The sequence below is a fragment of the Paenibacillus sp. FSL H7-0942 genome (genome assembly GCF_045040715.1).
GTDB lineage: Bacteria > Bacillota > Bacilli > Paenibacillales > Paenibacillaceae > Paenibacillus > Paenibacillus amylolyticus.
This window is the reverse complement of sequence record NZ_CP150279.1, coordinates 5,478,781-5,536,451: the sequence shown is the minus strand read 5'-3', so window position 1 is coordinate 5,536,451 and position 57,671 is coordinate 5,478,781. Positions and strand designations below refer to the sequence as shown.

44 protein-coding genes, 2 tRNA genes, 1 pseudogene and 1 other annotated feature (2 of these 48 only partly in view) are annotated in these 57,671 nt (G+C 47.0%); of the genes and pseudogenes, 42 read left to right on the top strand and 5 right to left on the bottom strand.

The window, feature by feature from the left end:
* Positions 1-752, top strand: the 3' portion of a protein-coding gene (locus MHI48_RS24400) for an FAD:protein FMN transferase (RefSeq protein WP_076329055.1). Its footprint begins 292 nt before the window's first position; 752 of the gene's 1,044 nt are visible here — the last part of the coding sequence; its start codon lies beyond the left edge, outside the window; its stop codon occupies positions 750-752.
* 36 nt (positions 753-788) lie between these two features.
* Positions 789-1,442, top strand: a complete 654-nt coding sequence (locus MHI48_RS24395) for a ferric reductase-like transmembrane domain-containing protein (RefSeq protein WP_053061408.1) — start codon at positions 789-791, stop codon at positions 1,440-1,442.
* A gap of 159 nt (positions 1,443-1,601) precedes the next feature.
* Here the strand turns inward: MHI48_RS24395 and MHI48_RS24390 are convergent, their stop codons facing one another.
* Complete coding sequence (locus tag MHI48_RS24390; RefSeq protein ID WP_076329056.1) at positions 1,602-2,168, bottom strand: phosphatidylglycerophosphatase A; 567 nt, start codon at positions 2,166-2,168, stop codon at positions 1,602-1,604.
* 272 nt (positions 2,169-2,440) lie between these two features.
* On the opposite strand from MHI48_RS24390, the gene MHI48_RS24385 reads away from it, so the two are divergent.
* The 9 genes from MHI48_RS24385 (at position 2,441) to MHI48_RS24345 (ending at position 12,815) form a co-directional block, all read left to right on the top strand.
* Positions 2,441-3,496, top strand: a complete 1,056-nt coding sequence (locus MHI48_RS24385) for a GerMN domain-containing protein (protein WP_047841205.1) — start codon at positions 2,441-2,443, stop codon at positions 3,494-3,496.
* A gap of 301 nt (positions 3,497-3,797) precedes the next feature.
* On the top strand, positions 3,798-4,553 hold the full coding sequence (rph, locus tag MHI48_RS24380) for a ribonuclease PH (RefSeq protein ID WP_017692572.1): 756 nt from the start codon (positions 3,798-3,800) through the stop codon (positions 4,551-4,553).
* Position 4,554: 1 nt separating this feature from the next.
* Positions 4,555-5,178 (top strand): XTP/dITP diphosphatase, encoded by a 624-nt coding sequence (locus tag MHI48_RS24375; RefSeq protein ID WP_017692573.1) that lies wholly within the window; start codon positions 4,555-4,557, stop codon positions 5,176-5,178.
* A gap of 344 nt (positions 5,179-5,522) precedes the next feature.
* Entirely contained in the window at positions 5,523-6,365 is an 843-nt protein-coding gene (locus MHI48_RS24370) for an STM4015 family protein (RefSeq protein WP_076329057.1), read from the top strand.
* Between the two features lie 3 nt (positions 6,366-6,368).
* Positions 6,369-7,634: an STM4014 family protein gene (locus MHI48_RS24365; RefSeq protein WP_405142046.1), complete on the top strand. Its 1,266-nt coding sequence runs from the start codon at positions 6,369-6,371 to the stop codon at positions 7,632-7,634.
* On the top strand, positions 7,627-8,412 hold the full coding sequence (locus tag MHI48_RS24360) for an STM4013/SEN3800 family hydrolase (protein ID WP_076329059.1): 786 nt from the start codon (positions 7,627-7,629) through the stop codon (positions 8,410-8,412). Before MHI48_RS24365 ends, MHI48_RS24360 begins: the two co-directional genes overlap by 8 nt.
* Before the next feature lie 47 nt (positions 8,413-8,459).
* The gene (locus MHI48_RS24355) at positions 8,460-9,848 is read left to right on the top strand and encodes an STM4012 family radical SAM protein (protein WP_076329060.1); all 1,389 of its coding nucleotides are present in this window, start codon (positions 8,460-8,462) and stop codon (positions 9,846-9,848) included.
* A complete protein-coding gene (locus MHI48_RS24350) occupies positions 9,845-10,705 on the top strand; it encodes an STM4011 family radical SAM protein (protein WP_405142043.1) in 861 nt (286 codons plus the stop codon). The genes MHI48_RS24355 and MHI48_RS24350 overlap by 4 nt, the downstream gene beginning before the upstream one ends.
* A gap of 412 nt (positions 10,706-11,117) precedes the next feature.
* Positions 11,118-12,815, top strand: coding sequence for a methyl-accepting chemotaxis protein (locus tag MHI48_RS24345; protein ID WP_076329062.1), 1,698 nt, complete (start codon positions 11,118-11,120; stop codon positions 12,813-12,815).
* Between the two features lie 147 nt (positions 12,816-12,962).
* Here MHI48_RS24345 and asnB read toward each other — a convergent pair whose 3' ends face one another.
* Positions 12,963-14,807, bottom strand: a complete 1,845-nt coding sequence (gene asnB / locus MHI48_RS24340; protein ID WP_036673522.1) for an asparagine synthase (glutamine-hydrolyzing) — start codon at positions 14,805-14,807, stop codon at positions 12,963-12,965.
* 192 nt (positions 14,808-14,999) lie between these two features.
* On the opposite strand from asnB, the gene MHI48_RS24335 reads away from it, so the two are divergent.
* Complete coding sequence (locus MHI48_RS24335; RefSeq protein WP_017692581.1) at positions 15,000-15,299, top strand: hypothetical protein; 300 nt, start codon at positions 15,000-15,002, stop codon at positions 15,297-15,299.
* 31 nt (positions 15,300-15,330) lie between these two features.
* Entirely contained in the window at positions 15,331-15,687 is a 357-nt protein-coding gene (locus MHI48_RS24330; RefSeq protein ID WP_036605881.1) for a hypothetical protein, read from the top strand.
* Positions 15,688-15,865: 178 nt separating this feature from the next.
* On the opposite strand, the gene MHI48_RS24325 is transcribed toward MHI48_RS24330, so the two are convergent.
* Positions 15,866-16,159 (bottom strand): DUF4870 domain-containing protein, encoded by a 294-nt coding sequence (locus MHI48_RS24325; protein WP_017692583.1) that lies wholly within the window; start codon positions 16,157-16,159, stop codon positions 15,866-15,868.
* Positions 16,160-16,451: 292 nt separating this feature from the next.
* Between MHI48_RS24325 and MHI48_RS24320 the strand changes: the two genes are divergently transcribed.
* From MHI48_RS24320 to MHI48_RS24305, 4 genes and pseudogenes are all read left to right on the top strand, one after another.
* Positions 16,452-16,525: transfer RNA gene (locus tag MHI48_RS24320), tRNA-Arg, on the top strand.
* Positions 16,526-16,711: 186 nt separating this feature from the next.
* Positions 16,712-17,186, top strand: a pseudogene (tnpA, locus tag MHI48_RS24315) (IS200/IS605 family transposase).
* Between the two features lie 299 nt (positions 17,187-17,485).
* Entirely contained in the window at positions 17,486-18,256 is a 771-nt protein-coding gene (locus MHI48_RS24310) for a trans-aconitate 2-methyltransferase (RefSeq protein ID WP_047841196.1), read from the top strand.
* Between the two features lie 394 nt (positions 18,257-18,650).
* Positions 18,651-22,610 carry a S8 family serine peptidase gene (locus MHI48_RS24305; RefSeq protein ID WP_076329063.1) on the top strand — a complete coding sequence of 1,320 codons (3,960 nt, stop codon included), beginning with the start codon at positions 18,651-18,653 and terminating at the stop codon, positions 22,608-22,610.
* Positions 22,611-22,737: 127 nt separating this feature from the next.
* Here the strand turns inward: MHI48_RS24305 and MHI48_RS24300 are convergent, their stop codons facing one another.
* The gene (locus tag MHI48_RS24300) at positions 22,738-23,967 is read right to left on the bottom strand and encodes an MFS transporter (RefSeq protein ID WP_036605884.1); all 1,230 of its coding nucleotides are present in this window, start codon (positions 23,965-23,967) and stop codon (positions 22,738-22,740) included.
* A gap of 315 nt (positions 23,968-24,282) precedes the next feature.
* Between MHI48_RS24300 and MHI48_RS24295 the strand changes: the two genes are divergently transcribed.
* Positions 24,283-25,401 (top strand): IS110 family transposase, encoded by a 1,119-nt coding sequence (locus tag MHI48_RS24295; protein ID WP_076327767.1) that lies wholly within the window; start codon positions 24,283-24,285, stop codon positions 25,399-25,401.
* 731 nt (positions 25,402-26,132) lie between these two features.
* On the opposite strand, the gene MHI48_RS24290 is transcribed toward MHI48_RS24295, so the two are convergent.
* Positions 26,133-26,206 (bottom strand) — tRNA-Arg (locus MHI48_RS24290).
* A gap of 189 nt (positions 26,207-26,395) precedes the next feature.
* On the opposite strand from MHI48_RS24290, the gene MHI48_RS24285 reads away from it, so the two are divergent.
* From MHI48_RS24285 to MHI48_RS24170, 24 genes are all read left to right on the top strand, one after another.
* Entirely contained in the window at positions 26,396-27,376 is a 981-nt protein-coding gene (locus MHI48_RS24285; protein ID WP_405142036.1) for a hypothetical protein, read from the top strand.
* A gap of 138 nt (positions 27,377-27,514) precedes the next feature.
* Positions 27,515-28,855, top strand: a complete 1,341-nt coding sequence (tig, locus tag MHI48_RS24280) for a trigger factor (RefSeq protein ID WP_076329940.1) — start codon at positions 27,515-27,517, stop codon at positions 28,853-28,855.
* Positions 28,856-29,234: 379 nt separating this feature from the next.
* Positions 29,235-29,825, top strand: coding sequence for an ATP-dependent Clp endopeptidase proteolytic subunit ClpP (gene clpP, locus MHI48_RS24275; RefSeq protein ID WP_036605886.1), 591 nt, complete (start codon positions 29,235-29,237; stop codon positions 29,823-29,825).
* Positions 29,826-29,837: 12 nt separating this feature from the next.
* Positions 29,838-31,091 carry an ATP-dependent protease ATP-binding subunit ClpX gene (clpX, locus tag MHI48_RS24270; RefSeq protein WP_036605887.1) on the top strand — a complete coding sequence of 418 codons (1,254 nt, stop codon included), beginning with the start codon at positions 29,838-29,840 and terminating at the stop codon, positions 31,089-31,091.
* A gap of 120 nt (positions 31,092-31,211) precedes the next feature.
* Positions 31,212-32,309 carry a flavodoxin-dependent (E)-4-hydroxy-3-methylbut-2-enyl-diphosphate synthase gene (gene ispG / locus MHI48_RS24265; RefSeq protein WP_017692591.1) on the top strand — a complete coding sequence of 366 codons (1,098 nt, stop codon included), beginning with the start codon at positions 31,212-31,214 and terminating at the stop codon, positions 32,307-32,309.
* 167 nt (positions 32,310-32,476) lie between these two features.
* Entirely contained in the window at positions 32,477-34,231 is a 1,755-nt protein-coding gene (gene lonB / locus MHI48_RS24260) for an ATP-dependent protease LonB (protein ID WP_036605888.1), read from the top strand.
* 86 nt (positions 34,232-34,317) lie between these two features.
* The gene (lon, locus tag MHI48_RS24255; RefSeq protein ID WP_036605889.1) at positions 34,318-36,657 is read left to right on the top strand and encodes an endopeptidase La; all 2,340 of its coding nucleotides are present in this window, start codon (positions 34,318-34,320) and stop codon (positions 36,655-36,657) included.
* 156 nt (positions 36,658-36,813) lie between these two features.
* Positions 36,814-37,470: a ribosome biogenesis GTP-binding protein YihA/YsxC gene (gene yihA, locus MHI48_RS24250; protein WP_036605890.1), complete on the top strand. Its 657-nt coding sequence runs from the start codon at positions 36,814-36,816 to the stop codon at positions 37,468-37,470.
* A gap of 267 nt (positions 37,471-37,737) precedes the next feature.
* On the top strand, positions 37,738-38,325 hold the full coding sequence (locus MHI48_RS24245; protein ID WP_036605891.1) for a hypothetical protein: 588 nt from the start codon (positions 37,738-37,740) through the stop codon (positions 38,323-38,325).
* A gap of 335 nt (positions 38,326-38,660) precedes the next feature.
* On the top strand, positions 38,661-39,062 hold the full coding sequence (speD, locus tag MHI48_RS24240; protein ID WP_047841191.1) for an adenosylmethionine decarboxylase: 402 nt from the start codon (positions 38,661-38,663) through the stop codon (positions 39,060-39,062).
* A 345-nt stretch (positions 39,063-39,407) separates the two neighbouring features.
* Positions 39,408-40,793 carry a glutamyl-tRNA reductase gene (gene hemA, locus MHI48_RS24235; RefSeq protein ID WP_036605893.1) on the top strand — a complete coding sequence of 462 codons (1,386 nt, stop codon included), beginning with the start codon at positions 39,408-39,410 and terminating at the stop codon, positions 40,791-40,793.
* 14 nt (positions 40,794-40,807) lie between these two features.
* The gene (ccsA, locus tag MHI48_RS24230) at positions 40,808-41,635 is read left to right on the top strand and encodes a cytochrome c biogenesis protein CcsA (protein WP_036605894.1); all 828 of its coding nucleotides are present in this window, start codon (positions 40,808-40,810) and stop codon (positions 41,633-41,635) included.
* A 5-nt stretch (positions 41,636-41,640) separates the two neighbouring features.
* Positions 41,641-42,291, top strand: coding sequence for a bifunctional precorrin-2 dehydrogenase/sirohydrochlorin ferrochelatase (locus MHI48_RS24225; protein ID WP_405142029.1), 651 nt, complete (start codon positions 41,641-41,643; stop codon positions 42,289-42,291).
* A 2-nt stretch (positions 42,292-42,293) separates the two neighbouring features.
* Entirely contained in the window at positions 42,294-43,250 is a 957-nt protein-coding gene (gene hemC, locus MHI48_RS24220; RefSeq protein WP_405142027.1) for a hydroxymethylbilane synthase, read from the top strand.
* 4 nt (positions 43,251-43,254) lie between these two features.
* Positions 43,255-44,817, top strand: a complete 1,563-nt coding sequence (gene cobA / locus MHI48_RS24215; protein ID WP_405142025.1) for a uroporphyrinogen-III C-methyltransferase — start codon at positions 43,255-43,257, stop codon at positions 44,815-44,817.
* A gap of 102 nt (positions 44,818-44,919) precedes the next feature.
* Positions 44,920-45,921 carry a porphobilinogen synthase gene (hemB, locus tag MHI48_RS24210; RefSeq protein ID WP_076216943.1) on the top strand — a complete coding sequence of 334 codons (1,002 nt, stop codon included), beginning with the start codon at positions 44,920-44,922 and terminating at the stop codon, positions 45,919-45,921.
* Between the two features lie 26 nt (positions 45,922-45,947).
* Complete coding sequence (hemL, locus tag MHI48_RS24205; RefSeq protein WP_036673531.1) at positions 45,948-47,252, top strand: glutamate-1-semialdehyde 2,1-aminomutase; 1,305 nt, start codon at positions 45,948-45,950, stop codon at positions 47,250-47,252.
* Positions 47,249-48,154 (top strand): RluA family pseudouridine synthase, encoded by a 906-nt coding sequence (locus MHI48_RS24200; protein WP_405142022.1) that lies wholly within the window; start codon positions 47,249-47,251, stop codon positions 48,152-48,154. The genes hemL and MHI48_RS24200 overlap by 4 nt, the downstream gene beginning before the upstream one ends.
* A 364-nt stretch (positions 48,155-48,518) precedes the next feature.
* Entirely contained in the window at positions 48,519-50,102 is a 1,584-nt protein-coding gene (locus tag MHI48_RS24195; protein ID WP_405142020.1) for a LysM peptidoglycan-binding domain-containing protein, read from the top strand.
* Positions 50,103-50,257: 155 nt separating this feature from the next.
* Positions 50,258-50,539, top strand: a binding site (T-box leader).
* Between the two features lie 60 nt (positions 50,540-50,599).
* A complete protein-coding gene (locus tag MHI48_RS24190) occupies positions 50,600-53,266 on the top strand; it encodes a valine--tRNA ligase (RefSeq protein WP_036605901.1) in 2,667 nt (888 codons plus the stop codon).
* A gap of 78 nt (positions 53,267-53,344) precedes the next feature.
* Positions 53,345-54,721, top strand: coding sequence for a bifunctional folylpolyglutamate synthase/dihydrofolate synthase (locus tag MHI48_RS24185; protein ID WP_405142017.1), 1,377 nt, complete (start codon positions 53,345-53,347; stop codon positions 54,719-54,721).
* A 56-nt stretch (positions 54,722-54,777) separates the two neighbouring features.
* A complete protein-coding gene (murC, locus tag MHI48_RS24180; protein ID WP_244988502.1) occupies positions 54,778-56,097 on the top strand; it encodes a UDP-N-acetylmuramate--L-alanine ligase in 1,320 nt (439 codons plus the stop codon).
* Positions 56,098-56,213: 116 nt separating this feature from the next.
* The gene (locus MHI48_RS24175) at positions 56,214-57,440 is read left to right on the top strand and encodes an SPOR domain-containing protein (protein WP_051449932.1); all 1,227 of its coding nucleotides are present in this window, start codon (positions 56,214-56,216) and stop codon (positions 57,438-57,440) included.
* A 145-nt stretch (positions 57,441-57,585) separates the two neighbouring features.
* A protein-coding gene (locus MHI48_RS24170; protein WP_036605903.1) for a DUF4321 domain-containing protein crosses the window boundary here: on the top strand, positions 57,586-57,671 show its beginning. Its footprint extends 157 nt past the window's final position; the window shows 86 of its 243 coding nt (coding positions 1-86); the start codon lies at positions 57,586-57,588; its stop codon lies beyond the right edge, outside the window.

The window sequence follows — 57,671 nt, the reverse complement described above, 5'->3', positions numbered from 1 at the left end:
TCTCGCAGGCTCTTCAGGCTTCGGGATATGATCTAAGCTTCGAGAAGGTGCAGCAACGACAATTGAAACGTCCATTAATTGAACGTGTATTGCGAACGAGAACACCTGAATCATCAGGCTGGATGGAAGATCGATATGACGACAGCCGTCCGAGCTGGATTCAGCGGGAAGGTAGCCGGATGGTTCATCTGGACCCCGGAGCTGAGTTGGACTTAGGAGGCATTGTTAAGGGCTGGGCAGTAGAGCGTATCGCAGACTGGTTGCAGCGAACATTGCATATTCCAGCGGGTTTGATTAACGCGGGTGGAGATATTCAAGTATGGGGTTCACCAGACCATTCCCAATGGACCTTGCAAGTAGCAGATCCTTTGCAGAATCAGGGTGCTATGTCGGGAGCGATCCGTTTACAGCGAGGAGCTGTTGCCACTTCGGGTATTTCCCGCAGACAATGGCAGAATACGGATGGAAGCTTTGCACACCACCTCATTGACCCCCGGACGATGGAGCCGGCAGATACGGACGTATTGCAGTGTACCGTTCTGGGACAGCATGCTTCGCAATGCGAGATCATTGCCAAGACGGTATGCATTCTGGGGAGTGCCGAGGCGGTGGGCTGGTTAAACCGACATTACGATCGGCATGACGTCCTGTGGATGACACGGGATGGGAGTAATTATTTTAGAGGGAATACGGATACGCTTGCTGAGCACTGGCCCGGTTTTGATCCGGATCATCGCTTCAGTCTATTATAAACGAGGACAAGTCTAACAGATATGGGGGAGCCGGTTATGGCACAATGGATTGTAGATTACCTGCCAACGTGGAATATCATTCGAATTAGTGGAATTGCTGCTTATGTGTTGCTCTTTGCCGGTGTGTTTCTGGGTATTGCGCAAGGGATGCCTATGGCCAAAGGCAAACCAAAAGCAGCCATGTTCAAATGGCATACCCGAACGACCTGGCTCGCCTTCGGACTTGGACTCGTGCACGCATTAACGTTATATATTGATCATTACAGCCCATTTACCTGGGGAGAACTTCTGATTCCTTTTACCGCCTCCGTACATCCGATCGGCAGTGGTCTGGGAACGTTAGCCTTCTACGGATTAGTGATTGTCCTGTTATCCAGTGATCTGCGGAACAAGCTGGGCCGTAAATGGTGGTTCATGTTCCACATGTTGTCCTATCCGGTGTTCATTGGTCTGCTGGTTCACGGCATGGTTACCGGAACGGATTCTGGCAACATCATCATGCGGATGATATATGTATTTACCGGACTCAGCATTCTCGGTATCACGGTTTTGCGTGGCATGTTGAGAGAACGTAAAGGCCCGGAAATCACGATTGGACCGAAACGTGCAACATCTGGTTCACCTTCCGAGCAGAATTGGGTTGAAGGTTTTGGTTTGGTGGGAACGGTACGACCTAAACATCTGAAATAATAAAATGTGGATTATCCAATATGTATCGTTACACATGCAAAAAAGCGGCCATCAGGCCGCTTTTTCCATGAACAGTTATTTTATTGAACAGTCATTTCACGAAGCATCCACACACAGTCCAATGTTCTACATAGCTTCAGGTATGAAACGAGTTACGGATTATACAGCGTCATCACTAACAGGTTTTTCTCCCAGTGCTTCTTCAAGCTCGGATTGTTTGCGATGGGCGATCCGACTGCTCGCTGCTGATGCAATCGCACCGACAATATCATCGAAGAACGTGTGGACAGGGCCCAGGCTCTTGTCATTCAGTCGTTCAAGCACCCCTGGTTTTAGCTTGTCCACATAACCATAATTCGTAAATCCAATGCTGCCATATACATTGACGATGGAGAATGCCAAAATCTCATCCACGCCATACAGTCCTTCATCGTTCTCAATCATCTCCTGCAAAGGAGATATGAGCTGCCCCTGTTCTGCCAGAATATCAAGCTGAATCCCGGTCAGAACAGCATTCTGTACCTCACGTTTACGGAGAACCATCTCCACATTTTCGATACATTCTTCCATCGTAAGACCTGGATAATATTTTTGTTGCAATAACATGACCAGCTCTGCGATCTCAGGGATCGTGACGCCCCGCTTATGCAGCCATTCCCTTGTGGCCTCCGCCACCTTGTGGCTATTCAGGCTGTAAGGGATTTTTTCTTGCTCAGGATGTTCCATGGGCGATTCCTCCTCTGAAGTTAGCAATGTCCCTACTCTTGCTTCCTAATACGTTATTAACCTGGTTTACGTTTCTTTAAGATAATAAAATTATAAGTTTCAGTGAAGTTGAACAATTCGATTAACACATGAAAAATTTCAGCTAAAAACGGTCTGCCTTCCGTGAAAGTGCGTTGATAGACATTTTTCTTATTATCTTTTAGTTATTTTTTGGACAAAGGCTCGTATACATGGTAGTACAAACTGTAAAAATGATGAGGGGGAACGTGATCATGAGAAAGATCCATTCTTTGCGTACGGTATCGGCAGCAGCGCTGCTGAGTATTCCTATGGTATTGTCAGGCTGCGGCATGTTTGGAGCACAGTCTTCCGAAGCTGTTGATCCACCACCGCCCATCCAGGAAGCAGCTATGATTCAAGCGGCCGAAGGGAATGGAGCACTCGCAATGCTCCCGTTAACGACGGTATATCTTCAAGACCAGCAGGGGCTGCTCGCTCCGGTATCCCTGACACTTCCTTCTGGAACAGACGCAAGCAGTCCAAAGACAGCTCTGGATACACTTGTCACAGGCGGGGCCTATGCGGGTATGCTGCCTGAAGGATTCCAGGGCGTTCTCCCGCAGGGAACGGTTGTGCAGAATGTAACGATTCACGCGGATGACAAGCTGGCGGTCGTTGAGTTCTCGGGTAATTTTGCCAAGTATGATGCAAAGGAAGAAAGGAAAATGCTAGAAGCTGTCACGTGGACATTGACGGGAACACCTGATGTGGAGAATGTGCAGATCTGGGTGGATGGCAAAAAGTTAACGCAAATGCCGGTAAATAGCACGCCGCTGCCTGAACCGCTGAATCGGGCTGTGGGAATCAATCTGGATCTGGGTGATACGTTTGTGACGAATAGTAGCCCGGTCACGGTCTATTTCTCCGCTGCTTCACCAGCAGGCATCCAATATTATGTTCCGGTGACACGTCTGGTTACACCTGGTGAAGATCGGGTGCAGGCAGCATTGAACGAACTCATCAAAGGACCTGACAAAGGTGGAGAACTGGAAGAGGTCATGACAGGCGGAACGGAGCTGCAATCGGTCAAAACGGCAGAGGATGGCACGGTCACGGTTGCCTTGAAAGATGATATGTTTGCCGAAGGGGATATCGTGCCAAGCGAGCTGTTACAATCTGTCGTATTAACCACTGCGGAGAACACAGCCAGCAAGGATGCCAAAGTACAGATCGAGTGGAACGGCCAAAAAACGGTCATGGGTGACGACAACAGGGATTACAGTGCGCCGGTTTCCAAGCCTGAATATATCAACGAAATTCCGATTTAATGACCAAGGAATGCTTAAGGATGCTTTTAACCGAACTCTTTGGTAAAATATAAGGGATTAGTAAAAATACGTGTTCAAAAAGATCGGTTTTCAGTACCGAGAAGATGGGATGAAGCTAGAAATGGAGTAGCGGAGCGTAGGCAAACTACGTGAGCAACGGACATTTCGGCTGAATTCCATATTCGATGCTGATGATGCCTTAAGGCATTTTTCGTAATCAAAAGCGAGCTTTTTGAACAATCTCTAAAAGTGTGAATAAGTTCAACATTACAGGATGCTTAAGTCGTAGGAGGCAGAAAATATGAGATCAAACGGACGAACCAGCGAACAGCTGCGCCCGCTGAATTTAACAGTGAACACGAATAAATACGCCGAGGGCTCTGTACTGATTGAAGTTGGAGATACAAAGGTGATCTGTACAGCTACAGTAGAGGAACGTGTACCTCCCTTTATGAAAGGGCAGGGTAAAGGCTGGGTAACAGCTGAATATTCCATGTTGCCACGTGCAACACATACCCGGAACCAACGTGAAGCCAATCGTGGCAAATTAACTGGACGCACCATGGAAATCCAGCGTCTGATTGGTCGGGCACTGCGCTCGGTAGTTAATCTGCAGGCTCTTGGTGAGCGTACGATTACCTTGGACTGTGATGTTATTCAAGCTGACGGAGGCACACGCACAACGTCCATAACCGGTGCGTTTGTAGCGCTGGCGCTTGCCGTGAACAAGATCTCCCAACAGCACAAACTGCAAGTGTTCCCTATTACGGATTTCATTGCCGCAGTAAGTGTGGGTGTTGTGGGTGAACAGCCTGTACTGGATCTGAACTATGATGAAGATTCCAAAGCCAAGGTGGACATGAACTTGGTGATGACAGGTGGCGGTAAATACGTCGAGCTTCAGGGAACAGGTGAGGAAGCACCATTTGATCGCCGTGAGCTGAACGCCATGTTGGAACTGGGCGAACAGGGAATTCTGGAGATGATCGAGCGTCAAAAAGAAGTGCTTGGACCGATTGCGCTCAAGATCGGCGCGCGTGGATTAGGGGAAGCCTAAGATGAGTTTGGACAGCCCAATCCTCATTGTTGCAACCCGCAATGCGGGTAAAGTCCGTGAATTCGCTCATGCTTTCGCACCACTTGGCAAAGAGGTTAAGAGTATGTTTGACTATCCGGAGCTGCCGGATGTCGTAGAAGATGGCGTAACGTTTGCGGAGAATGCCTGGAAGAAAGCCAAAGCGGTTGGTGATGCGCTTGGTTTGCCCGTTCTGGCAGATGATTCAGGTTTATGTGTAGACCTGTTGGATGGTGAGCCGGGAGTATATTCAGCGAGGTATGCAGGCGAAGGAGCAACGGATGCACAGAATAATGCGAAGTTGCTGGAGACGCTGGAATCGTTGAAATCCGGTGAGGACACCGAGCAGCCGCTACTAAGTCCGGCTCGTTTCGTTTGTGCGCTGGTCCTGTACGATCCGACAACAGGTGATAAGTATGAATCGGAAGGCACTGCGGAAGGCTGGATTACGGCTCAAGCTGCAGGTGCTGGCGGTTTTGGATATGACCCACTCTTCTATGTACCTGAATACGAGATGACGATGGCAGAGCTGACGCTTGAGCAAAAACAGGCGATTAGCCACCGTGGTCACGCGCTGAGAGCGCTTGTATCCAGACTTGAAGGCTGAGACTAAACGAAACATTTAACTTCATGATATGTGAACATCAAAGCGTTAATGGAAGGACAGAAGCATTCCGATGGGATGCTTCATCCGCCATTAACGCTTTTTCTATGAAATGAAGTGTTTGATCGGGTTTGGTGAAGGTCCATCCATATACCTAATTGAAGATAGCTATTTCTGCGACTACATATCAGAACGTATGTTCTTGTACCTACATGAGAAATGGTTTACATTGCACGATTGGGAATCTCATTGGGACTGGAGTTGGAAGAAGTTGCAAGCCTTGTGTGGTATGGGTTAACATTCAAACTAACGAATCACATATGAACCTTAAACGGAGGGATCTACTCATGCAAGAAGTGAAGCTTGTTGTATCTTACGATGATTATGAGGACGGCATTCGTATGGAAAAGTTAATTAAGGAACTGGCAGCTAAACCGGAGGCTAGCTCATTGAAAAGTCTGGTCATCGGAGATTGGGGACAGGCTTATGAAAATTCGCCTGACGAGTTCATAGGTACGCTTGTCGAGTCTGCTCCAAGCTTTCCGTCATTGAAGAAACTGTTTATTGGAGATATGGGATTCGAAGAATGTGAAGTATCGTGGATTATCCAGACAAATCTCACACCACTGTTAGGTGCCTTTCCAGAATTAAAATCATTCTCTGTAATGGGCAGTAGCGGCCTCAGTCTGGAACCACTCCAGCATGCCAAGCTTGAAGAATTGATTATTATTTGTGGTGGTCTCCCGAAAGAAGTGTTATCTTCAATCACCCATGCCAAGTTGCCTGAATTGCGTAAGCTGGAACTGTACCTGGGTGTGGATAATTATGGTTTCAATGGATCACTTGAAGATGTGCTTCCTTTGCTAGAAAAAGGATTGTTTCCAAAGCTGGTTTACTTGGGTCTGAAAGACAGTGAAATTCAGGATGAGATTGCCAAAGCAGCAGCTGAAGCACCTATTCTGGATCAACTTGAAGTACTGGATCTATCGCAAGGAACGTTGTCCGATGAAGGGGCTGAGGCGTTGCTTGCCAGTGACAAGATCAAGAAACTGAAACATCTTGATCTAAGTTACCATTACATGACCAATGAAATGATCAGTCGCTGGAACCGATCGGGTATATCTGTAGATGTTAGCGACCAGCAACAGAGTGATGAGGATGACTGGCGCTATCCATCGTTAACGGAATAGTCGATGTCAGGTGTAAAGGAAATGAATGAAAGACTGCACCAGCCAATAGATGTGCATGATCTAACACAAGATCAGCCCTTTTTATTGATTGGAAACCCTGATAACCGACGAACACAAGGGCTGCAAGAGGCTAGGCATAGATTGGGTTTGAAACCTGCGGTTGTACTGCCATATGCTCAATTGCTCCAGAATTGGAGACACGGACGAACCATCGCTGATACAGTAGATTTCAATCTGCCTGTACCCCTGATTCGGATTGATGCTCCTGGTGAGGAGTGGGAAGTGGAGCGTGAACTACTGTTCCTTGGGGCTATGAACGATACGTCAACATTAACGGGTGGAATGGGTACAGAAGCATTTTCCGCAGAACAGGCACTTGCGCTGGAACAGGAGTGGGGAAGAATATACGCTCCCGCCCAGTGGTTTCGTGGCTGGAAAGCATGTTTGGATCGAATCGGCCGTGAGTCTCGGGAAATATGGCCTGAAGTCCGATTCATGAATGATCCCGCCGATATCCAATTGATGTTTGACAAGAGAACATGTCAGCAGCATCTATCTTCACATGGAGTTGATGTACCTCCGGCGCTTCCATCTTCGCAGCCAATCCGCAATTATATGGACCTGCGTAGCTCAATGAAGGCTGCCGAGATGCATCGTGTGTTTGTGAAGCTTGCGTACGGCTCTGGGGCTTCAGGAGTTGTTGCCTATCAAGTCAATCCTCGAACGGGTGATGAAATCGCTGTAACAACGATGGGGATGGAACAAAGACAGGGCAAGACGATTTTCTTCAATGAAGGACGTCTACGCAAGTATACCCGCAGTGAAGAGATTGCTACGCTGGTGAACTGGTTATGTGCAGAAGGTGCACAGATTGAACGATGGATGCCAAAAGCCACGCTTGATCAGCGGGCCTATGATATCCGCCAACTGGTTGCAGGTGGACAGGCAGGTCACGCGATTATGCGGCTGAGCCGTACCCCGATTACCAATCTGCATCTGCGCAATGAGCGTATGCTGCCTGCTGAAGCAGGCCTGGATGAACAGCGGATGTCGCTGGTACGGTTGGCAGCGCAAGCAGCCATGTCCGCATTTCCCAACTCGTGGTCAGCCGGGATTGATGTGATGCTTACTAGTGGTTCGAATCCGCGTGCCTATGTGCTGGATGTGAATCCATTTGGAGATCTGTTATACAGGGTCGAGCATCATGGCCTCGGAACCTATGAGTGGGAAATGGAACTTTTACGAAAGGAGCCTATTCAACATGCCTGATATGAACACCATTGTGGGCTCCCATGATCTGTTAATGATTACGCTGGATACGTTACGCTATGACGTAGCCAAGCTGGAAGAGGAGAATTGTCCTAATCTGTGTGGTTCGGGTCCGTGGGAGAAGCGTCATACCCCAGGCAGTTTTACATATGCGGCGCACCATGCTTTTTTTGGTGGTTTTCTGCCGACTCCTGCTAATACGGATAAGGCATCTCATGTAAGGCTATTTCATTCCCGAAATACTGGGCTCAAAACACATCCGCACACCTGGCTGTTTGATACACCGGATATCGTATCCGGGTTCGCAGCTGAAGGTTACCGTACCATCTGTATTGGCGGCGTCATCTTTTTTACGAAAAAAAACCCGCTTGCAAAAGTATTGCCCGGCTATTTCCAACAGAGCTACTGGCGAATGAACTTTGGGGTAACCAACCCCAAATCAACAGAGCATCAGGTACAGCATGCATTAAAGTTGCTTGAACAGACAGCGCCGGATGAAAAGATATTTATGTTTTTGAACGTGTCTGCCATTCATGGTCCGAATCGTTACTTTGTAGAAGGAGCCAAGGAAGACTCGGTGGAGACTCAGCGAGCTGCACTTCGATATGTAGATGAGGCTCTTGGACCATTGTTCGAGGCGATGCGAAAACGCGCCCGGCCTGCGTATTGCCTGGCTTTTTCCGATCATGGTACAGCTTACGGTGAAGACGGGTATCAAGGACACCGGCTCGCACATGATGTGGTGTGGACGGTGCCTTACCGTGAATTTTTAGTATAGAATGTATTGATCTTATGAGGACAACAACCGGAGACAGGAGGAAACCGATGGAGAAACATATACAACATACAACAACAGGCCATTCCACACAGTCCGGATCCGATAAAGCTACAAGTCTCAGTGAAGTACTGGCATTCCCTTATCGTTCTTACTTATACTCGTACCCACACAAGACCGCCTATCGGGAGCTTGACCCACCACTGCCGTTAGGGCCACTGTGGGAACGAGAGAATACCGATACGTATTTTTTATATATGCATATTCCCTTTTGTGCTGCTCGTTGCGGATTCTGTAATCTGTTCACACTGCCGGATCGACGGGAAGATACGCATGAACGCTATGTAGATGCGCTGGAACGTCAGGCGAAGCAGTGGGCACCTATTACATCTCGAAGACCGTATTCGCGGTTCGCGATTGGTGGGGGAACGCCTACATTATTAAATGAGGTTCAGTTGAATCGTCTGTTTGATATTGCTGAACATGTGATGGGGCTGGACCCTGCGCAAGCATCGATTTCGGTGGAAACGTCGCCGGATACCGTTACGGAAGCCAAGCTGGCCATCATGAAGGAACGAAGTGTGGATCGTGTCAGTATGGGTATCCAGAGTTTTATTGAAGCTGAAGCATCTGCCATCTATCGTCCACAAAAACCGAAGGAAGTTGAACGAGCGCTTGAGAAGCTTACTCGGTATGATTTCCCATTGTTAAATCTGGATCTGATCTATGGTTTGCCGGGTCAAACGGTGGAATCGTGGATATATTCATTGGAAAGAGTTCTGGCCTACGAACCGGGCGAAATCTTTATCTATCCCTTGTATACACGGGAAAATACAATCGTGAAGCCTGATGACATTCGCCGTCAGGGACCTGATATTCGGATGGAACTGTATAAAGCTGCACGTGAGACTTTAAAAAGTAAAGGTTATGTGCAATATTCGATGCGCAGATTTGCCAAGGAACAGTCGTCGTCCAAAGTGCTTCTGCCTTATAGTTGTCAGGAGGAGGGTATGGTTGGTCTGGGATGTGGCGCACGCTCTTATACGAGTGAGGTACATTATGCTTCCAAGTACGGCGTAAGTTACAAGGCCACACAAAGCATCATTGCCGATTATGTAGCGACCGAGCGCTACGATGTGGCGGATTATGGCATCGTGTTAAGCCGTGAGGAACAGAGACGTCGCTTTATTCTGAAAGCCTTGCTGCATCGGGAGGGATTGACGTTGTCTGACTACCAACAGCGCTTTGGTACCGATGTGATGTCCGACTATGTCTGGTTGGCTGAAGTGTTGAGAGAGGGCATGGCGGAGTTGGAGAGTGATGAGGACAAGCAGGTGCTGCGTCTGACAGAAGAAGGACTAGGTTACTCCGATGCGATTGGAGATTGGCTTATATCTGCCGAAATTCGTGAACAGATGGAAGGGTTTGTTTTCTCATGAGAGCGACTTTGTATTATCGGGGGAAGTTGTCTTCCTGTAATTACGACTGTCCATACTGCCCTTTTAGCAAAACCGTGGATTCCAAAGAGACGTTGGAAGTGGATGAACAACAATTGCGTCAATTTGTGATTTGGGTCAGGGAGCAAGAGAGTGCTGGGCATCAATTTTCGATTTTCTTCAATCCCTATGGTGAAGCTTTGGTGCGTCGGTGGTACCGGGAAGCGATGGTTGAGCTGTCACATATGCCACATGTGGATAAAGTTGCAATTCAAACGAACCTGTCCGTCAAACTGGATTGGGCGAGGGAGTTGGATGCGAGCAAAGCAGCCTTTTGGGCGACGTATCATCCTCGTGAGACAAAAGAGGCTTCTTTTGTTAAACAATGTCTGACCTTGCGTCAGATGGGACTTGCTTTTAGTGTCGGTACTGTCGGACTCCGTAGTGCTTTCCCCGCAATTGAGTCCATGAGACAGGCTTTGCCGGATGATGTGTATATGTGGGTTAATTCCTTCAAAGATCGGCCCAAGTATTACACGCCGGAAGAGATTCAGTTTTTACGTGGGCTTGATCCGCTTTTTGAAGGTAATCTGCAGGATTATGAGAGCTTGGGCAAACGATGTGCTGCCGGTTCGGAAGTATTTTATATACAGGGGTCCGGGCATGTGAAGAGATGTTACAAGGATCGACGAATCATTGGACATCTATATCGCGATGGTTTGCAGGCTTTGTCTGAGGATCGGCCCTGTCGCATGAAAAAATGTGGCTGTTACATCGGTTATATCCATATGGAGGATTCCCCGTTCAGGGAAACGTTTGGCAGCGGGCTGCTTGAACGTAATCCGGTATTGATTCGTTGACCGGCATTTCATATTTAGCTATTCCACTGGGGAGCTGGAATAGGTTTATCCGTTTCTAAACCACATATCAGCGTAACTTCAAACGCATCTTTTAGTATAGGCAGGATCAGACCTTTGGTTTGGACTTGCCTTCTGGAAGGTGTTTTTTTTGTTTTACCGGACTAGAGTTAGTGTTTGTGTTCTTTATTAAAAGGGCCTTGACAATTTTGAAAAATAATATTTTTAAGTTTATGATTCAAATTTTATATTTTATGGGTTAGTATGAATAGGAAAAAAGACCCTGTTATGAATAGTATTTGTACATATAATCGCGAATTATATTTTTAATTGGGTCTAAAGTCTCAATTTAATTGAAAGGAGGGTGGATGTAGGAAGTATCATGCACGTTATCTGAACTTTCGGGGGAGTACACATGAAAAAAATCTCAATTAGCCGTAAATTACTTATGGGTTTCTCATCTGTGCTGTTATTATTGGTGGCTATAACGGTTATAACATATACGCAGTTTATAGCCGTTGAGAAAACGTATACAGAATTAATTAATGATAGAACAAGCAAACTATTACTCATTAAAAATATGTCGATTGATCTTAAATCACAGCAGATTGCTTTGAGAAATTATATTCTGGAAGACAGTGCGGAGAACGAACAGGCATTTAATAAAGCTTATGAAGATTACATAGCATTAAATGAAGAATTAAAATCATCAGTTTCAAGTTCAAAGATGAAAGATTACCTTTCACGATCGGATGAAGCGATGAGCCAATATTATGAACTTGCGCAGCAGATTATGACATTGACAAGACAGGGGAATAACAGTGAAATCTCAAGATTACTGAAGGATACAGCCCCAAGTCTGATCTCTGAATTTGAAGGCATTGTGGAAGGTATGGAAACGCATCAACAAGATGCCATGAACTCAGGCGTTGTGGAGGCTAATCTTCAGATTGTGCAGGTCCTTAGGTGGATTGCAATTATTGGAGTGGTTTCTCTTCTAATCGGGGCACTTGTGGCGTATGTCATTGGCAGAATGATATCCTTGCCTGTTGCTGCTATTGCCCAATCCGCGAGCCGGATTGCAGACGGAGATCTGACTGGTGAGCCTATTGTGGTCCGTAACAAGGATGAGATTGGTGATCTCGCCCAAGCCTTTAACATCATGTCTGCCAATTTGCGTACACTCATTCATCAGGTAGGAGACAGTGCAGAACGGGTAGCTGCCTCTTCAGAGGAGTTGACGGCAAGCACCGAACAGACAGCAACCGCCACGGAGCAAGTGGCCATCACAATGGGTGAGATTGCAACAGGTATGGATACACAGGTTCGAATGGCGAGTGATGGATTCCAGACGATGAATGAGTTAACGACAGGCTTTCAACAAGTTACGGAGAACACACTCCATATGTCTGAAGAAGCTACCAAAGTCTCCGTAAAAACAATATCGGGTAGCGAGTCAGTTCAGTCTGCGATAGGTCAAATGAATTCTATACAAGGGACGGTGTCGAATCTGTCGGTCGTGATCCAGGAACTGAGCAGACACTCTCAGGATATTGTGAAAATGGTGGACAGCATCTCGGAAATATCAGCACAGACGAATCTCCTATCCCTTAATGCTGCTATTGAGGCTGCACGAGCTGGCGAACAGGGAAGAGGGTTTCAGGTTGTTGCTACAGAGGTTCGGAAGCTGTCTGAGCAGTCTGCGCTTTCTGCTAATCAAATTGTTCCATTGGTGGCATCGATTGAGAAGGGAATGCGAAATGCTGCTGAATCTATGGTGGTTGTATCCGCAGAGGTTCAAGAGGGGATTACACTTGTTCACCAGGCGGGAGCCACATTTGATGAAATTCGTGAGGCGGTTGGGGGCGTAGCGGGGCAAACACAGGAAGTCTCTGCTTCAATTGAGCAAATGTCAACAGGGGTAGAACAGATTAATAGGTCTATGAAAACAATCATGGAAGTGACCGAAACGGGGGCCGCCGGAACAGAAGAAGTGAGTGCATCTTCTGAGGAGCAGTTGTCTGCGATGCAGGAGATTGCTTCCGCAGCCAATGATCTCTCCTTGATGGCAGAACAGTTGCAACAGACCGTCAGTCGTTTCAAAGTGCAATAAATTGAACTGAGTGGAATGTGGATGAAGAACGAGCGCATCCGTACAGAGATTCTTATAAAAAAGTAATAAAAGGGTGTCCAAACACAGTAGTTACTGTTTGGGCACCCTTAAATAATTCATCATGTTGAATCAATGCATAACATGATCTTAACGAATAGCGACTTTATATGTCCGCAACCAGGTATTGATCTGAGTCAGATATGCAAATAACTGTGGCCCAGACATTAACTGTCCGAACCAGGGAAGATTGGAAGCTGCATCTGGTGAAGACGCAAGATTGCGGATCTGAGTTTTGTCGATCAAAGGCAAAATCGGCGAAGTGGGATCATCCAGGATATCAAGTACCTGCTGTTTGACCGCGGCAAGATATTGCGGATTATGTGTTTTCGGATACGGACTCTTTTTGCGATATAACACATCGTCAGGCAGGACACCTTCGAGTGCTTTACGCAGAATACCTTTTTCCCGTCCGCCCGTTATTTTCATTTCCCAAGGGATGTTAAACACATACTGGATCAGACGATGGTCACAGTAAGGTACCCGCACTTCCAGTCCTGCCCCCATGCTCATCCGGTCTTTGCGATCCAGAAGTGTAGGCATGAAACGTGTAATATTCAGGTAGGACATCACCCGCATTTGTGCAGCTTTACCTGTTTCCCCATCCAACAGAGGCACTTCAGCCACTGCATCCGAATAGCGGTCTGCCAAATAATCGAGTGGCCGAATCCATTCCCGAATATCCGGGGATAACAACGCTGCTCGCATATCAGGTGCTACAGACCACGGAAACGTACCGGAGTTCAGCATATCTTCTCGATGGAACCAGGGGTAACCGCCAAACACTTCATCCGCTGCTTCGCCTGAAATGGCAACGGTGGCCCCTTTTTTGATTTCTTTACAGAACAAATAGAGCGAGGAGTCTACATCTGCCATACCTGGCAGATCCCTGACTAACATGGCCTGTGTCAGTGCATGAATCAGTTCTCCGTTCTCAATCTCAATCCAGTGATGGTCGGTCTTGAGTTCATCCACCATACGCTTAATCCAGGGTCCATCTGCACCCGGCTGAAAGGAATGCGCCTGGAAATGCTTGGCGTTATCCACATAATCGACAGAATACGTACTGATTTGGCCTTGCCCGGTTCGCTTGTAATAATCAACGGCTAATGCAGACAAGGCACTGGAGTCCAGTCCTCCTGATAAAAGAGAGCATACTGGAACATCCGAAGCCAACTGGCGCTCCAGTGTATCTTGCAAGAGAGAGCGTACCTCTGCTGCCGTCTCTTCCAGGTTATGTTCGTGGTTCTGGCTTTCCAGTTTCCAGTAGGCATAGGTTCGGATACCGTTTCGGTTATAGATCAGCGCGTGCGCAGGCTTGAGTTCGCTTAGTGAAGAGTATACGCCGTGTCCTGGTGTCCGTGCAGGCCCTACGATAAAAACTTCGGCCAATCCTTCCGGGCCAACAGCGGCTTCCACATCAGGGTGAATAAGCAGAGCTTTGGGCTCTGAACCAAATACGAGAGTGTCTTTGTTATTACTGTAGAACAGAGGTTTCACGCCAAGGCGATCTCTTGCGATAAAAACCTGTTCGCGTCCCCCATCCCATATGGCAAAAGCAAAAATACCGTTAAACCGGTCAACACATGCCGGTCCCCACTCAATATAAGAGGCGAGCAACACTTCCGTATCACATTGCGTGCGGAACTGATGCCCCCGCTGGAGCAATTCCTTTTTCAACTCGGGTGCATTGTATAGTTCTCCGTTATACACGACGGTATAGGAGGTATCTCCCTGTAACGCATGCATGGGTTGTGCGCCGTTCTCGGGGTCCATTACACTAAGACGCCGATGTCCAAAGGCACAAGGATTGGAGATCCATGTACCTGAAGCGTCGGGCCCCCGGTTCGACAAGCTATCCGTCATACGGACCAGCAGCTCTGATTCCTGGGTCAAATCCCGATTCCACTGTATGAAGCCGGTAATACCGCACATGGTTTGTTCATCCTTTCTTGGTCGAGTCATTCATCCGTATGGCTGCTTAGTTACTGGCAACCAGCAAATGTTGTCTTTTCGTCAGAGGTCGTAACAAATATATGCCGAAAGCAGGCATAAAATGTCTGTCCTCTTCGGAAACTAGTTCTAGGGACAACGGCCTCAACATGCCTGTGAAGGAGAGAACATGCAATGGACAGTATGAAGTATTATGTGTCTGTCATGGGCCGCTCCGTTATTCCGGATCCGTCGGTAACATCATATGAATGGATCATTCAGGCAACGCCGCAGGAAGCGGAGCAATTACTGGGACTGCTGAGCCTCATGCAGGAAAAGGAGGAAGAGGCCTTTCCTGGCATGGTATTCCCATGGCCAGATACACCGGAGGAGTCCGTAAACCGAGCTTATGAAACGGTATTACAACAGGTGTATCGAGAGATTTACCGATTGGGCACACCAGAGACACGATACCAGATTGAACAAAGTACATGATAAGCACAAAGGAAAAGGAGCGCGATGACGAATGTATGCCATTCAAGATGCCAAAATACGCAGATTAACCGAGGTGGATGGATTGTCTTGTGCAGAGGTTGAAGTGCAGCCTGGAAATGCCGGAGATCCGTCGTTACTTGTATACGTGGCCTCAACACAGCCCGGAAATTCGCTGGAAGTTGTTCGAATTGTACGCAATCACTCCGATTCGGCGATCGACTGGTATAACAATAATATGCATACTGCGTTTGAAGAGGCGACAGATACCGCATTTGAGAACAGCGAAGGTATGACAGTAGAAGAAGATAAAGCTCGGTTTCAAAGTGAGTTGTTTTCCTTTGGTTTGCTTGGTCCAACACTTCAGCGTTATCTGATCGGGCAGGCTTAACAGGTAACGCTCCAGCAACACATGTGGCGGATAGTGGGATAGAGTTCGATGTTGAGCTATATGTAGATGTGACCTGTTGCTGTTGCTGGTTGCTCTGACTGTATCTGTAACTGGAAAAACCCGCCGTTGTTGAACGGCGGGTTTTGTTATGCGATGGTCAGATCAGGTGGAGATGTGATCAAGCATACTCGCGCAGCACTTGAATCCCTTTAACCACATTGTACACAAAGCTTAATCCGTAAATCACAAAGAATAGAATGACAAACCCAACGGCGGAACCCAGACTATGCGCAGTCACGAAGAAATAAAATAACGGAATGGCAGCGAGAAAGGGGAATACATGTGAGAATAAGGCGCGTTTTGCATGTCCCTCAATGTAATCATCCTTGGCAACAATCCATATAATGATCGGAAACAGGAACGGGGCAAAGAAAATACTGAAATAGGATAGGGCTGATAAAAGCTGTCTCATGACGATTCTCTCCTTCAATGGATCATTGAAATGTATGTATGCAAAAGATTACCCAGCAATTCTGACATTGAAAATGTCTGATGTTAATCTTACTCTAAATGTCCCAATCTCCTCAATATAACCTGGTTCAAGCTATCATATTCTCAAAGGGGCTGGAGTATGAGAATAACACCGAAAAGTACATGTTTGAGCCCGCATTTAAGTATAATTATTAATTTTTTTATAAAACTATTGAAAAATATAGAAATCAGAGTATAATAAGAACCGCGCCGAAAATTTATTATACATATTTGTCTCAGTAGCTCAGCTGGATAGAGCAACGCCCTTCTAAGGCGTCGGTCGGGGGTTCGAATCCCTCCTGGGACGTAAAAAAAGAAGAAGCTTCCTTCGGGAAGCTTCTTCTTTTTCGTTATGGCTTTAGCCAGTTGAGTGCGTGAAACGCGCGAAACAAAAAACCACCCGCTATGCGGGTGGAGGGATCGAGGGTTTGACCACCAAGACCATTCCGATAAAATTGAGATGTTCAGGCTCAAAAGAAAGGAATGGTCTTAGATGGCAAACAAGAGCTATAGCCTAGCTCACACAAAGTGGATGTGCAAATACCACATTGTATTTACCCCGAAGTATAGACGGAAAGAAATCTATAATCAAGTGAGAAAAGATTTAATCGAAATTTTCAAACGTCTGTGTAAGTACAAGGGAGTAGAAATTATAGAAGGTCACATGATGCCCGATCATGTTCACATGTTGGTAGCGATTCCACCGAAAATGGCAGTCTCCACGTTCATGGGATATCTAAAGGGAAAAAGTTCACTAATGATATTCGAGAAGCATGCCCAGCTCAAGTATAAATACGGCAATCGAAAGTTTTGGGCAGAAGGGTACCTATGTGAGTACAGTAGGCTTAAATGAAGCAACAGTAAGAAAGTATATTCGTGAGCAAGAAGCACATGATCAGGCGGTAGATAAGCTGAGTGTAAAAGAATACGAAGATCCATTCAGCAGTAATCGAAGCAAAAAGAAGTAAAACCAGTTTAACTGGTAAGTGAAAGAGGCAAATAACACTGAGCCTGAACAGCCCTGCTGTCAGGCTAGCGTCTTTAGGCGCAGTTTGGCAACAGGGGGTTATACCCCAAGAGCAAACCACCCGTTGGACGGGTGGTCCTGATTCAAGGGAAGAGAACCCTCCAATGGTTCGTCGGAGCATCCGCTTCGTTAGCGCTTTTATTGGTTATACCTATAAACAATATAGAATTTATATATTTAAATAATAAACAATTCTGTGCCACAATGAGGATATCAATAACGAAAGCGACGGTGGTATCCATGAAATCATTAAATCAATGGCAAGCAGATGAGTATGACAACAAACTGGCTTTTGTGTCCGGATACGGCAAAAATCTGATCTCTTGGCTTCAACCCCAAAAAGGGGAATACATTCTTGATCTGGGTTGCGGGACGGGGGATTTGACGCATGAAATTTCTCTGGCCGAAGCTGAAGTTATTGGTATGGATGCATCGACGGACATGATTCGCCGTGCGAGGAAGAAATTCCCTGAACTTGAGTTCGTGGAAGGAGACGGTCATCAGTTTGAGACGAATAGACTGTATGATGCCGTCTTCTCCAATGCAGCCCTGCACTGGATGCGAAGCCCGCGATTAGTGGTGGATAGTATATGGAAATCTTTGAAGCCCGGAGGGCGTTTTGTCGCAGAGTTCGGTGGTAAAGGGAACGTGCAGACCATTGTGAATGCATTAGAGCAGGTTATGGAGCGAAACACGGGCATTCGTGCATCGGAACGCAACCCTTGGTACTTTCCTTCGATCGGAGAATATAGCCATATTTTAGAGCAACGTGGATTTGTGGTGCGACAGGCCTATCACTACGACCGTCCTACGAGACTAGCAGATGGTGAGCAGGGTATAGTAGGCTGGTTGGCTCATTTTGGAGGGGACTATTTTGAGAGTCTCAGTCATGAAGAGATACAACAAATATGCCATGAAACCAGTCAGATCGTGATGTCTCACCTTTGGAAAGATGATGCGATGTATGCCGATTACAAGCGCCTGCGTATTGAAGCCGTGAAGCCAGAATAAAGTAAAATTTCGCGATATGTAGCAATTTTATCGATGTTAAACGAATTCCGGTATTCTTTGTATACTAACCACGCTTCCCCTATACACCAAGAGCCTCTTTCGGATAAAGAGGCTCTTGGTCTTTTTTTTGATGTATTATTTTAAAAATGAAATATTCAAACGACAAATAATTACAAATGGATATTTTTATCATACTCAAGACCCATATAAGTAATTTCTATATCATATTTGTAAGTATTTAGAAGGAAAATGTGGTATTTTGATAGAATAATTTACCAAGGGTCAATCTTCTTGCAGATAGGCGGTGAAATTGGAGGCGTATTGCAGTACGCACAAACACAGCAGGAACCCATCATTTGGTGACGTATTCACATTTAAAAGGAGGGGCAAAGCCTTGAGTAAACGATTGATATCCACGTTATTAAGTGTTCTGATGGTCTTTTCCATTATTCTCCCCGCGGCTGGAGCCGCTCCCGCAGATTCAGTTATTCAGCTTGACAACTTACCCAGTACAGCCGAAGCCAAACAATGGAGAGAGATTCTTGCAGGACGGGAAGCAAAAATTGCCGCAGATCCATTTTTGGATAAAAGCTTGGAAGGTCTGGGTGGAGAGAACACCCGAGTGATCGTTGAGCTTTCCAATAAACCTGTTGCAGTAGCGCAAGGTGAATCAACCCTCTCCGGAAAATCTTTTACCTCCTCTATGGAAACAAAGGCTGTGACTCAAGTTGAGCAACAACAACAGTCATTTGTACATAGCCTCACTCAGAAGAAAATCAAACATGAAGTATTGGAAGAATATGCATATGCCCTGAATGGTGTAGCGATTGAGCTTAAAGGAAACCAGGTGGGACAATTGCTTCAAATACCTGGCGTGGTCAGCGTATATCCAGACCTTGAAGTTACAATAGCGCCCGAGACAGATGAAGTGAACCCGTACATGAAAGACACAGCGCCTTTTATTGGTGCACCTGAAGTATGGGATCTGGGTTACAAAGGAAATGGCATTAAAGTCGGCGTCATTGATACTGGGATTGACTATGAACATCCTAATTTGCAGGAAGCTTACAAAGGCGGATGGGACTTTGTTGGAAACGACAATGATCCGTATGAAACAACATATCAAGAATGGAAAGGATCGGGCGAGCCTGAGCTTAACGAGCTTGGAAGCCCCTATTACACATCTCACGGTACACACGTAGCGGGTACCATTGCTGCTCGCGAAGCAGGGGACTACGGTATTGTTGGTGTGGCTCCTGAAGCAGATATCTATGCTTACCGTGTACTTGGACCGTATGGTAGTGGTCAAACCTCATGGGTACTCGGCGGAATTGATCGTTCTGTTCAAGATGGCATGGACGTAATTAATCTCTCGTTAGGTAACGCCGCCAACGACCCGAGTTATATTACTTCGGTTGCCCTGAATAATGCGATGTTGTCTGGTGTGACAGCGGTTGTGGCAAGTGGTAACAGTGGACCTAACCGTTATACACTCGGTTCTCCGGGTGCGTCTGCAATGGCCATTACGGTAGGTAACTCTACAGGACCTAGCCAGCTGATTACAGCCGATACTCACTTCTGGATTGGTGAGGAAGGCGAAGAGGCACAACCTGAACAACAACCGGCGCCAGAGGTTGAACAATCTCCTGAACTGGGTACGGCACCTGGAACAGAAGCACCAGAAGTTTCAGAGCAAGGTGTACCTGCAACTACTGATGAGGAAAGTGCAACGGCTGTGGAGGACACAGTTTCTAACGAAGCTGAAGATCTGAATGTAGAAGAAGCTACAACAGAAGAAAATACTCCATCTGCATCACCTTCTGCACCCGTTGAAGCTTCTCCTGAAGCTGCTCCTGTGGAAGAAGAGTCTGTAATTGCTCCGACTGAAGCTCCACTGGCTATTACAGAGTCGGTTTACCGTCTGGATCTGATGGGATGGAGCCTGTCGGCAGACCCTGAAACTGTTTTGACAGGGAAATATGAGCTTGAATATGCAGCACTGGGTAAGCCAACTGATTTTGAAGGTAAGGATTTTACAGGTAAAGTGGCATTAATACAGCGTGGTGAAATCGCATTTGTAGAGAAAATCGCCAATGCTAAAGCAGCCGGAGCCTTGGCTGTTATTGTATATAACAACATTCCCGGTCCAATCGGTGTAAGTCTGGGAGATAACTTTGAACTTATTCCAACACTGAGCATGTCCAAGGAAGATGGAGATGTGATCAAGGCTGAGCTGGACGCAGGCCAAGCCGTTGAAGTGAGCTTTAGTGATTTTGAACGTTCGCAAACTCCGGGCGATGAAATGAGTTCATCCAGTTCACGTGGACCTGCAAAGGTAACACTGGACATCAAACCGGATATTGTTGCACCAGGTACAAGCATTTTGTCTACGATTCCTGCCTACGGCAAGGATGAGCCAGACGCAGATTACGCACAAGCTTATGATCGTAAATCAGGTACAAGTATGGCTACACCTCATGTAGCAGGTTTGATTGCTTTGCTGATCGAGAAACATCCGGAATGGACACCATTTGATATCAAAGTTGCACTGATGAACAATAGTAAGGTGCTGGATACAACCAAGTTTGATGTATTTGATCAAGGTGCTGGCCGTATTCAGGCTGTTAATACCATTGATCCTGCGGCTTTTGTCAAAGTGCTTGATGTAACTCAATACACAGAAAGTGGCTCTGTTGTTGAAAAGGAGAATATCACCGGAAGTATCAACTACGGTAATTTCCTGAGCACAGATGAAAAGACGATTACCAAAACGATTAAAGTTGAAGCGCTGAATGGTAGTGGCGGGGATTACACCGTAAATGTGAATCCAACTCGTAATGTTGCTGGTGTATCCGTTGCGGTAGACAAGAGTTCCTTCACACTGAATGGTGAGGAAGAACTTGCAGTAACAATCACCGTACCACGAGGGGTTACTGCGACTACAGAAGCACAAGGATACATTGAGTTCTCAAACGGAACCAATACTTTTACTGTTCCATATGTTGCTCATTTCAACGTTACGTTGAGTGGAGTTAAGTATATTGAAACCGTAAAAGGGACTGAGAAAAATCCATTCCACTATCCATTGAAGGCTGATGGTACGTTGGATACGCTGAATGTTGCGATGGAATTCTATAATCCGATGACATTTGCCCTGATTGAGATCTATGATGGTCTTAATCCGGAAGGTGGATATTATCAAGATGGTTATATCGGCTCCATCTTTGGTAACTATTTTAACTTCAATGCCAATGCAAGATACAACCTTGCTTGGGACGGCTCATATGCAGATTACACAACCGATGAAGTGACTGAGATTCCGGATGGTTTATATACGGTAGACATCACTACTATTGGTACGGACGGCAAAACCTATAAGGAAGACACTTCGCCATTTTTGGTGAAAAAGACAGCTCCGGCTGTAACTGCACCAGAAGCGTTGGAGTTCAAAGAGGATGAGTCTGCTGTCCTTAATGGTAGCGTGGAAGATTTGTACTTCCGTGTAGCTCCTGCGCTTGCCAGCGGATGGGACATCACGTTTGATCCGGCAGCTTCCCTGGAAGCAACGTATGTTGTGAAAAAAGAGGATGGATCGGTTTATAAAGAAGGAGTCTTTGAAGTACAAGCTGATGGCAGCTTCAGCCTTCCTTTGGAGGGAATTGTAGCGGGTGAGTATGCTGTTGAACTTACCGTAAAAGACCAACAGGGGCTTTCGGGCACAACCAATACGGCACTGAAATTGGAAGCCGTGGAGACCGAACCTGAAACTCCGGCAACCAAGGCCCCAGGTACGCCTGTATTGTCTCACAATAACTGGGTAGGCAACGGCCTGCCAGAGGGCGCGTATATCGTTACAATGAACCTGTGGTGGGGTGAGAACGCAACTAGCTACAAGTTATATGAGGACGGGGTTTTGGTAGATACGCAGAAGTTGACTTACAACGCGCCTTGGGCGCAGGTTGCTCAGACGAAGATCACGGGCAAAGCCAACGGCACGTATACGTACGTGGCTGAGCTGACCAACGACAAGGGAACAACGCGTAGTCAGACGTTGACTGTTCAGGTTACCAACGCAACGCCAGGCAAAGCGGTTCTTTCTCACGATAACTGGGATGGCGATGGCAATTATAAGGTGTCTATGAACCTGTGGTGGGGGACCAACGCTACAGAGTATCGTCTCTATGAAAATGATAAGTTGATCGATACGCAAGAACTCCGTTCGGCTACACCTTATGCGCAAAGTGCTGTGACTACACTGTCCGGGAAAGCATCGGGCACGTATACGTATCGGGCAGAGTTAATTAACGCAGCCGGAGTTACCAGCACAGACACGATTAAGGTAAAAGTGAAGTAAGTTCATTCCTCATAGAAATTAATTAAAATGGATTCAATTAATGAAGGAATTGTTCTATGCATAAACGGCCTCCATCCTGATTTGCAGGATGGGGGCCGTTTTGTTTTTTTATAAATGAATTATATGACTAACCGATCATCCTATTTTTGCTGGCTTGAATCCCTGCGATTAACAAAGCGATGGCCAGAATGACCTGTATTAGCAACGGCAGGGTCCATCCTTTTGTCCAGTCATGAAGCATACCGAACAGTAGAGGTCCAACTGCGGCCAGCATATATCCGAAGGATTGGGCCATACCGGACAGGCTGGCAGCTTGTCTGGCATCTTTTGTGCGAAGGACGAAGAACATCGTTACCATGCCAAATGAAGCTCCAGCGCCTATTCCTGCCAACGTGACACCAATGGTAACGAGCGAAGCAATGCCACTTAACAATAAAGCATACCCAACAATTAAAGAAGAGCACGTTATCGCGGTTAGAACACGCTGATCTCGCGTTCGGCCGGCGAGGATTGGAACGATAAAGGTAGCTGGTACACTAACCATCTGCATCAGGGAGAGCATCCACCCTGCTGAGGTGGGGCTGAATCCTTGCTCAGCGAGAATCTCGGGAAGCCAGGTAATCGTTGTATAGAATATTAGAGATTGAAGACCCATAAATAAAGTAATGAACCAGGCCAGGGAAGAGGTCCGTAGACGTACAGGTGTCCCTTCACTCTGTGTGGCTATGAATAACATTCGCTGACGTCCTGCGGCGATCTGGGGGAGCCACAAGAGAAGCGCCAATATGGACAACAAGGCCCACATGCCTAACGAAGCACGCCAACCCATAGATGTGGCTCCTGCTACGGGCACACTCACACCTGAGGCGATGGCGCCAAATATATTCATGGATACAGAGTATAATCCGGTGACGATACCTACCCGCAATGGGAAATCACGTTTGATCAAACTTGGCAAAAGCACGTTGCTTAATGCAATGCCGCACCCCAAAATTGCGGTTCCTGCATATAAAGAGAGAACGGAAGGCAACAAGCGTAATGCCACCCCAATGGTTACAATCATAACAGCCAATAGCAGAGCAGATTCGAGTCCTAACCGCTTGGCAAGACGTGGTGCAAAAGGAGAGACTGCTGCAAAGGCGAGCAAAGGAAGTGAGGTCAGAAGCCCGACCATTGTATGGCCGATACCTGTATCTGAGCGAATCATCTCCACTACAGGTCCGGTTGCGGTAATTGGTGACCTCATGGTAGCTGCTATGACGATAATGCCTGCTAATAACAGGCCGAATCTTTTGGATGTCGAAGAATGTTCTTCCTCAGTATGGATAGATGAGTGTTGCTGTATTGAAGATGACATTGATAAAATCTCCTGTTTCCTAAGAAGTTAATATGTATGGATTGTTACATTATCCACTCGGTAAGCATAACATTCTATGTCAATATTGAGCAATGAAATGAAAAAACACCCAATCGACAATGGGTGCCTTGACTACCCTGTGAACTCTAACGAATCCACGTGGTCTTATAATGGGTAAAACCGCTATTTTCAGATTCTAGCTATGATGAACGTAACCGCAAAAAATAGCCCTCCATATTGCTGCACATCGTAGGTTAAAATGGACAGTAAGAAGACCACCATTTCAGAGCTACACAGCAAAGGAGAGCTATCCCTATGAAGTCTACCACAAAATTCATTGGTTTAGATGTATCCAAAGAAAAAATTTCTGTCGCTATTGCTGACGAGGGTAAAGACAAGCCGCGGTATTACGGTACCATTGCTCATGCGCCTGCTGCCTTACGCAAACTCATCAAAGAGTTGGGTCCGGCAAGCTCCCTCTCGTTTTGTTATGAGGCCGGTCCTACAGGATACGAAACCTACCGCTGGATCGAATCCATGGGGGCCCATTGTGTCGTCATTGCTCCTTCACTCATCCCCAAACGCTCCGGCGATCACGTGAAAACCGATCGACGGGATGCCGAGCAACTGGCACGTCTGTTCCGTGCAGGCGAGCTTACGCCGATTTACGTTCCAGCACGTGAAGATGAGGCGCTTCGTGAATTGGTTCGGGCACGCGAATCGGCAAAAGAAGATGCTCACCGGGCTCGTCAACGCGTGCTCAAATTTTTATTGCGTCACCAGATCCATCCGCCTGAACAAATCAAACGTCGCTGGACGAAAAAATATCGCGTATGGCTTGGACAACTGACCTTCCCGAATGCGCCTATGCAGATTGCGTTTACGGAGTACCTTCATGCCATGGACGAGATCGAGCAACGCATCGGTCGACTGGAAAAAGCCTTGATTGAAGAGGCAGCGACCAGTTCCAAAGCCGATTTGATTCAGATTTTACAGTCTCTGCGTGGCATTGGATTTCTCACGGCCGTCACGCTTGCTGCGGAGATCGGTTCCTTTGCCCGGTTCCGTTCTCCTGCTCAGCTCATGGCTTACTTAGGCCTAGTTCCGCGTGAGCATTCGTCTGGAGTCCGTACCCAACGAGGCTCGCTCACCAAAGCGGGAAATGGACGATTGCGTCGCACCTTGATTGAATCGGCATGGAGTTACCGCCATCAGCCTGCGATTAAAGGGGATTTGGCCCGCCGTTTGGAAGGTCTGCCTGCGGACATACAGCTCATTTCCTGGAAAGCCCAGGAACGGCTGCACCGAAAATTCCGTCGTTTAGTTTATGGATTAAACAAACACAAAAATGTCGCGGTCACCGCGGTGGCCAGGGAACTGACCGGGTTCATTTGGGCGATCGCCCGAACGTTGGAGCTACCGAACGCTCAGTAATCTGTTATTCATCTTGAAGAGACGGATGGTTTAAACGGAAAAAGGGGAAAACCCCGGAGCCCTAAGCCCGGGAGTTCATGGAAGGTTCAGGAGAGAATGTGCGAGGTTCGTTTGCACTAGGCTTTTAATGGGCTGAACGTGCGTGGCTAGCTTGTAACAGCTCTCCTTGACGAAGGCATACCATGTGGTAACCAACCCACGGATAGCAGCGTGCCAACCGTCGCTCGCATATGGACTCCCGCGCTTAGGGCTTCGGCGAAAAGCAGCATTTTGTGATGGGCTTGACAAAAACGTTCATAGCAGCTAACCTCAGCAACGTTAATCAGGCTATGAAGTGCAGATAAGTGAGTTAACACCCCGGAATGGCGAAATAAGCTCTCTCAGATTCGTTAGAATTCCACAATGCTGAATTTGGAGCAAATAAAGTGTCCTATGTTCGTTAGAATATCGATACTTCAACGTGTTGCTAGAGTGATCAAATGTGGGCGCTCCAATACAGCGACATAGAGCATGTAACGAAGCGAATGCTCCGACGAACTGTTGGGGTTCTCATCCCTAGAACGCAAAAAAACTTCCCGAAGGAAGTTTCTTTTTAATACGTCCCAGGAGGGGTACTCTCCTTGCAGTCGAGACTGCGAAGTGGTGCTAACGAAGCGAATGCTCCGACGAACTGTTGGGGTTCTCATCCCCAGAACGCAAAAAAAGCTTCCCGAAGGAAGCTTCTTTTAATACGTCCCAGGAGGGATTCGAACCCCCGACCGACGCCTTAGAAGGGCGTTGCTCTATCCAGCTGAGCTACTGAGACATGAATTTTTTCAAGCAAAATTGATTTTATCATATGCATACAGGAATATCAAGCATTTTATTTTAAACTATTTTTCGTATATGATATTTGGCGGCAGTAACGTTTTTTTCATTATATTTAAGGTTATGTTAGAATATCAGGAGAACTCAGAAAATAGATCATCAATCGTTTTAATATATACATCTATTTATGTTGATTCCGACTGGAGATTCAGGATATAGAGGAGGTGCTCCCATTAAGGAATCCACGACCCCGGAAACCGAGCATAACAACAATATTGTGCTGTTTCCTAAGACGCTGGACTATTACCAGATTCAATTGACAGTTATGCTTGAAAATGAACGGTATGGTGAAGCGATGAAATTGCTTCACTTTTTGCTGCAATGTCAGGGCCAGGAAGAGCGCCACTATGATGAATGGCGGGCTCTGCTCGAATGGCTTCAGGCTGCGTTTCCTCAATATGAAGAAACCTCGCCTGCCATTCTTGAAGAACGAGAAGAGGAAGAAGAGATTAGTGAGGAAGACATGGCACGGCAGCATGCCCGAATGAAGCTTGAACAGGATGATGGTTATGCAGATAAGATGCTTCGCACAGTAATGGAGGAGCCGCTGTCTGAACAGACGATGCTGGCTTTGGAGCAGCTGGCCTATCTTGACCTACCGAAGATTGACGAGGCACTTACGAGTTGGTTAAAAGATAAGTCGCTTCACCCTCTGCTTCAATTTCGGGTGTTGCAAACCTTGCGTCGACGAGGTGTTCAAGGTATGATCCTGTTTACGAGAGGCGAAGAGCAGGTTGAAGTCGAGATCGACACCGTGCCTCTTAGACCAGAGGAATTCCCGCTCCAAATCGTTCAGATTCTGGAACGAGTGGCAGATCAGACGGAGGTTCATGAACCTACGCTCTTTTATTTTGCCCAGGAACTGTGGATACAATATGTCATGGCGGTGTATGGAACCCGTGATTATGTATCGATGCTGGAAGAAAATGATTCCATGACAGATATATGGGCAGCAGCTCTACATATGACCGTTGCAGACAGTCTGGGTGGTTCGCATGATGAGGAAAATACCCGCTCAATGTATGCTGTGACAGGCGCGATGCGCTTTCGACTGGAACAGGCTTATCGTTCTATGAAACAGTTTGTATCTGCCGGTTTGGATGGTTAATCGAGGCCGGAAACGTTTTCCTTAAACTGTATCAAGGGATTCCCCTTGAAAAAGAATCTAATCTTGTTTATACTAAAATGGTTATTTTGTACGTGATTGCCTACGTGAACATGTGAATTTTGGAGGGGAAAGTATACAATGAAAGCAACTTGGGAAAAGATAGAGAAGAACCTTGGGGTTCTTGAGGTTGAAGTGGATGCAGATCGTGTAACTGCAGCACTCGACAAAGCTTTTAATAAAGTGGTTAAACAAGCAAACGTACCTGGATTCCGTAAAGGTAAAGTACCACGTTCCATTTTCGAAGCACGTTTTGGTGTAGAGAGCCTTTATCAAGAAGCAATCGACATTTTGCTTCCTGAAGCTTATACAGAAGCAATCGACCAAACGGATATCTTCCCGGTTGATCGTCCTGACGTAGATGTTGAACAATTCGCTAAAGGACAAACATTCAAGTTCAAAGCAAAAGTAACTGTGAAACCTGAAGTTACTCTTGGTGAGTACAAAGGAATCGAAGTTGCTGTAGCAAAAGGTGAAGTAACTGACGCAGAAGTGACTGAAGAACTTGAGCGTCTTCAACAACGTCACGCTGAACTCGTTGTAATTGACGAAGGTTCCGCTGCTAACGGCGACGTTGCAGTAATCGACTTCGACGGTTCCGTTGATGGTGTACCTTTCGAAGGTGGACAAGCTGAGCGTTATTCCCTGGAACTGGGTTCCAACACATTCATTCCTGGATTTGAAGAACAAGTTGTGGGTCTGTCCACAGGCGACTTCAAAGACGTAGAAGTGACTTTCCCGGAGAGCTACCATGCAGCAGAACTTGCTGGCAAACAAGCGGTATTCAAAGTGAAAATTCACGAAATCAAACGCAAACAACTTCCTGCATTGGATGATGAGTTTGCTAAAGATGTTAGCGAATTCGACACACTTGAAGAGTACAAAGCTGATCTGAAAACACAATTGGAATCCCGTAAAGCTGACGAAGCCAAAGCTGCTCAAGAAAATGCAGTTGTAGAAAAAGTGGCTGAGAACGCTGAAGTGGACATTCCTTCTGCAATGGTAGAGAGCGAAGTACAAAACATGATGCGTGATTTCGACAACCGTCTGCGTAACCAAGGTATGAACCTTGAAATGTTCCTGAGCTTCTCTGGCCAGACTCAAGCTGACCTGAGAGGGCAAATGCAAGAAGATGCTTCCAAACGTGTTCGCAACAACCTGGTGCTTGAAGCTGTAGGTAAAGCGGAAAACATTGAAGTATCTGACGAAGAAGTGAATCAAGAACTCGAGAAAATGGCTGAATCTTACAAGCGTCCTGCTGATGAGATCCGTGGCATCCTCGAAGGTAATGGTTCCTTGGACAGCCTTCGCGATGAAGTTAAACTGCGTAAAACGATTGACGTTCTCCTTGAGAACAGCACAGTTGTTGAACCGGTTGAAGCTCCAGCTGAAGAAGTTGTTGCAGAAGCTGACGAAAAATAAGACAAGCTGTTATCAACTTGTCAGTTGAATAAACGATAAGGCACGTGAATTATTGCGTGCCTTATTTTTAAATTATGACATCCATTTTATAGAAAATGAAGTAATTATATGGATGAACACTAATTTTATTGATCCGCGTACACTTTTTACATAGCTATGTACTTCATGCAAATAAAAAACGGCAAGACGGCATAGGATGGCTTCAATTTGCACATACATAGAAAACATGGTTAAATATGATCAGGCTAAAAAAGTAAACAAATTGATGTCTCACCCCTCTTGTGAAAAATGACATTGTCACAGGAAAGTGTTAGAATGAATTTGGGTTTGCTTTACAGGTGGCCTATGTCTAATTACATGTAGAAAAGAGGTTGGTCTCATGAGTCTGGTGCCAATGGTTATAGAACAAACCAATCGAGGCGAGCGGTCTTACGATATATATTCACGTTTGCTGAAAGATCGCATTATCTTTCTAACCAGTGCGATTGATGACGATGTAGCCAATCTTGTCATAGCACAGCTTTTGTTTTTGGCAGCCGACGATCCTGAGAAGGATATCAGCTTGTACATTAACTCACCTGGTGGTTCTGTCACCGCAGGGATGGGTATATACGATACGATGCAATTTATCAAGCCGGATGTATCTACCATTTGCGTAGGGATGGCAGCAAGCATGGGCTCGTTATTGCTGACAGCCGGTGCACCTGGCAAGAGATATGCGCTGACAAACAGCGAAGTAATGATTCATCAGCCGCTTGGCGGCATTCAAGGACAGGCTGCGGATATTAAGATACACGCAGAATGGATTATTAAAACACGTCAGAAACTGAATCAAATATACGTCGATCGTACGGGTCAGCCTCTTGAGAAAATTGAGCGGGATACCGACCGTGACTTCTTCATGAGCGCTGAAGAAGCTAAGACGTACGGCATTATTGACCAGGTGCTCAGTAGACCGATCAATTCCTAAAGGGGTGGTTTCATGTTTAAATTTAACGATGAGAAAGGGCAATTGAAATGCTCTTTTTGCGGTAAATCTCAGGAGCAGGTACGCAAGTTGGTCGCTGGACCAGGCGTGTACATCTGTGATGAATGTATCGAACTTTGCACCGAAATCGTTGAGGAAGAACTTGGTCATGATGAAGAAGTAGACCTGAAAGATATTCCGAAACCAAAAGAAATTCGTAATATTCTGGATCAATATGTTATTGGGCAGGAACAAGCGAAAAAATCATTGTCTGTTGCGGTGTATAATCACTACAAACGGATCAACACACAAAGCAAAATTGAAGACGTTGAATTGTCAAAGAGTAACATTTTGCTGTTAGGACCAACAGGTTCTGGTAAAACGTTGCTTGCGCAAACGATGGCAAAAATTTTGAATGTTCCTTTTGCTATTGCGGATGCTACGTCATTAACAGAAGCGGGTTATGTGGGTGAGGATGTAGAGAACATCCTGCTCAAACTGATTCAAGCTGCTGATTATGATGTGGAAAAAGCAGAGCGTGGCATTATTTATATCGATGAGATTGATAAAGTAGCGCGTAAATCCGAAAACCCATCCATTACTCGTGATGTATCGGGCGAAGGTGTGCAACAGGCTCTCTTGAAAATTCTTGAAGGAACTGTGGCTTCTGTACCACCACAAGGTGGTCGCAAACACCCTCATCAAGAATTCATTCAGATCGATACAACAAACATCCTGTTCATTTGCGGCGGTGCCTTTGATGGTCTGGAGCAAATGATCAAACGCCGGATCGGTAAAAAAGTCATTGGCTTTAATACCGTTTCTGAGCAAAAAGATCTGAAACCAGGTGAATACCTGGGTATGGTATTGCCGGAAGATTTGCTGAAATTTGGTCTGATTCCGGAATTTGTAGGCCGTCTGCCAGTCATCTCCACTTTGGAGCCACTGGATGAAGATACGCTGGTACGGATTCTTTCCGAACCAAAAAACGCGCTTACCAAACAGTACCAAAAACTGCTTGAGCTGGACAATGTGAATCTGGTATTTGAACCAGCTGCATTGCTCGCGATTGCAAAAGAAGCAATTAAACGTAACACAGGTGCACGTGGATTGCGTGCCATCATTGAAGGTATCATGCTGGAAATCATGTATGAAGTGCCTTCACGTGAAGATGTTACGAACTGTGTCATTACCGAAGAAGTTGTTGAGAAAAGAGTCGTGCCTGAACTAAGCCAATCGAAGGACGATAAGCAGGAAGAGAGCGCCTAATAAAGGCCTGAATCCCGTTGAACTCTGAAATATAGACTTGTCAGTTCTCCACTTTGGCAGAAGGCGAATTCATGTCTCTGTCAGGGTGGAGCTTTGACGTTGTGGGGAGAGAAATCACTCATGTATTTAAGACAGGATACACGTCCCGTGAAAGTGGGAAACGTAACGATCGGTGGCAGTAACGAAGTCATTATCCAAAGTATGTGTACAACCAAAACGGCAGACGTTGAAGCAACGGTTGCAGAGATTCTGCGACTGGAAGAAGCGGGTTGTCAAGTGGTACGTGTAACGGTGAATAATGAGGAAGCTGCCGCAGCCATCAAGGAAATCAAAAAACGCATTAATATACCGCTCGTAGCGGATATTCATTTCAACTATAAGCTGGCTTTACTTGCGATTGAGAACGGCATTGATAAAGTTCGGATTAATCCAGGTAACATCGGTAAACGTGCCAAAGTGGAAGAAGTGGTTAAGGCTTGTAAAGACCGCGGCATTCCGATTCGGATTGGAGTAAATGCGGGGTCTTTGGAAAACCATCTCCTTGAGAAGTATGGGTATCCTACGGCAGATGCTATGGTAGAAAGTGCATTGTATCACATTGGTATTTTGGAAGAGCTTGATTTCCATGATATCATCGTGTCTCTCAAAGCATCGGATGTGCCGATGGCGATTGAGGCGTATACCAAAGCAGCTCAAATCATTCCGTATCCGTTGCATCTCGGGATTACCGAAGCAGGTACACTGTTCTCCGGTACGATCAAAAGCTCCGCAGGTATGGGAGCTCTATTGTCCATGGGTATTGGTTCAACGATGCGCATCTCACTGAGTGCGGACCCGGTAGAAGAAATCAAGGTTGCTCGTGATCTGCTCAAAACATTTGGACTCATTACAAATGCAGCCACATTGATCTCCTGCCCAACGTGTGGACGTTTGGATATCGACCTGTTCTCCATTGCCAACGAAGTGGAAGAGTATATCTCCAAACTGAAGGTGCCGATTAAAGTATCGGTGTTGGGTTGTGCGGTTAATGGTCCAGGTGAGGCCAAAGAAGCGGATATCGGCATAGCCGGTGCTCGTGGAGAAGGTCTCTTGTTCCGTCATGGTAAGATGATTCGTAAAGTGCCTGAAGAAATCATGGTTGAGGAATTAAAAAAAGAGATCGACAAAATCGTCGAAGCCTATGAAGAGACAGGTGTTATTCCTGGTCGTTCGCACTGATTGATTCATATCTTGTTACAGCAAAAGCTCGCCAGCGATGGCGGGCTTTTTATTTTCTCGCATACAAATTCCGCATCGCCCGTTTACGTCGCGTTGAAAAGGCTATACTACCAAGTATTAGCATGATCTCATATGAGAATAGCGACAAAATAGGAGGATGTGAAGACATGGAATTTGGTATGGTCATCATGTTGATTCAGTTATTTTTTGGAGTGGTGATTGGTTTGTATTTCTGGAACCTGCTGCGTGGCCAGAAAACAAACCGCAGTGCCGTTGAGCGTGAATCTCGCAAGGAACTGGAGAAGCTGCGCAAGCTGCGTTCGATCTCACTCACCAAGCCGTTGTCGGAGAAGACGCGTCCAGCTACCATTAACGATATTGTTGGGCAAAAAGACGGGCTGCGTGCCCTTAAAGCTGCTTTGTGCAGTGCTAATCCGCAACATGTTATCATTTATGGCCCTCCCGGAGTCGGGAAGACAGCTGCCGCAAGGGTCGTTTTGGAAGAGGCTAAGAAGAATCCAACATCGCCTTTCAAGCCAGACGCGAAATTCACGGAGCTGGATGCAACAACAGCCCGTTTTGATGAGCGTGGTATTGCGGACCCCTTAATTGGTTCGGTCCACGATCCGATATATCAGGGAGCAGGAGCCATGGGCGTTGCAGGTATTCCCCAACCGAAACCGGGCGCTGTCACGAAAGCGCATGGGGGAATGCTTTTTATTGATGAGATTGGTGAATTACATTCGATTCAGATGAATAAGCTGTTGAAAGTGTTGGAGGATCGCAAGGTGTTTTTGGAGAGTGCGTACTATAACTCGGAAGACACGCATACTCCTGCTTATATCCACGATATTTTTCAAAATGGCCTGCCGGCCGATTTCCGCCTTGTTGGAGCAACGACACGTTCGCCTCATGAACTGCCACCAGCTCTGCGTTCCCGCTGTATGGAAGTTTATTTCCGTCCTCTGTTGCCTGAGGAGATTGGGCGAATTGCAGAGGATGCTGTTCAGAAAATAGGGTTCAGTCCATGTCCGGATGCCGTTGATGTGGTCAAGCGATATGCAACCAATGGACGTGAAGCGGTCAATATCATCCAGCTGGCTGCTGGACTTGCGCTGACAGAGAAGCGTGAGACGCTTCAGGCGTCCGATGTGGAGTGGGTGGCGGGTAGCAGTCAGATTCAGCCACGGCCTGATCGGAAGGTCCCTACACAGCCGCAGGTGGGTTTTGTTAACGGCTTGGCGGTATACGGACCGAATATGGGAACCATTTTGGAGATCGAAGTGTCTGCTGTTCCGGCTCTTAAAGATCAAGGCCGAATCAACATTACAGGCGTTGTGGATGAAGAAGAGATTGGAGGCGGTTCGCGTACACTCCGGCGAAAAAGTATGGCCAAAGGCTCGGTTGAAAATGTGTTAACCGTATTAAAAGCCATGGGTATTCGTCCGAATGATTACGATTTACACGTGAATTTCCCAGGTGGGACGCCTATTGATGGTCCATCCGCCGGGATCGCCATGGCGACTGCCATTACATCAGCCATTCAGAGGCGTCCTGTGGATCATGAGACAGCGATGACTGGCGAGATCAGTATTCATGGTCGGGTTAAACCTATCGGTGGCGTGCTGGCCAAGGTCGAGGCTGCATTTCAGGCAGGAGCGAAGACCGTTATTATTCCCGCGGAGAACTGGCAGTCCATTTTTGAGAATCTGGATGGCTTGCGCGTTATCCCGGTAGATACGGTACAGGACGTATTCCGTGAAGTGTTCGCCTGGGTTCCGGAATCACAACAAATGGAACAAACGAAGCTTGCAGAGGAGACAGTTGCACCTGCACCGGAGATTTTTCCACCGGCATCCGCTTCCTATTTGCGTGCGGACGTGCCTCGTCCAGGACAGGTTACAGATTCGGGAAGCTGCTAAGCGCTTCCCTTCATTGGTTTTTTATGTGAACATTTGATAGAATAATGAATGACTACAACCTGAGAGCCATTGGAGGTGCGAAAGCGATGGGACCGAGCAAAGCGAAAGGTCGTCGTTTTCCTTTACTGCCTTTAAGAGGACTTCTCGTCTACCCGAGTATGGTACTGCATCTCGATGTGGGCCGGGAGAAATCGGTCAAGGCTTTAGAAAAAGCGATGGTAGAAGAACATCTGATTCTCCTATGTTCCCAAGCCGAAGTAAATATTGAAGAACCAACACAAGAGGACATTTTCAGAATCGGAACCGTGGCCAAGGTCAGACAGATGCTGAAGCTTCCGAACGGTACGATTCGTGTACTCGTTGAAGGCTTGGAACGGGCTGAAATTATTGAATATACGGACAACGAGGAATATTATGAAGTACTGGCTAAAGAGCTGCCTGAAGAGGAGAATACCCATCCGGAGACGGATGCCTTGATGCGTACCGTTCTGAACCAGTTCGAGAATTATATTAATCTGTCCAAAAAAGTGACACCAGAGACACTCGCAGCGGTGTCTGACATCGAAGAACCAGGGCGTCTGGCCGATGTCATCACGAGTCACCTGTCCTTGAAGATCAAGGATAAACAGGAAATTCTGGAGACCATCGACGTTCGGGAACGTCTGGAGAAATTGCTGGATATCCTGAACAATGAGCGCGAAGTGCTGGAGCTTGAACGCAAGATCAGCCAACGTGTGAAGAAACAGATGGAGAAAACGCAGAAGGAATATTATTTGCGCGAGCAGATGAAAGCGATCCAGAAAGAACTGGGTGAAAAAGAAGGCCGTGCGGGTGAGGTCGAGGAACTTCGCACTCAGATGGAAGAACTCGGCTTGCCGGACAAGGTGAAAGAAAAGGTCGAGAAAGAAATTGATCGACTGGAGAAAATGCCTGCAAGTTCAGCCGAGGGCGGAGTCATTCGCAACTACGTGGATTGGCTGCTTGGCCTTCCTTGGAGTCAGATGACAGCGGATGATCTGGATATCCAAAAAGCGGAAGATGTGCTCAATGCAGATCATTACGGACTGGAAAAGCCGAAAGAACGTGTGCTTGAATATCTGGCTGTCCAGAAGCTCGTCAAGAAGCTCAAAGGGCCAATTCTCTGTCTGGTCGGACCTCCAGGGGTCGGTAAAACATCACTTGCTCGTTCGATTGCTAGATCGCTGGGTCGGGAATTTGTAAGAATATCTCTTGGCGGCGTGCGGGATGAAGCCGAGATTCGTGGTCATCGGCGCACCTATGTAGGGGCTATGCCTGGGCGTATCATCCAGGGGATGAAAACGGCAGGGTCACTTAATCCGGTATTCCTGCTGGACGAGATTGATAAGATGGCTTCAGACTTCCGCGGAGATCCTTCCGCAGCGTTACTTGAGGTACTTGATCCGGAACAAAATAATACGTTTAGTGATCATTTTGTAGAATTGCCGTTTGACTTATCCAACGTTATGTTTATAACAACTGCCAACACGGTACACAATATTCCGCGTCCATTGCTGGATCGGATGGAAATGCTCAACATCCCTGGTTATACGGAACTGGAGAAGCAACAAATTGCGAAAAACTATTTGTTGCCCAAACAGAAGCAGGACCATGGTTTGGAAGAAGAGCAATTGGAAATCCCGGATGACGCGTTGTTGCGTGTAATTCGTGAATATACACGGGAGTCAGGTGTGCGTAATCTGGAACAGCAGATGGCTTCGTTGTGCCGGAAAGCTGCCAAGAACATCGTATCGGGTGTGGAAGGTCAGATTAACATCTCATCCGATGAGATCAAAGACTACCTTGGACCTGGCAAGTTCCGTTATGGTATGGCCGAACTGGAAGATCAGATTGGTACCGTAACGGGTCTGGCGTGGACTGAAGTGGGTGGAGATACCCTTATCATTGAAGTGACTGTTGTGCCTGGAACAGGTAAATTGACTCTCACAGGTAAACTGGGGGATGTCATGAAGGAATCGGCACAAGCCGCATTCAGTTACACCCGTTCCAAAGCTACACAGCTAGGAATTTCGCCTGACTTCCATGAGAAAAACGATATCCATATCCACGTTCCGGAAGGAGCGATTCCGAAGGATGGTCCATCTGCCGGGATTACGATGGCAACAGCGTTAATCTCAGCCTTGACGAACAAACATGTGTCCAAGGATATCGCGATGACTGGTGAAATAACACTGCGTGGACGTGTGTTGCCGATTGGTGGTCTGAAAGAGAAATCACTGGCAGCCCATCGTGCCGGCTATAAAAAAATATTATTGCCTAAGGATAACGAACGGGACCTGCGTGACATTCCAGACAGCATCAAGGAAGATGTGGAGTTTGTCCCTGTAGCCCATATGGATCAGGTATTGCAGCATGCACTTGTTGAGCAGACAGGAATTCACCTGTAATCCACGTATCCGAAAGGTTCGTATGAAGATTAGACCGTTCTGCGGAGGCTTCGGCGTCCGCTGGAACGGTTTTTTTGGTATGATAGAACAATCCATGGCATAATACCTTCAACAGGTGATGCATAGCACAGGTTTTCAAGAGAGGAAAGATACAATATGAAAGTAAATCAATCTGAATTTATTATCAGTGCCGTTCGGCCTGAACAATACCCCGAGGACGGTCTGCCAGAGATTGCTTTGGCGGGACGCTCCAATGTGGGGAAATCTTCCCTGATCAACCGATTGATCAATCGTAAAAATTTGGCTCGGACGAGCTCTACACCGGGTAAGACACAGCAACTCAACTATTATAAAATTAATCAGGATCTCTACTTCGTCGATTTCCCGGGATATGGGTACGCTAAAGTTTCCAAAGAGCAACGCTTTGCCTGGGGAAAAATGATGGAGAAATACTTGTTGGGACGCGAGGAATTGAAACTGGTCATGCAGATGGTGGATATGAGACATGAACCGTCCAAGGAGGACAAGATGATGAACGAATGGCTTCGTCATAATGGACTGCCTTTGGTTGTCGTAGCAACCAAGATGGACAAGATTCCAAAAACCCGCAGAGCCAAATATATCAAAGTCATTAAGGAATCACTGGGTCTTCGTTCAGGGGATTTGTTTGTGCCGTTTTCATCCGAAGAGGGATTGGGGAAAGAAGAGTTATGGGACATCATTACCCGCCATGCCCGCATAGATAAGTATGCACCAGTGCTGGATGCAGAGGGTGCTTCTGATGAGGAAGAAACCAACGGAATTAACGGATAACCGAGATAGTATACCGTTTTAGTGCAGGAAAGTGAGCATGCTAAATGAATCTTTAATGAGATCCAGATTAATCCGGTTTTTTAAGGAATTTCGTGACAATTCATCATCTGGGTCTGGAGAAAAATAACGTTAGGGTAGTGTATAATGAGCATAGGTGCATATTGCCAACAGTACCAAAATTACCGGCCATGCCGGCCTGAAGAATTTTGAGATGACTGCTACATGTGCAGGAAGACAAAACAATCGGGAAAGAATTGAGGGATTTGTATGGCTCAGCGGTTAGCCACAGAGTACGTTAAGGCCACTATGAAATTGTCAGAACCCCAGATGCATCAGTTTTTGCGCATGACAGAAGACGGCAGGCTTCATCACCGGGTTAAGGTGTTGGACAATGGTTGTCAGGAGGTTGTGCTGGGGGATGTAAGTGGAGAAGAAGTGCATTTCCCTTTTGACCGCATAGAAGGGTTTTATATCTGTGAGTTATCTTGCCGCCTGGTGAATCTGCATCTGACCAACGTTGTCCGGAAGCTCTTTGTGACTTTTAAGGGTGACGGGGTCGTTCATCGGATCTATAAAGGGTTCACCATGACGTATGTTTATGCTCAAGGCACTGTCCGCAAAATTGTGGAGAAGACCGGGGAGAACACCCGAGTGATCTATGAATACAAAAATACGTTACTTGAATTGCAACATCTGTTCCAGGCCAGAGATGTAGAACGCGAAATCAACCGTGTGTATGCCGAGATCGATTCACTACTGGACACTAGAAAAGATGCGACTGCTGATCAGCTCCATCAGATTGATGAGACCCTTGCTCGTCATCAAAAACGGTTGTTTGAGCTTGAAGCTTATTAGCTTTAAATTGTATGTTTATAAACGTATATGTATATAATGAATTCCCTTGTATCTTCCGTGCAGTGGCACTCGCCAATGTGGAGGTTTCAGGGGGATTTTTTGATGTGAGATCGAATATTCCGAATTGGAAATATTTATTTTACAATCTTCTGGAAAAGGGTTGATTTCACTCTGATTCAATGTTATTTTTAATCTCGTTGAAAACAATATAGGAACCAGGATTCACTCAGGACATTATATGTTGCGAGAGATTTTTCCCTCGGGAAGTGAATGACGTAGGTCCTAGCGGATGAAATTTTTCAAACATTTTATTCCTAGGAAGGGGGAACCGAAGGATGGAATATTCAACTTTCGGAAGACACGTTGCTGTTGATACTTGGGGTGTCGACTTTAATCTACTGAACAATGCAGAGTATCTGGAAGCCCAAATGGTTGAAGCAGCGGAGGCATGTGGTGCGACAGTGATGTCCGTACAGTCCAAGCAGTTTGATCCACAGGGAGCGACCGTACTTGTACTATTGTCTGAGAGCCATCTCTCCATTCATACGTATCCTGAGAGAGGTTTTGCAGCGATTGATTGTTACACTTGTGGGGAGACTGTAGACCCACAGCTTGCTATTGACTACCTGGTATCCGTATTAAAGCCTGAAAAAACGTATGCAAAGAAGTTGGTACGTGGTTTGGGCGAATTGCAAGTTGAAACACCAGACATGAACAACCAGATTGAACGGGTTTAAATAAAAAGTATATTGCATACACACAAATGTTCACATATCGGGATGGACACATAACCTCCCAAACTCTAATAGTCATGGAATAATTCCATGGCTATTTGTTTTAATATGCGTATCGTTATGAATATTCATAATCGACACTTTTTAACGCATAACGGTGAACTTTGGTGAGACACTACAATAAATGACAGTGCATATGATGATGAACATGGTGATTTCATAAACATTTCATAAAAATGACCCGGTCATGGCTATGATGTGTGATATAATTAACCTTGTCAATCATAAATGGATAGACATATGCAGTAAGCACTTTGATTGGAAATTTATTAGGCAGGTGAACTTGCAATGCACATCGTTGTCGTTGGTTTGAATTATCGCACGGCGCCTGTAGAGGTTAGGGAACGATTCACATTTGCAGAAAAGGATTTGTCTGAAGCGCTGCAGCAGCTCAAGCTGACCAAGAGTGTATTGGAAGGTGTAATCGTAGCCACATGTAACCGTACCGAGTTGTATGTTGTGGTGGACCGTCTTCACATGTGTGGTTATTTTATTCGAACATTCATGGAACAATGGTTTAACGTACCACGGGAAGAATTTACGCAACACTTATATATATATGAAGATGATCAAGCCATGCGCCATTTGTTCCGCGTCATCTGCGGACTAGATTCCATGGTCATTGGTGAGACTCAGATTCTTGGACAGGTGAAACAGGCTTTTCTTAAAGCGCAAGAAGAGAAATCAACAGGTACCTGGTTTAATATGCTGTTCAAACAGGCTGTTACGCTGGGCAAACGGGCACATTCGGAGACTTCCATCGGGGAGAGCGCCGTATCTGTCAGTTATGCTGCTGTTGAACTCGGTAAGAGGATTTTTGGCATGTTCACAGACAAGAAGGTGCTCATTTTGGGTGCCGGCAAGATGAGTGAACTAACCGTGAAACATCTCTATGCCAACGGGGCATCCGAGGTCATCGTGGCGAATCGCACGCTCGCAAGAGCTGAAGAATTGGCAGCCAAGTTCCGGGGGACACCTTGTACCATGGAACAGGCACTAGATCGACTGAATGAAGTTGATATTGTGATTAGTTCGACTGGAGCTGAACGTTATGTCATGGATGCAGCAGTGGTACGAGAGAGCATGAAGCGTCGTCAATCTCGTCCATTGTTCCTGATTGATATTGCGGTTCCACGGGATATTGATCCGGCGATTGGTGAATTATCCAACGTATTTCTCTATGACATTGATGATCTGGAAGGAATCGTGGAGAGCAATCTGGAGATGCGTAAGGTGGAAGCTGCCAAAATTGAGAGAATGATTGAGCTTGAGATGGAGGATTATTACCATTGGCTCAAAACGTTAGGTGTTCGTCCCGTTATTCGCGCTTTGCAGGAAAAAGGTGTCTCCATTCATGAAGAAACGATGGATAGCCTGTTTAATAAGCTGCCTGAGCTGGATGAACATCAACGTAAAGTCATTCGTCGTTTGACCAAGAGTATTGTGAACCAAATGACGACAGATCCGATTAATCGGATTAAGGAAATGGCAGGCACGAAGCAAGGTGATGAAGCTCTGCGCATGTTTACTCAGATTTTCGCTCTGGAAGATGCAGTAGAGATGGCCGCTGAAAAAGTGAGTCAGAGTGATGCTACAGCTCTGGCGAAACCAGCCGCTCACCTTAACGAAAACCGGCAAGACCCCGTGCCGGCTTATGCTCCGGCAGGCGTATAAGGCGGGTGGGCAGCTTGACCCTTGCTGAACAAGTTTATGAAGCTCTAATCTATATGTATGCCCTGAGCCTACTGTTCTATTTCTCGGACTGCATTCGACGCAATGCGGGGGCGAAGCGGACAGGCACAGGGTTTCTTGTCGTTGTTTGGGGATTGCAGGTAACGCATGTCATATTGCGCATGTGGACTGAAGGCCATTTCCCCATCTATACCACCTTTGATTTTTTGTTTATATTTTCATTCAGTATTGTGCTGATGTCTCTTGTCATGACTCGCATCCAGCGTTCCGAATTTGTGATTTTGTTGCTGAATGTTGTAGGTTTTTCCGTTACGGTATTAAACCGACTGTGGTTTACGGCCGGAGAGATATCACTGCATAACTGGCAAACGGTACATGGATTACTCATTATGCATATTACCTTGGCGAATCTTGGTTTTGCAGCGTTAACCGTTGCTACGGTATTTGCCATGTTATATCTGTTCCTGCACCGTAAGTTGAAGAAAAAAAAGTGGAATGATACGATGCGACGGATGCCAAGCCTGGAAGTGATCGGCAAATACATGGATGGTGCTAATTTCATAGGTACACCGCTCCTTGGTGTTTCTGTGATGCTTGCCGTATTATCTATTGTGGCGGAAAGACGCTGGATTCTACTCTTGGATCTCAAAGTTATTGCGACAGGTCTTGCTATAGCCATCTATGTGGGGTACTTCGTATCCAAGAGAAGGAAACAGTTCTCTACAATTATCATGGCAAGATGGACACTGATTGGGTACGGATTTGTCATTATAAGTTTTTTATCCAATGCGTATTCAGCGTTTCATCGTTGGACGGGAGAGTGAAGGGGATGGACCGTTACACGCCGATATTTCTGAATACTTCAGGCAAGAAATGCTGCGTGGTTGGTGGTGGACGTGTTGCCGAACGTAAAATTAAGGGATTACTACATGCTGAGGCACAGATTACGGTCATTAGTCCGGAGCTTACTCCCATATTAAAACAACTGCATCATGAATCCCGAATTCAATGGATAGACCGGTCCTACCGCAATGGAGATTTGCGGGGGGCCTTTCTCGTATATGCAGCGACTGACCATTCAGAGGTCAATTCAACTGTGGTTCGGGATGCGGGGGCTGCGGGCATATTGGTGAATAACGCAATGTCTTCGGAGCACAGCAGCTTTATTACGCCAAGCGTGGTAAGGCGTGGGAGATTAAGCATAGCGATATCCACAGCAGGAGCGGGACCGGCAGCAGCAGCGGAGATACGTGCCACACTCGAACGACAGTTCGGTGATGAGTATGAGACGTACCTTGAGTTTTTGCACCAGATGAGGACTGAGGTGAAGTCACGCGTATCTTCTTCAAGTCTCAGGAGTACGTTGCTTCGGCAATTAACTGAAATGAACATATTAGAAGATATTCGTACAGGCCATTTTCGGTGGTGGACCGAAGAAGAAATCGGGGACTGGATATCCCGTAATCAGGAGGAAGTGTAGATATGCGTACAATTAAAGTTGGAAGTAGACAGAGCGCGCTTGCGCTAACCCAGACAGGTCATGTCATTCAGGATTTACGCGATATTTGTGAGCGGGAAGGATTAGCTTTTGACTTTGAAGTACATAAGATTGTTACCAAGGGAGATCTCATTCTGGATGTAACGTTGTCAAAAGTGGGCGGCAAAGGTCTGTTTGTCAAAGAGATTGAACAGGCGATGCTTGATCGTACGATTGATATGGCTGTGCATAGTATGAAGGATATGCCTTCCGAGTTACCCGAAGGATTAATCAATGGTGCTATTCCCCGTCGTGCAGATCCACGGGATGCGCTGATCTCCAATGGTGGACTTACTCTGGATAAACTGCCAGAAGGAGCTAGAGTCGGAACAAGCAGTCTGCGCCGGTCGAGTCAATTAAAGGCCTATCGTCCAGATTTGCAATTGGAATCGATTCGCGGCAATATTGATTCCCGTCTGCGGAAGCTGGAGACTGAAGGATTCGATGCGATTATTCTGGCAGCTGCAGGATTGTATCGTATGGGCTGGGAAGACCGGATCACAGAGTACCTGACGGAAACAGCTTGCCTTCCGGCAGTGGGTCAAGGCGCGCTTGGTATCGAATGTCGTGAAGACGATGAGGAACTGTTGCACTTGCTGCAGCTGTATAACGACCCCGAGACAGCATTTCCTGTACAGGCGGAACGCCGTTTTCTCAGTGTATTGAATGGGGGCTGCCAGGTTCCGATCGGTGCTCATGCGGTGTGGGTGCCTCAGCAAGATGCAGATTCCCTGAATGGTGAAAACACGTTACAATTAACAGGTATGGTCGGCACGCCGGATGGTGGACTGATTCTTAAGGAAGCCATGATCGGCAAGGACCCGGTTCGTCTGGGTGAAGAAGTGGCGTGGAGATTGATCGAACGGGGAGCAGAGCAGATACTGGCAGAAGTTAGGGGATGAAGACATGGTGGGAAAGGTCTTTTTGGTAGGGGCAGGTCCTGGGGATGCAAAGCTGATTACGGTAAAAGGGTGGGAATCCATCGGGAAAGCCGATGCGGTAGTCTATGATCGTTTGGCAAGTCCGAGATTGTTGAAACAAATGAAACCCGGCGCAGTCAAGATCTACGTGGGCAAGCGCCCGGATCGGCATACGATGAAACAGGAAGAGATCAATCAACTGTTGGTTGATCTGGCTCTTGAAGGCAAGGTTGTGGTTCGGCTTAAGGGCGGCGATCCAACTATCTTTGGACGCGTGGGCGAAGAGGCGGGTTTGCTGCACAAAAACGGAATTCCGTTTGAGATTGTACCTGGGGTTACCGCTGCAATAAGTGTACCTGCGTATGCCGGAATTCCTGTGACTCACCGTGACTATGCCTCTTCCATCTCTATTATTACGGGGCACGAGAGTCCGGACAAGCTTGATCGCAGTATCCATTGGGATAAAGTGACGAATGCGACGGGCACACTTGTATTTATGATGGGGGTTGCCAAAATTGGATATATCAGCGATCAATTGATTCGTCATGGTCGTCCAGCGCAAACACCGGTAGCTCTAATTCGTTGGGGAACACGAGCGGAACAGGATACCCTTACAGGTACCCTTGAGGATATAGAAGCGAAAGTGATCGAAGCCAATTTCCAACCACCAGCTGTTATTGTGGTGGGAGATGTTGTCAATCAGCGGGAACAATTGAAATGGGCAGAAGCGCTGCCGCTGTTTGGCAAACGAATTCTGGTAACCCGTGCTCGCAGTCAGGCGAGTGAACTGGTGAATCGCATTGAGGAACTCGGCGGCGAACCGTATGAGTTTCCGGTTATTGAGACGGTCATGCCATCCAGTGAATCTGCCAAGCAAAGTGTCAAAGACGCCTTCAGTGCTTTAAATACCTATGACTGGGTGTTTTTCACAAGTGTGAACGGCGTGGAGTTTTTCTTCCGCCATCTGGAACAGGAAGGCAAGGATATTCGCTCGATTCATCAAGCGAGAATTACTGCCGTAGGACCTTCCACAGCGGACGCTTTGCGCAAACATGGCATCGTAGCTGAAGTTGTCAAAGGTCCTTTCCAAGCCGAAGGCATGCTTGAGGCTTTTGAAAGCGAATTGAAGGAAGGTCAGAGAGTATTGCTTCCGCACGGTGATCTGGCACGTACGTGGTTACGTGATCAGTTGAGAGAACGAGGACTTCAGGTCACCGAAGCCATCACCTACGATACGATCCTTGCTGGTGAGGATGATGACGAACTGCTCAAGCTACTTGAAGAAGGTGGAATTCATGCGGTGACCTTTACAAGTTCATCGACGGTTACCAACTTCATGAGTATGTTGAAACGTATGGGGTTGCAAGATCCACTGCCTCTATTGAAAGATGTGGAGGTTGCGTGTATCGGGCCTGTTACAGCGAAGACGGCAGAAGCCGCTGGACTGAAGGTTACACTGATGGCAGAGGAAGCAACCATGGATAGCTTGATCACAGTGCTATGCGACTGGAAACGGACAGGCACCAAAGAAGGCGCTCTTCGAAATTAATACACATGTAACCATGTCAACATATGAAGCGTGCTGAATTCGATAGGATACCAGCGCGCTTCCCTTTTTGCTCTATTTAACTTTCAAGGAGGTTTTACTCGTATGAGTTTTCCAATTGTACGGCATCGCCGTTTACGTCAATCCACAGGTATTCGCAATATGGTCAGAGAGACCCATCTAACTGTGGACGACTTTATTCAACCGATCTATGTGACGTATGGAGAAAATGTAAAATCTGAAATCAAATCCATGCCTGGCGTATTCCGCTTCTCGCTGGATCGTCTTCAGGAGGAAGTAACGGAAATTGCCGAGCTGGGAATTCCAGCCGTGTTATTGTTTGGTATTCCCGAGACGAAGGACAGTGTGGGTTCATCTGGCTTCGCTGAAGATGGCATTGTGCAGGAAGCGACGAGATTGATCAAATCCTGGTACCCGGAACTGCTGGTTGTTGCGGATACTTGTCTGTGTGAATTCACGGATCACGGTCACTGCGGTATGGTACACACCGTGGAGATTGACGGTCACATCTGCGGAGATGTGTTAAATGACGAATCACTTGATCTGCTCGTGAAAACGGCAGTGTCTCAAGCCAAAGCAGGAGCGGACATTATTGCACCATCCAACATGATGGATGGATTTGTGCAAGCGATCCGCGCGGGGCTGGATGAGAATGGATTCAGTCATATTCCGATTATGTCTTACTCTGTTAAATATGCATCTGCATTCTATGGTCCATTCCGTGAAGCTGCGGATTCCACACCACAATTCGGAGACCGCAAGTCATATCAGATGGACCCGGCGAACGCGCGTGAAGCCTTGCGTGAAGCAGAGACGGATGTGCTCGAAGGAGCGGACATGTTGATGGTAAAACCATCCCTTTCCTATCTTGATGTCATGCGTACGATTAAGGATCAATTTGATCTTCCGCTTGTTGCCTATAATGTAAGTGGCGAGTATGCCATGGTGAAGGCGGCGGCGATTCAAGGCTGGATCGATGAGAAAAAAGTTGCCATGGAAATCCTGCTCAGCATGAAACGTGCAGGTGCAGATATGATCATTACCTATTACGGAAAAGACGCTTCACGCTGGTTGGCTGAGAAATAAAATACATTACATTAAGGAGGATATTCATGACTGCACAACAAGGTAATCGTCGCAATGATGAGCGCTCACGCAGCGCGTTTGAGGAAGCGAAGCAGTACATACCCGGGGGTGTGAACAGCCCTGTACGCGCATTCAAATCGGTGGGACTTACTCCGATCTATGCAGAACGCGGTGAAGGGTCCAAAATCTACGATATTGATGGCAATGTTTTTATTGACTATGTAGGATCGTGGGGCCCACTCATTATGGGACATGCACACCCTGACGTTGTAGAAGCTTTGCGTGAGACAGCCCTCAAAGGAACAAGCTTTGGTGCACCTACCTTGCTGGAGACCGAGATGGCAAAACTGGTCTGTGAGCGTGTACCTTCTATCGATATCGTGCGGATGGTTAATTCTGGCACGGAAGCAACGATGAGTGCCATTCGACTGGCACGCGGGGTAACCGGACGCAGTAAAATTCTGAAGTTTGAAGGATCATATCATGGACATGCGGACAGCTTGCTGATCAAGGCGGGTTCAGGTGTTGCAACACTGGGTCTACCGGATAGTCCAGGTGTACCTGAAGGTGTAGCTGTGAATACCATTACGGTACCTTATAACGATCTGGAGTCCGTTACGCTTGCTTTTGAACGTTATGGTGAAGAACTGGCCGCTGTTATTGTGGAACCTGTGGCAGGTAACATGGGGGTTGTTCCTCCGGCTTCCGGTTTCCTTGAAGGCCTGCGCAGTTTGACGACCCAATATGGCAGCCTGCTTATTTTTGACGAAGTCATGACCGGTTTCCGCGTAGGGTTGAACTGTGCTCAGGGACGATATGGGGTTACACCTGACCTGACTTGTCTGGGTAAAGTTATCGGTGGCGGACTCCCGGTTGGTGCTTATGGTGGTCGTCGGGATCTGATGGAACAGATTGCTCCAACAGGACCGATCTATCAGGCAGGTACACTTAGTGGGAACCCGTTGGCTATGGCAGCAGGATATACCACGCTCAAATTGTTAACACCAGAGGTCTATGACCGTCTGGAGACATTGTCTGCACGTTTGCAAGCCGGATTCGAGAAAAATGCAGCTGAGACGGGTATTGCGATAACCATTAACCGTGTGGGTTCCATGGTTTGTCCATTCTTCAGTGCCGTTCCAGTAACCAATTATGATATTGCCAAAGAAAGCAATCTGGATCAATTCCGTCGTTATTTTGCGGCCATGATTGATCAAGGTGTAAGTGTTGCACCTTCGCAATATGAAGGCATGTTTGTCTCTGGTGTGCACACAGAGCAGGATATTGACGATACGATTGAGGCGAATCGTAAAGCTCTTCAATCGCTATGACCATCAAAAGTTGGAAACGCCGCGGGGAATGGCTTGAGCTGATGCCAGGGAAAGCCGTAACAGGCAGTTCGGACAAACCGATGGCTGCAGAGCAATGGCTATTGTCTGAACTTCAGTTTCCGGAGAAACTGCTCCGTCAGCTGAAAGCAAACCGAGGAATACAACTTGCAGGGGACCGGCTTCGGCTGGCCCTTTTTGCGTCCCAGCCAATCGATGTTGAGCCACGCTGGGCTGATGTGGATGTATTGTATGAGGACGATTTCTGTCTGGTTATGCACAAACCGGCAGGCATGAAACTGCATCCAGATGGAAGTCGTGCCGATCAGGCCATCACGCTGGATCATGTGGTTGCCTCTTATTATGAAATGAACGGAATCCAGGCGAGCGTACGCCATGTTCATCGACTGGACGAGGATACAACCGGACCTGTCCTGTATGCCAAAAATGCTTTTGCCCTCGCCAAACTGGATGAAGCGATGCGTCGCAAAGAGATTGGCCGCCATTATGTAGCCATTGCAGGTGGACAAATCCCCCCTGAACTCCACAAAATTGATGCTCCGATTGGCAAGGATAGACATCACAAACAGCGCAGGCGTGTCTCGGAAGGTGGACAGGAAGCTGTTACTCATGTGGAGATCGTCGAAGTGTGGGAACAAGCAACCCTTGTACGATTAAAGCTGGATACAGGACGCACACACCAAATTCGTGTACACCTGAGTTACGCGGGACATCCGCTCATTGGTGATTCGTTGTATGGTGGTAGAGCGGATGCCATTGGTAGGCAGGCTCTTCACGGAGAGATGCTTAAGTTTAGTCATCCGTTAACCGGAGCGATGATTGAAGTGAATGACCCTTGGCCATTCGATTTCACACAATTGGCAGAGCGAGAGGGGTCTTACTAATACACTATATAAGTTCGACTAACTATTTACACGAAAACGGAAAGGACAGAAACAACCAGAAGAAGTAAAGCGTTCGCCTAAAAGCTTTCTGAAAGAAAGCTACTTCGGAAGCATAAGCTATCCCCGGATTTTCCCTTTATAAAAAGGAATAAAAAAATCTGGGATAACAGCGATCAGAAGGTTGTTCTGTCATTGGAGTGACAGTGTAAATAACCATGAATTGAACATATATAGCAAGGTTTTTCAAAAGGTGGCATGCTCCCCTCATTCAAGGCATATAGATGGGGTAACGAAGGATTTGGACCATGGATCAGTCCCATGAGAAGGATCATGGTGAACATATGCCGAAAGGAGGACGCCACCTTTGTTGAATCAACCTTATGGTTTGCGGTTCGATATTTATGAGCGCGTTCATTTGTCTGAGGGAGTTCCTGCGATTGAGGAATTGGAGGAGATTGAACTATACCCGCGCATTCAAGTCATAGGGCAGGATGATCATGCCACATTAAGAGGGCATCTTTTACTTACAGGTGCGTACAGAGGAGAAAATGAGGCTTCAGAGGAGCTCAAACATTTCATTCCCGTGGAGATTACAGTGCCGCTGAACCGGGTCAGATCGATTGAGGATATTTCCATTGAGATCGAAAATTTTGACGTGGATCTGTTATCCAATCGCAGTCTGAACATTACAGGTGTATTGTCGCTGCGAGGTATCGAAGGTTTTCCTGTTGAAGAGCCACAAGTGTGGTCAGCAGATGAGTTTACAGTTGTTCATTCACCTGATGCTCAGCAATCCAACCGTTCCGATGAAGCAGCACAGACAGGCAGCGACCCCAACACATTTGCACAAGAGTACCTGCTCCAGCGGAGTGAGGAAGAGAGACTTGCGAATGCAGCAGAACTTGCATATGGTGCTCCGGAATTCGCTGACCTGTCCACAAGGGAAGAGACATTAAGGAATAGCGAAGAATGGCAGCAGGAATATGCGGATTCGTCATCGGCCGAGCCACTTCAATCCGAGGAGCAAAGCGCGGAGTACGCTAACGAAAACAGACAACCTGATGCAAACGAAGATCCCGCATCTCTGACAGCGAATGGAGATGAATTGGCATCTCATGAGCAAGACAGCGAACCTTCTCCGATCTCGTCATTTATGGCTGAGACCGCAGATCGATTAGCTTCTTACCCTGAGTCGGAACCATTGTTGCCTCTGGAAGATGAGTCTTTGGGTTGGTCCGAGCCTTCCGTGGATGCATTGCCTGCGAACTCGAGAAGTGCAGATCAAGCAGTCTCAGAGCCTACTGCTCAATCATCTAATGAGTTGGCATCACCGGATGTACCGGACGCACCAGAGGTATGGCACTTCGAATCCGCGAGATCTGTACCTCAGCAGGAGAATCAGGCAGTTGCCGATGTCCCGGGCGAATCACAGGCGGAGAACTGGCAAGGTGTATTTGCTTCGTCCGAACCAGGCAACGCTGAGGAAGACCGGCCGTCTTTTGAAGCGACTGGGGTAGACGAGTTTGTACAGAACGAAGCATTTGTTCCTGAACCTGTGGCTGAGACGGAAGACAAGCCGGAGCTGAAGGTTGCTTTTGGCAGCAAAAAAGAATCCGCACCACGGCAAGAAGAGGGCGTAGGTATCTCTTCTTTGTTATCCTCCGGTAGAGCGGCACGCGATGCTGAAGTGGAGCGAGGCGATGAGGTTCCTGCGGGTGTGGTACAGGAAGAAACGTATCCAGCTGATGATGTGGAATGGAAGAACCTGTTCCTGGGAACGATCGTGGACCAGACCCCGTTCCGCAAGGTGAAACTTTGCATCGTTCAGCGAGAAGATACACTGGATGCTATTGCAGATCGATATCAATTGAGCACGAGGGAACTTCAGTTGTATAACCGATTATCTGAGCAGGTTGTGGAAGAAGGTCAGATATTGTACATCCCTTAATCCGTAGTTAAAGCCTTCGTTACGACCCGTGATCCCCTTGAGGATTGCGGGTTTTTGCATGATTCGTCCTAAACCTGCATTCCAGCGCTCTTTATCCGCTGTTGTCAGGTTGACTATCGCGCACGAGCAAGGTATGATGTGTGTAGGTTTTTTGAAGAACAACGTGGAACGGGAGTAGTAGACAGTATGACCTTTCAGAGAGTGGAATTGCAGCGCTGTGAGATTCCGCAGGAACCAACTGATCGAAGTCGCCCGGGAGTTGCCTGTTTGAATACAAGGGATGAATGAGATCTATCGTCATTTATTACTGAGGTAGGATGGGCCGGTAGCAGCCGTTATCTGCTTGAAGTGTCACGTCATGTACAGAGGGTGAAGTCTATCTTGCTGTAGGCGTGAAACAAAGGTGGTACCGCGAAAGCTAACCTTTCGTCCTTTGATGGATGAAAGGTTTTTTTGTTTTTTTTGGCGAAGATGATGAAGTAACGGAGGAATGACACATGTCTGAGGAAAAAAAATCAGCTGCAACAGAAATGCCGACCACTTACGATCCTAAGGCGGCAGAGGATAAATGGTACTCCACCTGGATGGAGCGTGGATATTTCAAAGCCGGTCAACGTAAAGATGCCGAGCCGTATACAATTGTAATTCCACCCCCAAATGTGACCGGGATGCTGCACATTGGGCATGCGCTCGATTTTACACTGCAGGATATTCTGATCCGCACCAAACGGATGCAGGGCTATGATGCGCTGTGGCTTCCGGGTTCCGACCATGCAGGTATTGCTACTCAAACCAAAGTGGAGCAGAAGCTGCGTGAAGAAGGTCTGACTCGTTATGATCTGGGACGTGAGAAGTTTCTGGAGAAAGTATGGGACTGGAAAGATCAATATGCCACCACCATTCGTCAGCAATGGGGCAAAATGGGATTGTCGCTTGATTACTCACGTGAACGTTTTACGCTGGATGAAGGTCTGTCCCAAGCGGTTCGTAAAGTATTTGTTCAACTGTATGAAAAAGGCCTTATTTACCGAGGCAAACGCATCATTAACTGGGACCCGGTGAACCGGACAGCTCTGTCCGACATTGAGGTTGAATATAAAGAGGTTCAGGGTCACTTGTATCATCTGCGTTACCCGCTCAAAGACGGAAGTGGCTACGTTACAGTGGCAACAACGCGTCCTGAAACGATGCTGGGTGATACAGCGGTTGCGGTTCATCCGAAGGATGAGCGTTATGCAGATATGATTGGTAAAGTACTTGTACTGCCTATCATTGGACGCGAAATTCCAATTATCGCTGATGATTATGTGGATAAAGAGTTTGGAAGTGGTGCAGTTAAAATCACGCCTGCGCATGATCCAAATGACTTTGAAGTAGGTCTTCGTCATGATCTGCCTCAGATTACGGTAATGGATGAGAGCGGCACAATGAATGCTGAGGCAGGCAAGTATCAGGGACTGGATCGCAGTGACTGCCGCAAGCAGATTGTTGCTGACTTGAAAGAGCAGGGCGTATTGATCAACATTGAGGATCACACGCATCAGGTTGGACACAGTGAACGTACCGGAGCTGTTGTTGAGCCGTATCTGTCTACACAGTGGTTCGTTGAGATGAAGCCACTTGCAGAGAGAGCGATTAAAAAACAACAGAGCGGCGAAGGGGTTAATTTTGTTCCAGATCGTTTTGAGAAAACCTATCTGAACTGGATCGAGAACGTTCGTGACTGGTGTATTTCCCGTCAACTGTGGTGGGGACATCGTATACCTGCTTGGTATGATGAAGAAACAGGTGAAATCATCGTATCTGCTGAAGATCCAACAACGCTGCCAGAGTATGCTGGACGCAAGCTCAGACAGGACGAAGACGTACTCGATACTTGGTTTAGCTCCGGCTTATGGCCATTCTCCACACTAGGCTGGCCGGAAGATACGGAAGACCTGAAACGTTATTATCCGACAAGTGTACTTGTGACAGGGTATGACATCATATATTTCTGGGTTGCACGTATGATTTTCACTGCACTGGAATTCACCGATGAGATTCCGTTCAAGGATGTGCTGATGCATGGTCTTGTTCGTGATGCAGATGGACGCAAAATGTCCAAATCATTGGGCAACGGTGTAGATCCGCTGGATGTGATTGAGAAATACGGCGCAGATGCAATGCGTTACATGATCTCAACCAGCAGCACGCCAGGTCAGGATCTCCGTTTCCGTTGGGAACGGGTGGAGCAGGCTCGTAATTTTGCCAACAAGATCTGGAATGCTTCGCGCTTTGCATTGATGAATCTGGAAGGATTCACCTATGAGGAACGTGACATTAGCGGAGAGCTTGGTACAGCGGATTATTGGATTTTGCACCGTCTGAACGAAACTTCCCGCGATATTACGCGTCTAATCGAAGCGTATGAATTTGGGGAAACGGGTCGTGTGTTGTATAACTTTATCTGGGATGACCTGTGTGACTGGTACATCGAGTTTGCTAAGCTGTCCTTCTATGGGGAAGATCCGGTTGCCAAGAAGAAAACACAATCCGTGCTTGCATATGTGCTGGATCAGACCATGCGCCTGATTCATCCGTTTATGCCATACATCTCCGAAGAGATCTGGCAGCATCTGCCGCATGAAGGTGAGACCATTACGCTGGCATCATGGCCGGTATATGATCCTGCTCTTGAGAACCCAGAGGCTGTTGCCGAGATGAACCTGCTCATGGATACCATTCGTGCAGTGCGAAACATTCGTGCAGAAGTGAACGTGCCGATGAGCAAAAAGATCGAGCTGATGGTCAAAGCAAATAGTGCTGAGACGTCCAGCATCATTGCGCGTAACAGTCACTACATCAAACGTTTCTGTAATACGTCCGAGTTCGATAGTGGGCTGGATTTAAACTCACCGGATAAGGCAATGACTGCGATCATTACGGGGGCAGAACTATACTTGCCGCTCGCAGGTCTTATTGATATCGAGCAGGAAGTGGCTCGTTTGGAGAAAGAGTTGGAGAACCTTGAGGGCGAAGTTCTCCGTGTAGAGAAAAAGCTGGCGAACGAAGGCTTTGTAGCCAAAGCTCCTGCCAAAGTTATTGAGGAAGAGCGCGCCAAACAAGCAGATTATTCCGATAAACGGGATAAAGTGATTGCACGAATCAAGGAACTTAAAGGTTAATATATGTGGGTCGGATGGAGAGCCATTATGCCATCCGGCCGCTTTTTTCACTCAAACTCGGGACCGAAGGTGAATCAGATGACGGAATTAGACGGGACAGATGCAGCAGCTCCTTTACTTACGTACAACGAGGCCGTGGACTGGATCAATGGCCTTATTCCTTTTGGCATCCGACCTGGATTGGAACGAATCGAGAGTCTGATGTCCATGTTAGGCAATCCACACCAACGTCTCAAATTTATTCATGTCGCGGGAACGAACGGCAAAGGTTCGACTTGCGCTTTTTTGACGTCAGTGCTTCTTCAGGCTGGATATGATGTGGGTACCTTTACGTCGCCTTATATCACCAAGTTTACAAACCGTTTTCAATACAACGGTGAGGATATTCCTGAAGAAATCCTGCTTAAGCTCTCGAACCGATTACATCCACTGGTCAGGGAAATGGCCTCCACTCCGCTTGGATCACCCACGATGTTTGAGGTGTCCACGGCTCTGGCGCTTCTGTACTATGCAGAGGAGTGTTACCCTGACGTTGTGGTATGGGAGACGGGGCTAGGGGGAAGGATGGACGTAACGAATATTGTCGCACCTGTTGTGTCCGTCATCACGAACATTGGTATGGATCATACGGATGTGCTTGGAGATACGATTGAGCAGATTGCTGGAGAAAAGGCAGGTATTATCAAGCCGGGAGTACCCGTTGTGACTTGCGCGACTCAACCCGAAGCTGTGAAGGTGATTCAGGAGAAAGCACAGCAGCTTCAATCAAGCGTGTATTTGGCTGGAGATCAATTCTCTTATCATAGACTGGACAGCAATGAGAACGGACAATCTTTTCATTTTACAGGCCCGTTCCGTGATCTGGACGTTCGCATACGCATGCAGGGCTCACATCAATGTGACAATGCAGCGGCCGCACTTATGGTGCTTGAATTGCTTAGACAATACATGGCATTTATGCTGGATGACAACGATATTGCACTTGGACTGGAGAATGCTTTCTGGGCAGGAAGATTCGAAAAAGTCGTCGATGAACCCCGAATTGTGCTCGATGGAGCACATAATCCGGAAGGGGCAGAGTCACTGGCCAAGAGCATTATGGATGTCTATCCGCACAACAAGTTAATTTTGATGATGGGTATGTTGGCAAATAAGCATCACGAAGCGTATTTGCAGCATATACTGCCACTAGTGGATACGCTGATCCTGACCGAGCCAGATTTCCGACGCAAAATGGATGCAGCCGAATTGCTGCAGATTGTCGAACGGGTACGTCCCGCCATTGCGAAGCAGGAACTGGAAATCATCGTCGAGCCCGAATGGGCAAAGGCACTTGATCTATTGAAGTCACGGACGGAAGCGGAAGATCTGGGGGTGGTCTCCGGCACACTGTACCTGATTGCAGATGTGCGGGCAGCCCTTTTGCATCAAACCGATTCTGAAAAAGGTTGGTGAAAGTTTTGTTAAATACATCGGAACACGTTCATTTTATAGGGATTGGCGGATATGGCATGAGTGCCATCGCAAGAGTTATGTTGGAAATGGGATACACCGTTACCGGATCGGATGTCGCTTCACAGGAGTTGACCGAGAAGTTGGCAGCCAAGGGAGCGAAAATATATATCGGACATACGGCAGAGCACGTCACTGGAGCAGATCTTGTTGTCTACTCTACGGCAGCGCCTGCTGATAATGTGGAACGGGTAGCAGCTGCAGAGCTGAACATTCCAATTCTGCATCGTTCCCAGATGCTTGCACGTTTGTTGAACGAACGTAAAGGTGTGGCTGTGGCCGGAGCTCACGGTAAAACAACCACCTCATCCATGATTGCACTTGTTATGGATAAATGTGATACGGACCCGACATATATCATTGGCGGAGAAATCATGAATGTGGGCACCAACGCCAAGGCAGGCCAGGGCGACTGGGTAGTCGCTGAAGCGGACGAGAGCGATGGTTCGTTTTTGCAGTACCATCCATGGCTCGGTATTGTAACCAATATTGAGGCAGATCATCTGGAGAATTACAACAGTGATTTTGAAGAACTCAAAAGGGCTTATGTGCAATTCCTGAGCCAGATTCGCCCGGAAGGAACAGCCATTGTGTGTTCTGACGACGAGAATGTTCAAGCAATTTTGCCAGAACTCAAGTCACGGATTACAACCTATGGTATTGATCGTGCTGCGGATTATACGGCAACGGATATTGTACTGGGCGATCGCCGGATCTCCTTTACGATGAATCATCAGGGTGCTGCTATGGGCACGGTGGAATTATCAGTGCCGGGTAAGCATAACGTTTATAATGCGATGGCTACTGTGATTACCTGTCTGGAAGCAGGCATTCCATTTGAGAAGATTGTGGCAGCTATCATCCAGTTCCACGGAGCCAAACGTAGATTCCAGGTATTGGGCGAGGCGAATGATATGCTCATCATCGATGATTATGCTCATCACCCGACTGAGATTGAAGCTACCATTAGTGCCGCCAAAGCAACAGGCAAACGTATTATTGCGGTATTCCAGCCACAGCGTTATACGCGGACGTTCTTCCTGCTGGATGCGTTCAGTCGTGCTTTTGCGGAAGCGGATGAGGTACTTATTACGGATATCTATTCTCCTGCGGGCGAAAAACAGATCGAAGGGGTAACCTCAGCCAGACTGGTTGAATTGATCGTTCAAAACAGTAATGCTTCTGCACGTTACCTCCCAACGAAAGAGGAAGTTGTGGCTGATTTGCAGCATCGTCTGCAGCCAGGAGATCTTGTGATTACGATGGGCGCAGGTGATATTTGGAAAGTCGGCGATACACTTGCCAAAGGTTTGAAATAGATCAATTGAGAAATCGCCTGTCTTCGATACGAAGCAGGCGTTTTTTGCGTTATATGGAATGTATTCTCCAGTCTCTGCATATAGCTTATATAAATGGGACAAAGGAGAGGGTACGGGTGAGCAATGCTAGAATGACGTTTCGCTTCGGGGATCATGAGTCGGACAAGCCTGAAAACAAGAGGATATCCGCGTCCAGTCCATTGGTGACGTTAAGTGAAGAATTACCGCATAATCAACCGCTAACGCCTAAGATGGATACAACCCCATCATGGACGCCTGAGGATATCCCCGGAGACTGGGGAGAGACGGTGCTGACAAGCTCTGCTGTACCTGAACCTGACGAGCGGGTGAGTCATGATTCGAACTTGAACTTGGATGAGGCCCATTATTTTGGGAACCGTTCCGGTTACGGTTATGTTAATCATACCGATAATCCAGAGGAAGAGCGTCGTGATCTGTCCAATACCCATGATGATCAAGGCCACGACTGGCTTGCAGATTCGGAGAACTATTCCTATAAACGCAATCGCCCTCCAAGGGGATGGAAAATGATTGGTTCTGTTACTGGGGCACTTGTTACCGGAGCGCTTTTTGGTATGGTTATTCTTTCATTTTTTAATAAAGAAGGAGCCGCGAAGCCAGGCGATCTTCTGCCCGTCAATCAGGCAGTTTCTACTGTGACAGGTCAGGAGGGGGCTGCAGGTACAGAACAGCAACTTCAGACAGCTACGACTGGCAGCACGTATTATGCACTTCAATACGGTGTATTCAGTTCTCCTGAACGTGCTGAGCAGGCCAAGCTTGAGCTCGCTCAGGCAGGGATAGCCGCAGGTTCTGATCCTGAAGATGGCAATCGAGTATATGCAGGCATTTCGGCTGATCGTGAAGAGGCCAAGCTACTTAGCTCCAGGCTAAAAGCCCAGGGAGTTGAACTGTATGTCAAGGAGATTGTGAACCCTGAGATCAATCCGGCTATATTCGGTGGCAAACAAGAGGATGTGCAGCTTTTCTTCACAAACAGTTCTGCACTGGTGGAACAATTATCTACTTTGTCCATTCAGCAGCTGGGACAGTCTGCTCCGGCAGCAGTTTCTACAGAAACGATGACCGCGATTCAAAATAAGCACGAGTCTTGGCTGACGGGATTGAATAGTCTTACACCTGGCCTGACCGCAGATGTACAACCTATTATTGGTGGAATGGAGAAATCAATGAACAGTGCAATTACGGCTATCGCGGAGTACAACAAAAACCCGGATGATGTACACATGTGGTCCGTGCAGTCCGATCTGATGGAATATGTACTGCAGCAGAAAAAATGGCTCGAAGCGATAAAGCAGTAACATGCTCTTTCCCATAACAACGCTTGGAAATACCCATCCGGCAAGGAACTGGAAATAGTTCCCCTTGCCGGATTTGTGTTTGTATTGACGTACAAAACCCCGTATAATAATGTGGGTGTCAAAAAATGGCGAGGGAAGATTACCGATGAAAAAAAACTTCGGCATGTTATTGCTGTTTCTGCTGCTCGGCTGGATGGCCGGAGCGTGGATCGCCAAGGCACTGCAGCCTGT

What these genes read in the sequence shown, in the direction of transcription:
- MHI48_RS24395 (WP_053061408.1), top strand. Translation starts at nt 789, where the DNA reads ATGGCACAATGGATTGTAGATTACCTGCCAACGTGGAATATCATTCGA.
- MHI48_RS24390 (WP_076329056.1), bottom strand. Translation starts at nt 2,168, where the DNA reads ATGGAACATCCTGAGCAAGAAAAAATCCCTTACAGCCTGAATAGCCAC.
- MHI48_RS24385 (WP_047841205.1), top strand. Translation starts at nt 2,441, where the DNA reads ATGAGAAAGATCCATTCTTTGCGTACGGTATCGGCAGCAGCGCTGCTG.
- rph (WP_017692572.1), top strand. Translation starts at nt 3,798, where the DNA reads ATGAGATCAAACGGACGAACCAGCGAACAGCTGCGCCCGCTGAATTTA.
- MHI48_RS24375 (WP_017692573.1), top strand. Translation starts at nt 4,555, where the DNA reads ATGAGTTTGGACAGCCCAATCCTCATTGTTGCAACCCGCAATGCGGGT.
- MHI48_RS24370 (WP_076329057.1), top strand. Translation starts at nt 5,523, where the DNA reads ATGCAAGAAGTGAAGCTTGTTGTATCTTACGATGATTATGAGGACGGC.
- MHI48_RS24365 (WP_405142046.1), top strand. Translation starts at nt 6,369, where the DNA reads ATGTCAGGTGTAAAGGAAATGAATGAAAGACTGCACCAGCCAATAGAT.
- MHI48_RS24360 (WP_076329059.1), top strand. Translation starts at nt 7,627, where the DNA reads ATGCCTGATATGAACACCATTGTGGGCTCCCATGATCTGTTAATGATT.
- MHI48_RS24355 (WP_076329060.1), top strand. Translation starts at nt 8,460, where the DNA reads ATGGAGAAACATATACAACATACAACAACAGGCCATTCCACACAGTCC.
- MHI48_RS24350 (WP_405142043.1), top strand. Translation starts at nt 9,845, where the DNA reads ATGAGAGCGACTTTGTATTATCGGGGGAAGTTGTCTTCCTGTAATTAC.
- MHI48_RS24345 (WP_076329062.1), top strand. Translation starts at nt 11,118, where the DNA reads ATGAAAAAAATCTCAATTAGCCGTAAATTACTTATGGGTTTCTCATCT.
- asnB (WP_036673522.1), bottom strand. Translation starts at nt 14,807, where the DNA reads ATGTGCGGTATTACCGGCTTCATACAGTGGAATCGGGATTTGACCCAG.
- MHI48_RS24335 (WP_017692581.1), top strand. Translation starts at nt 15,000, where the DNA reads ATGGACAGTATGAAGTATTATGTGTCTGTCATGGGCCGCTCCGTTATT.
- MHI48_RS24330 (WP_036605881.1), top strand. Translation starts at nt 15,331, where the DNA reads ATGTATGCCATTCAAGATGCCAAAATACGCAGATTAACCGAGGTGGAT.
- MHI48_RS24325 (WP_017692583.1), bottom strand. Translation starts at nt 16,159, where the DNA reads ATGAGACAGCTTTTATCAGCCCTATCCTATTTCAGTATTTTCTTTGCC.
- MHI48_RS24310 (WP_047841196.1), top strand. Translation starts at nt 17,486, where the DNA reads ATGAAATCATTAAATCAATGGCAAGCAGATGAGTATGACAACAAACTG.
- MHI48_RS24300 (WP_036605884.1), bottom strand. Translation starts at nt 23,967, where the DNA reads ATGTCATCTTCAATACAGCAACACTCATCTATCCATACTGAGGAAGAA.
- MHI48_RS24295 (WP_076327767.1), top strand. Translation starts at nt 24,283, where the DNA reads ATGAAGTCTACCACAAAATTCATTGGTTTAGATGTATCCAAAGAAAAA.
- MHI48_RS24285 (WP_405142036.1), top strand. Translation starts at nt 26,396, where the DNA reads ATGTTGATTCCGACTGGAGATTCAGGATATAGAGGAGGTGCTCCCATT.
- tig (WP_076329940.1), top strand. Translation starts at nt 27,515, where the DNA reads ATGAAAGCAACTTGGGAAAAGATAGAGAAGAACCTTGGGGTTCTTGAG.
- clpP (WP_036605886.1), top strand. Translation starts at nt 29,235, where the DNA reads ATGAGTCTGGTGCCAATGGTTATAGAACAAACCAATCGAGGCGAGCGG.
- clpX (WP_036605887.1), top strand. Translation starts at nt 29,838, where the DNA reads ATGTTTAAATTTAACGATGAGAAAGGGCAATTGAAATGCTCTTTTTGC.
- ispG (WP_017692591.1), top strand. Translation starts at nt 31,212, where the DNA reads ATGTATTTAAGACAGGATACACGTCCCGTGAAAGTGGGAAACGTAACG.
- lonB (WP_036605888.1), top strand. Translation starts at nt 32,477, where the DNA reads ATGGAATTTGGTATGGTCATCATGTTGATTCAGTTATTTTTTGGAGTG.
- lon (WP_036605889.1), top strand. Translation starts at nt 34,318, where the DNA reads ATGGGACCGAGCAAAGCGAAAGGTCGTCGTTTTCCTTTACTGCCTTTA.
- yihA (WP_036605890.1), top strand. Translation starts at nt 36,814, where the DNA reads ATGAAAGTAAATCAATCTGAATTTATTATCAGTGCCGTTCGGCCTGAA.
- MHI48_RS24245 (WP_036605891.1), top strand. Translation starts at nt 37,738, where the DNA reads ATGGCTCAGCGGTTAGCCACAGAGTACGTTAAGGCCACTATGAAATTG.
- speD (WP_047841191.1), top strand. Translation starts at nt 38,661, where the DNA reads ATGGAATATTCAACTTTCGGAAGACACGTTGCTGTTGATACTTGGGGT.
- hemA (WP_036605893.1), top strand. Translation starts at nt 39,408, where the DNA reads ATGCACATCGTTGTCGTTGGTTTGAATTATCGCACGGCGCCTGTAGAG.
- MHI48_RS24225 (WP_405142029.1), top strand. Translation starts at nt 41,641, where the DNA reads ATGGACCGTTACACGCCGATATTTCTGAATACTTCAGGCAAGAAATGC.
- hemC (WP_405142027.1), top strand. Translation starts at nt 42,294, where the DNA reads ATGCGTACAATTAAAGTTGGAAGTAGACAGAGCGCGCTTGCGCTAACC.
- cobA (WP_405142025.1), top strand. Translation starts at nt 43,255, where the DNA reads ATGGTGGGAAAGGTCTTTTTGGTAGGGGCAGGTCCTGGGGATGCAAAG.
- hemB (WP_076216943.1), top strand. Translation starts at nt 44,920, where the DNA reads ATGAGTTTTCCAATTGTACGGCATCGCCGTTTACGTCAATCCACAGGT.
- hemL (WP_036673531.1), top strand. Translation starts at nt 45,948, where the DNA reads ATGACTGCACAACAAGGTAATCGTCGCAATGATGAGCGCTCACGCAGC.
- MHI48_RS24200 (WP_405142022.1), top strand. Translation starts at nt 47,249, where the DNA reads ATGACCATCAAAAGTTGGAAACGCCGCGGGGAATGGCTTGAGCTGATG.
- MHI48_RS24190 (WP_036605901.1), top strand. Translation starts at nt 50,600, where the DNA reads ATGTCTGAGGAAAAAAAATCAGCTGCAACAGAAATGCCGACCACTTAC.
- MHI48_RS24185 (WP_405142017.1), top strand. Translation starts at nt 53,345, where the DNA reads ATGACGGAATTAGACGGGACAGATGCAGCAGCTCCTTTACTTACGTAC.
- murC (WP_244988502.1), top strand. Translation starts at nt 54,778, where the DNA reads ATGAGTGCCATCGCAAGAGTTATGTTGGAAATGGGATACACCGTTACC.